Here is a 56,802-nt window from a genome sequence, read left to right on the forward strand (position 1 = left end):
GGAGGAGGCCGCCGCGGTCCTCACCCGGCACGCGCCGATCGCCGCGGCGATGTCCGCGTTCACGCGTGCGTTCCAGCAGGAGAGCCGGAGCACCCCGTATCCGGACCAGCAGATCCGCCGCCTGCTGGACGGCCAGGCCTCTGTGCTTGTTCAGCCTGTGTGAGGGACCCGCAAGTGCGGGGAGGCTTTCGCGGAACGGATTTCAGTCCCTTGCCTGTCTAAGGGGTGCTGCTGGCAGACCGAGGGCGACGGTCGGCCGCTGCAATCGCCGCTTGGCGTCGTCTCGTTCGGCGCGCAGGAAGGTGAGGGTCATGTCGATGCCCTCGATTTCCCCGGCCCATCGTTCGGCTCGGCGGGCTGACGTCGTTGCAGCAGGTCGTCCTCTAGCTCGTCGAGCCGGTTGATCATCCGGGGATCGGCATGAAGCATCGAGCAACGCACTCAGGCTTCTCTGAACCAAGATGTTGATCTTGTAGTCGGTGGCGGATTTGTTGTGGCAAGGGTTCCTTGCTGGCCACTCGACCCGCGCTGACGAGACCTGCTGCCCCACAGGGCGACTGGTGGGTGAGATGATCTCCCGGCCTCCCGGTTGGTTGGTCGGCAGGATGGGCCGCATGCCTGCCATTCCTGAGAGTTCTGCCGGACCCGCCGACGTGGCCGTGGAAAACAACTACGACAGCTTCGCCGAGGGGTATACGGCCGAAACCGAAACCAACCTCATCAACGGCTATACGCGCGGCCCGCGATCGTGGACCTGGCCGGAAATGTGGCTGGCAGGAAGGTCCTCGACGCCGGCTGCGGCTCCGGCCCCATATTGGCGGCGCTGCGCGAGCGAGGCGCCATCGTGACCGGCTTCGACTCCAGCGCCAAGATGGTGGAGCTGGCCCGGCAGCGACTCGGCGCCGACGCGGCCTTGCAGGTCGCGGACATCGGCGGTCCGCTTCCATTCCCCGACAACGCGTTCGACGACGTCGTTGCGTCGCTGGTGCTGCACTACCTCGAGGACTGGATCGCACCGCTGGCCGAGGTGCGGCGTGTGCTCCAGCCGGGCGGCCGGCTGATCATTTCCGTCAATCATCCCTTCGTCTTCAAATGGCTCTATCGCGACGCCGATTATTTTCGCGACTGTCAAGTACTCCGAGGAATACACCTTCAGCGGTCAGAAGGCGGTGCTCACCTACTGGCATCGGCCGCTGCACGCGATGACCGACGCCTTCATCGCAGCCGACTTCCGCACCGCGGTCATCAGCGAACCACCTCCGGCAGCGGGCGCGCGCGAACTCTTCCCCGACGCGCTGGCCAAGTCCTCCTCCGGGGCGTTCCTGAGATTCCTGTTCTTCGTGTTGGAGGCCGTGTAGCGCTGAGGAACGACTGTTCCAGAACGCGTTGCCACTCCGGATCGGTCTTCACTGTTGAAGCTTCAGAGTGTGTTCTCAGAACTCAATTTCCTGGGGCAGACGCCCTTCCGGAGAAGGCATCGAATCCAGGGATGCCGAGTTCGGTTGCCGCCAGCGTCCGCCGCACGGTGGCGTCGATCTGGGCGAGTTTGTCGTTGACGCCGCTGTAGCTGACTTGGAGTCCTTCGACTTCGCCGAACTAGCTTTCGCGTTTGGCGTCCATGACGCGGGCTTCGAGTTATCGCGGATCTCTTCGAGCCTGGCTCGTTGGGCCGGGTCCGGTAAGCAGCCCACGACGCGGTCACTGCATCGCAGAAGATCTGTCGTTGTCATTGACCGCCTCCTTGGTTGGTGAAAATGGAATGGGCCTCAGTTGCCGTCGGCCGCCGTGCCTGGTGTGAGCACGGCGGTAGAGGAGCGCGACAGCGTGGAGATCGCCAGGAAGAAGTTCCGGGAAGACGCCGGATGCTGGGCAGCATGTGGCCGCGCGAGGCTGGAATCCGCCGCGCTGGACCAGCTTTCGGGTCGATCTGATTAATCGGCGGCGTGATGTGCCAGGCTCTGGGTTTTCGATAGGCTGGGGTGCGGGAGAATCAGGCAGACGGGCCCAGAAACTGGAGTTCGTCCATGCCCTCCTCACGTCCGAACCGGTCTCCGCGCACACGACGTCGTCCGGAAGTCCGTCAACGCTTGGAGCGTTCACGCGATCGACTTCGCGCCCGCCGCCAACAAGCGCGCCAACGCGAACAACGCATCACCGCGGGCGTCAAGCAGTACATCACCGCCCGGGAAGCCATCGCCGTCTGCGAAACCACCCGCGACGCGGAGGTCAAGGCGTTGCGGCGACAGATCAGCCGCGTGCAAGAGCGAGCCGCCGAACAGATCGCCGCACACCGCGCGCAACAAGCCGTCGCCGCGGCAGCGATCCGGGACCAAGGACAGACCGACGAGGTCGGGGAACTACTGGAAATCAGTCCCAACCATGCGCGACAACGCATCACCGCCGCGCGCGCGAACACCGACAACGACGCCGCAGCCCAACGGGCGTCGAACTCGGCTGGCACAGCACCCCCGTCGCCGGACGTCCGAACGGGCACCCGACCGCGGTCGTCGCCGAGCGCGCTGCCGGATCACCGCTGCGTCCTGCCGCGGCGCGAGCGTCAGGGCAGTACGGCGGCACGAGGTGCGCGAGCTGCTCGGCGCCCGCTCGCGTAACGGACGGGGTTGGCAGGTCTGCGAATAAGACCCCCTTGTCCCGGTCTGCTTCAACCCGAGGTATGAGTGTTTTCAACCGGGGGAGGGGGTGATCTCCTGCGCATTACAGGAGAAGAATTGGTGGTGCGGTGCTCATTAGCGGAACCCTTCAACAGGCAAGGGCTTTTGAAAGCAGCTGATTGATTGGAGCACGTTATGAGTAAGAAGTGGCGCGCGATGGCAGCAGCCCTCGCAATTGTTCCCACCATCGCCTTCAGTTCGGGTGTGGCTGTAGCAGCTGACCCGACACCCCCGCCCGTCACGGAGCAGCAGCACGACGCCCTTTTCCTCGGGACGTTCAACTTCCTGGCGCTTCCACTATGCGTGCCCGCGTTCTTCGTGCCCCCGATTCCGTTTGTGGGCCTAGCTTGCGTCGCGTGACGTCGGTGTTTGTCGATAGCCTGACGATCACCCGCTCCGCAGCGACGGCATGATCAGGGGGTTTCCAGACTGCGCAGAATACAACGGACGTCACGTAACCACAGGTAGGAGCTGCTACCGGACGCCCTGGTCGAAGCGACGTTCAGTAAGGGGCAATGAACGGCCAGCCCGCTGCGACCAACAGCATCAGGGCGGTCGACCCAATGGGGATCCGACCGCAGGGGCAGCGGTCTGAACATCGGCGAGAAAAGTCACGCTAGGGGAGTTACCGCACATAGTTTGCCGCTTCTGCGGTAACTCCCGAGCCTTGGCGCTATAAGCATTCCAGCCGCCAGCGACTCAGGAACTATCTGCGGTAGTGGGGTTCGGGTGCGGATACTGCCGCGATCGGTGATTCCTGACGCACCCCAGACCGTCGGGATGCCGTATCGGTGAAAGCCTGCCGCCATTATTCGGCTTGACATCGGGCCATAGCCGTTCGAAACGCGCACTATGCGGCACGAGAGGGTGCTGCTAGCCGTGGCAACTGACCCGAACAAGCACTGTGTCGTCGGGCAGTGTCTCCAGGTAGCTTTCGATGCCGCTCGGTGGTATAGGGCAGTCGGATTGGTCCTCACGGGACGTGATCTCGCCCCAATCCTTATGTCGGCAGATGCCGCTCGACTCGACCCACCAACCGTCCAGGGTGAGTACATCGGGCCATGACAGGTTGTGCACCGCGACGTTCAGCAAGGACTTCGGGCCCCCGCGCACTCGCCTCGCTTGGGGGGCAGCACGATGCCGAATTGGTTGTGGCCGTCGTGAATCAGCCGAGGACCGTCCTCATGACCCGGTCGGACGTAGAACCCGGCTCCTACTCCGCCATCCCGAATCCGCCACGTGTCCCAAATATCTCGTTCCGGGTACCCCTGCCGCATCTCGAATGGAGCGAGAACTCGCGTGATCGCGGCTTCCACGTCATCGATCGCATCCGGCGGCAGACAGATCGTCACCCAGCGTTGCGCCAAACCACATCCCTGCCCGCCGTACCGGGCGCCCCAGGTTACCTCTCGGAATCGCGGCTCCGCCGGTGACCGCACCCTCGAAGGCCACGAATCCGTCGTCAGCGCGGCAAAACCATCGGCGGCGCCGCCGCCGTGGTCGATGACGCCATGCTGTCCATGGCGTTGCACCTGCGTAGCAACAACCACAGTTTGCACAGTTTGCGCGACATCGCCGCGCGCCTAGGGCTCTCACGACCCGTCCCGGGGTGGTGTTCACCGTGCTGGCCGCCTTGTCCGGGGATGGAACGTGAATACATCCGTGGTCATCACCGAAGGCAAGAAGAAGGACGAGAACCCGTCACGGCCACCGTCATGCGGCTGCTGCGCGATCACGACGAGCAGACCGCGGCCCTCGCATACGTGCTGGCCGGTGTTGATGACGCTCATGGACACGACGATCGCGAGAGTCGTCAAAGCCGTGATGAGCATCGACCGGAGATAGCGCAGCTCTTCGACCCGGTGGGCCGCAGTCGCCGCCAGTGAGGCCAGCGCTTGTCGTGTGATGAACCGGACTCGTGCTCGGACGATCCAGATGATCGCCGCCGCCGGCCACAACGCGGCCGCGGCGATGACCAGAACGACAGCGATGCGGATGCTGCTGGACCCGATCCGGCCCCAGACGATGCGAGGCACCAGTGCGGTCACCGCCAGGCGACGACGTGTCCTGAGTTGGCTCCTGACCAGCGGATTCGGGGTACCCGTGGAGCGTCGACCGGACCTTTTCGGGCGGCCGGGCGGAGGGGATGAACACCCCGCCCGGTCCGCATGTGAGTTGTACCAGGTCGGGGGCGTTGTGTCGGGGAGATCGGGGTGATCGGCGCCGCTCTCTAGAATGAGACGACCGTGTTCGTCCGCTTCCGGGAGCCGCCGTGACCATTCAGCCCGTTCGCCTGTTCGGCGATCCGATTCTGCGCGCCCGTGCGGCGGAGGTCACCGAATTCGATCGTGAGCTGCGCCAGCTGGTCGCCGACCTGACCGACACCATGCACGACGACGGCGGTGTCGGCATGGCCGCGCCGCAGATCGGCGTCGGGCTGCGGGTGTTCGTCTACGACACCGGCGACGCCGCGGGGCATCTGGTGAACCCGACCTACACGGTGGTCGGCGACGAGGAACAGGTCGGTCCCGAGGGCTGCTTGTCCATTCCCGGGCTGCGCTACGACACCCGTCGCGCGCTGCGGGTGCGGGCGTCCGGTGTGAACATGCACGGCGAGCCCGTCGAGTTCGCCGCGGAGAAGTTGCTGGCGCGCTGCGTGCAGCACGAGACCGATCACCTCGACGGTGTGCTGTTCATCGACCGGCTCGACCCGGCGTCTCGCAAGGAGGCGATGCGCACCATTCGGGAATCCGACTGGTTCAACGCGGGCGTCACCGTGCGCGAGTCGCGCGGTGCGGGTCAGGCCGGACCGTTCGGACGGGGCCGCTGATGCGCGTCGTCTTCGCGGGGACTCCCGAACCCGCCGTGCCCTCGCTGCGCAAGCTCATCGAGTCGGAACGCCACGAGGTGGTCGCGGTGGTGACCCGGCCCGACGCGGTCGCCGGTCGCGGTCGCAAGGTGACGCGGTCGCCGATCGCCACGCTGGCCGACGAGCACAACATCCCGGTGCTCACCCCGCGCCGCCCCAGCGAACCCGAATTCATCGAGCAGCTCACCGAATTCGCGCCCGACTGCTGTCCGGTGGTGGCCTACGGCGCGCTGTTGCCGCAGCAAGTGCTCGACATTCCGCGCTTCGGCTGGATCAACCTGCACTTCTCGCTGCTGCCCGCGTGGCGTGGCGCGGCGCCGGTGCAGGCCGCCATCGACGCGGGTGACGAGATCACCGGCGCGTCCACCTTCCAGATCGAGGCGGGTCTGGACACCGGGCCCGTCTTCGGCGTGGTCACCGAGAAGATCGCGGTGACCGACACCGCGGGCACGCTGCTCGCCAAGCTCGCCGAAACCGGCGCCCACCTGCTCGCCACCACCTTGGACGGTGTGGAAGACGGCACCCTGCACGCCGTGCCGCAGCCCACCGACGGCGTCTCGTACGCGCCGAAAGTGGCCGCGGAGGACGGTCACATCCGCTGGGATCTGCCCGCGCTCGCGATCAGCAGGCGGATCCGCGCCGTCACCCCCGCGCCCGGCGCTTGGACGGAGGTGAACGGCACCCGCCTCAAGCTCGGCCCGGTCGAGATGGTGGAGGAGGTGCTGCCCGAACGCGTCATCGAGGTACGCAAGACCGGCGTCTTCGTCGGCACCGCGACTACCGCCGTGCGCCTGAATCAGGTGCAGCCGCAAGGCAAGCGGATGATGGCGGCCCTCGACTGGGCGCGCGGCGCCCGTCTGCAGCCCGGCGCGGTGGTCGAATGAGCCCCGTGGATCGGCCGCGCAAATCCGACGATGTCGACGGCGGGTGGGCCAAACGCGCCGCCCGCAAGCAGGAGGCTCGGCGCGACGCCGCGTCGGGGAAGTCGTCCGATCGTGACTCGGCGTCGGCCGGAAACCGCGGTGGGCAACGGAAGTCGGAGTCAGGCAAGCCGTACCGCTCCGATCGGGACGCGTCGGGCTATCGGGGACAAGCCGACCGTCGTTTCGAGGGCAAACCGCGGCGGACGGAGAAGCCGGGTGATCGCGCGGCGCGCGAATCCGGCTATGGCGCAGGTCGTTCCGAGGCAGGACGGACCGGCTATGGTCGCGCCGACCGGGCGCAGACGCCCGGTGGCAAGGGCGGTCGTGAACGAGCCTGGGACGACAAGCGGGCCGGACGGCCCGAGGGGCGTAGGTCTGGCGCGGACGACTTCGGTCGTCGCGGAACTTCGGAGACCGGCTCGTCGTACGGCGGCCGCCGCTCGAGCGACACCGGGGACCGTTCCAGCGGTGGATACCGGTCCGCCGCCGACGCCTCCGGACGGCGAGGAGTTGAGGCCGGGTCGGCGTCTTATGGCGATCGCAGGTCGAGCGATCGCGGGTACAAGTCGGACGCCGCTGGTCGCCGTGGGGCCGAGGATGTCTCGGCGTCCTACGACGAGCGCCGGTCCGGCGGTGCCGAGCGCCGGGCAGACGCCTCCGGCCGCCAGCGGCCGGAGAAGGGCTCGGGGACGTACGGCAAGCGGCGAGCGGACGACGCGGGACGATCCGAGCGAGCCGGGCGGAGCGCGGCGAAACCCGTTGGGGCGGAGAAGGTTACTTCCGGCAAGCGCGCCCGGCGCGCCGGTTCCGTCGACCCCGCGCGCGAGGTCGCGCTTGAGGTGCTGCGCGCGGTCCGGGAGCGCGACGCGTACGCGAATCTCGTGCTGCCCGGCCTGCTTCGCGACCGGCGCGTCTCCGGACGGGACGCCGCGCTGGCGACAGAGCTGGCCTACGGCGCCTGCCGGACCCAGGGTCTGCTCGACGCGGTGATCGCGCACGGTGCGGGCCGGTCGGTCGAGGAGATCGACGGACCGCTGCTCGACGTGCTGCGGCTCGGCGTCTACCAGCTGCTGCGCACCCGCATCGGCGCGCACGCCGCGGTCGACACCTCGGTGGCGCTGGCCAGGGCCGAATTCGGCGCGGGCAAGTCCGGTTTCGTGAACGCCGTGCTGCGACGCGCGGGGGAGAAGACCGCCGAGGAATGGGTCGAGGCGTTGGCGCCGGAGGATCCGGTGGGACGGCTGGCCTTCGAGTACGCGCACCCGACGTGGATCGCCCAGGCGTTCGCCGACGCGCTCGGCGCCCGCGCGGGCGAGTTGGGCGACCTGCTCGCCGCCGACGACGATCGGCCGGTCGTGCACCTGGTCGCCCGGCCCGGCGAGATCACCGCCGAGGAACTGGCGCTGGTCACGGGCGGCGAAGAGGGCCGCTGGTCGCCCTACGCGGTCTACTTGGAGGGCGGTGATCCGGGCAAGCTGGAGCCGGTGCGCGAGGGCATGGCCGCGGTGCAGGACGAAGGCAGCCAGCTGGTCGCGCTGAGCCTGACCCGAGCCCCGCTGGAAGGCCCCGACGGTGGGCGCTGGCTCGACCTGTGCGCGGGTCCGGGCGGCAAGGCCGCGCTGCTCGGCGCGCTCGCGGCGATCGACCGCTTCCAGGTGGACGCCGTCGAACCCGCGGAACACCGCGCCGAACTGGTGCGCAAGGCCACCCGCGACCTGCCCGTGCGGGTGCACGTCGTCGACGGCCGCGACAGCGGACTCGAGCCCGGCTACGACCGCATCCTGGTCGACGCACCGTGCACCGGCCTCGGCGCACTGCGGCGCAGGCCGGAGGCCCGCTGGCGGCGCAGCCCCGCCGACGTGCGCGACCTGGTCGTGCTGCAACGCGAATTGCTCACCGCGGCATGGGATCTGCTCCGCCCCGGTGGCGTGGTGGTGTACTCGACGTGCTCGCCGCACCTGGCCGAGACCGTGTCGATCGTGGCCGACCACGTCCGCCGCACGGGTGCGGTCGAACTCGACACCCGCGACCTGCTCCCCGGCGTCACCGACGTCGGCGACGGCCCCGCCGCCCAGCTGTGGCCGCACCGCCACGGCACCGACGCCATGTTCATGGCGGCGCTGCGCAAACCGAGTTGAGTGTCGGCCGAGCCGGTTGAACGCACTGCGGCTGACGCAGCCGCGCAACCGGCTCGGCGACGGTGACCGTCCCGCGGCGGAGCGGCAGCCCCGGGCCGAGCCGGGCGGACCCGTTCCATCCGTCCAATCCACCGACCCACGCACCCGCGCACACTGGTTCCATGACCCTGACGTGGCAAGACGTGGTGACGATCGCGACCGAACTCCCGGCGGTCGAGGAGTCGACCTGGTGGCGCAGCCCCGCGCTCAAAGTCGGCGGTAAGGGGTTCGCGCGACTGCGGTCGGAGGCCGAGGGCGGGCTCGTGCTGCTGTGCGAGATGGTGGAGAAGGAGGCGTTGCTGGCCTCGGGCGATCCCGCCTTCTACACCACGCCGCACTACGACGGGTATCCGTACATCCTCATCGATCTCGACCGGATCGCAGCGGATCAACTGCGCGAACTGATCGATGCCGCCTGGTGGCTCTCCGCACCCGTGAAGGTCCGCAAACAGCGCGCGGCGGGCTGAACCGTCAGTCCCGGCTCGACAGCTCCCGCAGGCGGGCAAGAGTTTTCGCCAGAATCCGGGAGACGTGCATCTGGGAGATGCCCATCTGCTTGGCGATCTGCGTCTGGGTCATGGATTCGAAGAACCGCATGGTGAGGATACGGCGTTCGCGTTCCGGCAGTCCGGCGAGCAGCGGCCGGATGGCGACGTACTCCTCGACCCGGTCGAACTGGGACTCCTCCTCGCCGAGCGTGTCCAGCAGCGAGGCCTCGGTGTCACGGCCGAGCGCCGCCGCGTCGATGGAGCTGGGCTGGTACGCGTTGCCCGCGATGACGGCCTGGGTCACCTCGTCGGGATCCACGTCGAGTTCGGCGGCGATCTCCTTGGCGGTGGGGGAGCGGCCGAGGGTCTGCGAGAGGGTGTCGATGGCCGCGCCGATGCGCAGGTGGGTTTCCTTGACCCGGCGCGGCACTCGCATGGCCCAGGTGTTGTCGCGGAAGTAGCGGCGGACCTCGCCCATGATGGTCGGCACCGCGAACGAGAGGAAGTTCGATCCGCGCGAGATGTCGAAGCGGTCCACCGCGTGCACCAGCCCGACTCGCGCGACCTGGGTCAGATCGTCGAACGGTTCGCCGCGGCCGCTGAACTTGCGCGCGATGTGGTCGGCGAGCGGGATGCAGCGGCTGATCAGCTCGGCGCGCGTCGCGGCGTGGTCGGCGGTGCCCGGCTCGCACCCGGCCAATCGCTCGAACAGCGCGTTCAGATCGTCGTAGCCGGTGACCGACCCCGCTTCGGCGACGGCTTCCGCGTCCTCGGCGGCGTCGGTGGGCTCGGATTCGGCGTTCTCATCACGTTCCTGGTCGAACACGGTGTCCTCGTCCGCCACTACGCCTTCCCCCGGACCCGACGGAACTCCACCGTCGTCGGATATCCGGAGACCGCCGAATCGTACGAATTCTGTGTCGCCTCCACCGCGTCGGTGAGCGTGCGCAGCACATGCCAGCCGAAGCTGCGCTGGTCGGGCATCCCTTCGGACCCGGCGACGCCGGTGACCTCCACCCGCAGTTCGGTCTCCCCGATGGTGAATCGGCAGTCCAGGCTGGTGCCGGGCGCGGCTAGCGCGATCAGGGTCGAGCACACCTCGTCGACGGCCAACCGGATGTCGGCCACTTCGTCGAGGGTGAAATCGCTGAGTAGGACGAGAGTTTCGGCGAGCCCGCGAACGATGGGCAGCTGTGTGACCGATGCGGCCACCCGAATCTCCACCGGGGTGCTGTAGAGCCCCTGTTCCGCCGAAATGTTGATCACTCTGCCCAGGCTACCCACTGGAGGCCGCCGACAATCACCGATTCCCTGGGGTACGGCATGTGATCCGGGCTCGGTACACTGCCGGGCTGTGTCCTCTCCGACGTTTTCCCGCCCTGGCCAGCCGATGATCGCACCGTCCATCCTGTCCGCCGACTTCGCTCATCTCGCGGACGAGGCCCGCCGGGTGGAAGGCTCGGACTGGCTGCACGTCGACGTGATGGACGCCCATTTCGTGCCGAATCTCACGCTGGGCCTTCCGGTGGTGGAGAGCCTGCTGAAGGCGACCGACATCCCGCTGGACTGCCACCTGATGATCGAGGATCCGGGCCGCTGGGCCCCGCCGTACGCGGAGGCGGGCGCGCACAACGTCACCTTCCACGCCGAGGCGACCGACGACCCGATCGCCGTGGCTCGGGACATCCGCGCCGCGGGCGCGAAGGCCGGTCTCTCGGTGAAGCCGAACACGCCGATCGAGCCGTACCTGGAGATTCTGCGCGAGTTCGACACCTTGCTGGTGATGAGCGTCGAGCCGGGCTTCGGCGGCCAGTCGTTCATCGCGCACGTGCTGGACAAGGCGCGCACGGTGCGCAGGCTGGTCGATGCCGGTGAACTGCGGCTGATCGTCGAGATCGACGGCGGCATCAACGCCGACACCATCGAGCAGGCGGCCGAGGCGGGCATCGACTGCTTCGTCGCGGGCTCCGCGGTCTACAACACCGCCGACCCCGGCGCCACGGTGCAGAAGTTGCGGCGGCAGGCGGCCGCCGTCTGGCACTGAGACATCGGCGCGGTACCCGCATGGCGAGTGCCGCTGGGTCGGATTCGATTACCGGGCGCGGGTTTTCGGGGCTCCGAGGGCTCGCGTCGCCTCGATGACGATGTTCAGCGGCGGCAGTGTGGTCGCGCTCTCCGGCGGGCGCACCCAGACGCGGTAGCCGGTGCGCTCGTCGTCGGGCGAGGGCAGCACCACCTGGCTTCCGGTGCAGGCGACCGTCGCGTAGAGCCGGAAGAGTTCGGCCGAGACGGCGACGGTGAGCGAATCGGGCCGGGCGGGACCGGTGATGAACGTCCAGCGTCGCGCGCGCGGGTGGTGGACGACCGGTGCGGCGATCTGCGCGCGGGTGAGCTCGAGTTGCACCTGTTCGCCGAGATCGGCGGGCATCGTGATGGCGCCGAAATGGGTGCCGATGTGTAGCAGGATGCGGCGTGACGTGGGATCGATCGATGCGGGCATGTGGAACTCGCGCCGGTACTGCACGCAGCGGACTTCCAGTGTCGAATCGAGAAACGTGGTCACGCGGCACCCCCATCTTTGACGAACTCGTGTTGTCCCACTGTGTTGTTCTGACTTCCTCGAGTGGTGGATTTCCCGGTGTCGAACTCCTCGGGGCGCTACCCGGACGAAGCGGGCGTCGGCCTTGTCGAAGTATTCGACGGCGAACTGCTCGGATCAGAAGTTGAACGGTAGGAATCAGCTACATAACAATATTGCTTCCGTTCCTGCCCCCGCGCAAGAAGTTGGTGTATCCGTGTTTCGAGCTGGGCATCAGGACTGATTCGAGGTTACGCGGACGGGCCGGAAGCGACCGGGGGATACCCGGAAAGTCTGGCTGAACAATTGTCGTCGACGAGGAAACCGGGAAATTCCGGTATGACCGTACGGAATTGTTTGCGAATAATGCCGGCATGCGGTCGTCGGGTGGACCGGAAAAGTCCACCGGGATGTTTTCGCGGTGTGTCGCAGAATTGCGGTTTCGGATGCTGGGAGCAGGTGTGCCTGCTCATGGTGTGGTTCTCTGCGTGAGTACCTGCCAACGGATGAGACCAGGTTGCCCGTGCTACGCACAGGAGCACCCGCCGGGAGACCAACTGCGTCGGGCTCGCGGCGACCGGGCGTCGTTACTCTGGGAGGGCGCCGGACGCCGGGAATAGCGGCCGGGTCACGGCTGTTCCGCAACCGTACGTACACACGCGACAGGGAGTCACGCATGTTCACAGGCATCGTCGAGGAGCTGGGCGAGATCGTCGCCACCGAGCAGCTGGCCGACGCCGCGCGCCTGACCATCAGGGGCAAGCTCGTCACCTCCGATGCCGGACACGGCGATTCGATCGCCGTCAACGGCGTGTGCCTCACCGTGGTCGAGGTCGTCGACGGCGACTCCTTCACCGTCGACGTCATGCAGGAGACGCTGGACCGCTCCTCGATCGGCGGGCTCGGCGCGGGCTCGCGCGTCAATCTGGAACGGGCCGCCGCGCTGAACAGCCGTCTCGGCGGACATCTGGTGCAGGGCCACGTCGACGGCACCGGCACCGTCCTCTCGCGGACCCCCTCGGAGAACTGGGAGGTCGTGCGCGTCTCGCTGCCCGACTCGATCGCCCGCTACGTGGTGGAGAAGGGCTCGATCACCGTCGACGGCATCTCGCTGACCGTCTCGGGCCTGGGCATCGCCGACGAGCCCGCCGCCGACGGCAACCGCGATTGGTTCGAGGTGTCGCTCATCCCGACCACGCTGTCGATGACGAACCTGGGCGCGGCGACCGTGGGGACCACCGTGAACCTCGAGGTCGACGTCATCGCCAAGTACGTCGAACGACTGCAGCAGCGCGGCTGAGCCCGACGCGTGCGGGTGCGCCGCCGGGGGCGCACGGGACAGGCCTTACTGTAGTGAGGCACCTAATTCGAGATGGAGCACAGCAGACGTGACCAGGTTCGACACCATCGAGCGCGCAGTCGCCGACATCGCGGCCGGTAAGGCCGTAGTCGTCGTCGACGACGAGGACCGCGAGAACGAGGGCGACCTCATCTTCGCCGCGGAAAAGGCCACCCCCGAGTTGGTCGCCTTCATGATCCGCTACACCTCCGGTTACATCTGTGTGCCGCTGACCGGTGACGACTGCGACCGCCTCGGCCTGCCGCCGATGTACGCGACCAACCAGGACAAGCACGGCACCGCCTACACCGTGTCCGTCGATGCCCGCGAGGGCATCACCACCGGCATCTCGGCCGCCGACCGCGCCACCACCATGCGCTTGCTCGCCGACGCCGACGCCAAGGCCGACGACCTGACCCGACCCGGTCACGTGGTGCCGTTGCGCGCCAAGGAAGGCGGCGTGCTGCGTCGTCCCGGCCACACCGAGGCCGCCGTCGACCTGTCCCGCATGGCCGGTCTGCGTCCCGCGGGCGTCATCTGCGAGATCGTCAGCCAGAAGGACGAGGGCCATATGGCCCGCACCGAGGAGCTGCGCGTCTTCGCCGACGAGCACGAGCTGGCGCTGATCTCCATCGCGGACATGATCGCCTGGCGGCGCAAGCACGAGAAGCAGGTGGTGCGGGTCGCCGAGGCGCGCATCCCCACCGCGCACGGCAATTTCACCGCCGTCGGCTACCAGAGCATCTACGACGAGGTCGAGCACGTCGCGCTGGTGCGCGGCGACATCAGCGACGGCGAGGACGTGCTGGTGCGAGTGCACTCGGAGTGCCTGACCGGCGACGTGTTCGGCTCGCTGCGCTGCGACTGTGGCCCGCAGCTGGACGCAGCGCTGGAGATGGTGGACAAGGAAGGCCGCGGCGTCGTGCTGTACATGCGCGGTCACGAGGGCCGCGGCATCGGCCTGATGCACAAGCTGCAGGCCTACCAGCTGCAGGACTCCGGGCACGACACCGTCGACGCGAACCTGGAACTCGGCCTGCCCGCCGACGCCCGCGACTACGGCACCGGCGCGCAGATCCTGGTCGACCTGGGCATCCGGTCCATGCGCCTGCTCACCAACAACCCGGCCAAGCGCGTCGGCCTCGACGGCTACGGCCTGCGCATCACCGAGCGCGTCGCGATGCCGTTGCGCGCCAACGCCGAGAACCTGCGCTACCTGCGCACCAAGCGCGACCGCATGGGCCACGACCTGATCGGTCTCGACGAACTCGATCTCGGCGAGACGGCGCAGTGAACCACCACCTTCGGAAAGGCGGAACACGATGAGCGGCACCGGCGTACCCAGCTTCGAGCTGTCGGATGCCAAGGACCTGAAGCTCGGCATCGTCGCCTCGCGCTGGCACACCAAGATCTGCGACACGCTGGTGGCCAATGCCGAGCGGGTGGCGAAGCAGGCCGGTGTCCGCGACGTGACGGTGGTGCGGTGCGCGGGCGCCATGGAGCTGCCGGTGGTCGCCCAGGAACTGGCCCGCACCCACGACGCGGTGGTCGCGCTCGGCGTCGTGATCCGCGGCGGCACACCGCATTTCGAATACGTCTGCGACGCGGTGACCGCGGGCCTGACCCGGGTCTCGCTCGATGCCGCGACCCCGGTCGCCAACGGCGTGCTGACCACCAACACCGAGGAGCAGGCGCTGGATCGCGCCGGGCTGCCCGGTTCGGCCGAGGACAAGGGCGAGCAGGCCTGCGCGGCGGCGCTGGACGCCGCGCTCACCCTGCGCGCGCTGCGGCAGCCCGCGTAGTCATGCCGGTCGTCCGCATCTGGAGGAGAAACGACGCCGCGCCGTCGTCCGGCGCCGCGACCGAGGGCGACTGGGACTTCGAGGTGCGTCCGCGGCGGTCGGTGCTGACCGCGCGGATCGTCGCCGCCGTGATCGTGGCGATGTTCGCGGTGGGCGGCATCTGGTTGCAAAGCGGCTCGACCGGCGTGAACTTCCGGCTCGCCGACCAGATCGCGATGGTCACCATCGGCGTGCTCATCGCGGGCGGAGTGCTGATGCTGACCCGGCCGCGGGTGCGAGTCGGGCACCGTGGCGTCTCGGTGCGCAACATTCTCGGCGACCACCTCTTCGGCTGGGAGCACATCCGCGGCGTGACCTTCCCGGACAAGAAGTCCTGGGCGCGACTGGAATTGGTCGACGACGACTACGTGCCATTGCTCGCGATCCGCTCCAACGACAAGGCCCACGCCGCCCGCGCGATGGATCGGCTGCGCGAACTCGGCGCGAAGTACGCGGGGGCGCAAGAGCCCGAGCGCGACTGATCTTCGCCGCCCGCTGGCGGTCCGGTTTCGAACTCAGCGAGTGTCGCCGAGGACCGCGCCCTCGCGCCGCGGGTCGGCGCCGCCGATCAGGCCGGGTCCGTCGCGCTGCAGCGCGCTCAAACCGCTGGATTGGGGTGCGACGGAGACCTGGTGGCCGAGTTCTCGGAGCCGTAGGACGAGTGGGTCGTGGTCGCCGTTGTCGCTCGCGTCGATGGCGGGGTGCTCGCCGCCGACGCCGGTTGTCGGGGTGTTGCCCGCGCCGAACGAGACCGCCGAGACCGCCTGCTGTGGATCGAGACCCCAGTCCAGCATGCCGACCAGCGTCTTCACCACGAACTGGATGATCACCGAACCGCCCGGCGAACCGGTGACGTGGGTGAGCTCGCCGCGTGCGCCGTCGGGCCCGCGATCGAACACCAGGGTGGGAGCCATCGAGCTGCGCGGGCGCTTGCCGGGCTGCACCCGATTCGCCACCGGCGTGCCGTCCGGGTCCATCGGGTCCGCGGCGAAGTCGGTGAGCTGGTTGTTCAGGACGAAGCCGTCGACGAGGTGGAAGGAACCGAACGCGGACTCGACCGTGGTGGTCATCGCCGCGGCGTTGCCGTATTCGTCCACCACGGAGATGTGACTGGTGCCGTGCTCGGGCGGCTGCGGGCCGACCCCCACCGGAACCGGTCCGAAGTCGCCCGGTTTCGCGGTGCCCATGCTGCGGCCGGGATCGATCAGCGACGCGCGCTGCTTCAGATAATTCTTGTCGATCAGGGTCTGCGCCGAATTACCGGGCAACGGAACGAAATCGGTGTCGGCCACGTACTTGTTGCGGTCGGCATAGGCGAGCCGCTCGGCCTCCGAGATCAGATGCACCGCTTCGGCCCTTGGCTTGCCGCCGTTGCGATCGACGGATTCCGGCTTCAGCGCGGCCAGATCGAAGTTCTCCAGAATGCCGAGCGTGGCCGCGACCGTGCTGCCGCCCGAGGAGGGCGCGGGCATGCCGCAGATCTCGTGCCCGCGATAGCCCCCGCACAGCGCGGTGCGTTTCTTTGGTTGGTAATTCGCCAGGTCCTGGGCGGTGAGCAGGCTCGGAGTGCGACCGCCGGACCCCGCGGTGGCGGCCTCGACGATGTCCTCGGCGATGGCGCCGGTGTAGAAGGCGTCCGCGCCCTCGGACGCGATGGCGCTCAACGTCTTCGACATCGCCGGGTTGGTCAGCTTGGCGCCCGCGGGCTTCGGTGAACCGTCGGGATTCAGGAAGTACTGTTTCGCGGCCTCGTCCCTGGCCAGGTCCCGCGCCGATTCCGCGATCTGGCCCGCGAGCCGGGGGCTGATCGTGAAGCCTTCGTCGGCCATCGCCACGGCCGGATCGAACAGCTCGCGCCAGCCGGTCTTACCGTGCTCGCGGTGCGCGAGCTCCAGCAGCCGTAGCACACCGGGCACGCCGATCGAGCGGCCGCTGGCGCGCGCGTTCGGCTGCGGTTCGGTGCGGTCGGTGTCGCTGATCCAGCGCAGATAGTTCTCGGTGGCCGCGGCGGGCGCGACCTCGCGGCCGTCGTAGGCCTCGACCGACTTGGTGGCGCCGTCGTAGTACAGCAGGAACGCGCCGCCGCCGATGCCGGAGGCCTGCGGCTCGACCAGGCCGAGCACCAGCTGCGCGGTGACCAGCGCGTCGGCCGCGGTGCCGCCGTCGCGCAGCACTCGGCAGGCTGCCTCGGTGGCAAGGGGATTCGCGGTGGAGACCGCGTACGAGCCGGTGCGCACCGCGGTCATTCCGCTGCGATAACCGGAGGCGATCTCGGGGTTGGTGCTGAGATTCTGGGTGGTCGCCGTGCCCGCCGCGGTCGGCGGCGCCGCGACGACCGGCGTGCCGTTGGGGGCGCTGGTGCATTCGGCGGTGGTCGTCTCCTCGGTGGTGGTACATCCGGTGAGAAGTCCGACCGTGAGCATCGTGGCCGCGGCGGCTCCGCTCCAGATGTGTCGCGCGCGCGTCATGGCCTGGACTGTAGCCCTCGGGGCCGACAGCGGTGCGGCTTTCGGGCGAGGCCGTCAGTTGCCGTGACGATCCGAACCGCGCACGCAGACGGTGAGATTCCGTTTTTCCCAGGTGCGCGCGGTCGCGCCGCTCTCCCACCCGAACCCCGCCCGCGCTCGACCGGACCGTTCGCCTCGGCGTCGGTACGCTGGTGCGGGTGGATATCGAGGCCGTGCTTTTCGACTTCTCCGGGACGATCTTTCGATTGGAGGAGGACGAATCGTGGGGCGACGAGCTGGTCGGCGCCGACGGCGCGGATTTCGACGTCGAGGCCAAGGCCGAGATCCTGCGGCGAATGACGGCGCCGGTCGAGCAGTTCATGACCTTCGACGCCGCGGGCCAACACGCCTGGGACAACAGGGATTTGGACCCGGCGCTGCACCGGCACGCGTACCTTGAGGTGCTGCGCTCCTCGGGCGTGCCAACCGAGGAGCAGGCCGAACGGCTCTACGGCAGATTGATCGATCCGCTCGCCTGGACGCCGTACCCCGACACCGGACCCGTCCTGGAGTTCCTTGCGGCACAGGGTGTTCCGGTGGGCGTGGTGAGCAATATCGCGTTCGACGTCCGTCCGGCGTTCCGCAGCAGGGGATGGGACCGGCTCGTCGGCGCGGTGGCGCTCTCGTTCGAGGTGGGCGTGATCAAACCCGAGCCGGGGATCTTCCTCGCCGCGTTGAACGAGCTCGGCGTCGACCCGGCGCGCGCCTTGATGGTCGGCGACAGCGCGCCCGCCGACGGCGGCGCGACCGCGCTCGGCTCGCGCTTCGCGCTCGTCGACCCGCTGCCGACCGCGGAGCGGCCCGACGCGCTCGTCGACGCGCTGCGGGCGCACGGGTTGGCCGTCCCGAGGTGAGCGCCGGTCCTGGTCGCGGAGTCGCGGCCAGGACGGACACCAACCTTGTCGCCCCGCCTCGATAGGCTGTTCGAGTGGCAGATCCATCGAGGTACCGCCCCGCCCCCGGTACGATCCCCGTCGAACCCGGCGTCTACAAATTCCGGGACGCGCACAAGCGGGTCATCTACGTCGGCAAGGCCAAGAGCCTGCGCAGTCGGCTGAATTCCTATTTCGCCGACGTCGCCTCGCTGCACCCGCGCACCAAGCAGATGGTCACCACCGCCGCGAGCGTGGAGTGGACGGTCGTCTCCACCGAGGTGGAGGCGCTGCAGCTGGAATACAACTGGATCAAGGAATTCGATCCGCGGTTCAACGTGCGCTACCGGGACGACAAGTCCTACCCGGTGCTCGCGGTGACGTTGAACGAGGAGTACCCGCGCCTGTTCGTCTACCGCGGCGCCCGTAAGAAGGGCGTGCGGTACTTCGGCCCGTACGCGCACGCTTGGGCGATCCGCGAGACGCTGGACCTGCTGCTGCGGGTGTTCCCCGCGCGCACTTGCTCGAACGGAGTCTTCAAGCGGCACAACCAGATCGGCCGTCCGTGCCTGCTCGGCTACATCGACAAGTGCTCCGCGCCGTGCGTCGGCAGGGTCACCGCCGACGAGCACCGCCGCATCGTGGAGGACTTCTGCGACTTCCTCGCCGGGCGCACCGACCGGATGGTGCGCGAGCTGGAGCGGCGCATGCACGAGGCCGCCGAGGATCTGGACTTCGAGACCGCGGCCCGGCTGCGCGACGACGTGCAGGCGCTGCGCAGGGCGCTGGAGAAGCAAGCGGTGGTGCTCGGCACCGGCACCGACGCCGACGTGATCGCCTTCGCCACCGATGAATTGGAGGTGGCGGTGCAGATCTTCCATGTCCGCGACGGCCGGGTGCGCGGTCAGCGCGGTTGGGTGGTGGACAAGGCGGGCGACGCCGTCGACACCGCGGAGCCCGGCGGCGAGCTGGCCGCGCTGGTCGAACAGTTCCTCACCCAGTTCTACGGCGAGCAGGTCTCCTATGCCGATCAGAGTCCCGACGAGCAGCCCGCGACCGTGGTCCCGCGCGAGGTGCTCGTCCCCGAGCTGCCCGCGGACCACGAGCAGATCCAGGAGTGGCTGAGCAAGCTGCGCGGTTCGGCGGTGCAGCTGCGCGTCCCGCAGCGTGGCGACAAGAAGGCGCTCGCCGAGACCGTGCAGCGCAACGCCATGGAAGCCCTCGCCCAGCACAAGCTGAAGCGCGCGGGCGACCTGACCTCGCGTTCGGCGGCGCTGCAGGACATCCAGGACGCGCTCGATCTGGACACCGCGCCGCTGCGCATCGAGTGCGTCGACATCAGCCACGTGCAGGGCACCGACGTGGTGGCCTCGCTGGTCGTCTTCGAGGACGGTCTGCCGCGCAAGTCCGAATACCGGCACTACGCGATCAAGGAGGCCGCGGGCGGTGGGCGTTCCGACGACGTCGGCAGCATCGCGGAGGTGACGAGGCGGCGGTTCTACCGGCTCCGCAAGGAGCGCGACGAGGCCGAGCGCGAGGAACTCGACGGCGCGACCGCCGTTCCTCTCGTCGGAACCGAAGGACCGGCCGGGAGCGAAGCCGGGGTTTCGCCGCTCGGCGGCTCGACGGTCGTCGTCGAAACCTCCGCGGTGGACTCGATTCCGCCCGACGACGCCGACGAGATCGAACTGACCTCGCGGCCCGGCATCGACCCGCGCACCGGACGCCCGCGCAAGTTCGCCTACCCGCCGAACCTGTATGTCGTCGACGGCGGCGCGCCGCAGGTCGCCGCCGCCGCCGAAGTGCTCGACGGTTTCGGCATCACCGATGTCGCGGTGATCGGCCTCGCCAAACGTCTGGAGGAGGTGTGGGTGCCCGGCGAACCCGATCCGGTGATCATGCCGCGCAACAGCGAGGCGCTGTTCCTGCTGCAACGGGTCCGCGACGAGGCGCACCGTTTCGCCATCACCTTCCATCGCAGCAAACGCTCGCGGCGGATGACGGCCTCGGCGCTGGATTCGGTGCGCGGGCTCGGCGCGGCGCGCCGGACCGCGCTGGTCACTCATTTCGGTTCGGTGGCCAAGTTGAAGGAGGCGACGGTGGAGCAGATCACCGAGGTACCCGGCATCGGCGTGGCCACCGCGAAAGCCGTGCTCGCCGCGCTGCGGGAGGAGTGAGTGATCCCGAAATCTCCGGCTCCGGTCCGACCTGCATATATCCTCGGTAGCGTTTCCACATGTTCGTGAACCGTCCTCGTGCACCACGGAGGGTGAGCGCGCGTGCCCGATACCGAATCCGGTGCGGGATGATCGAGAGGCACCTAGACACGGATTCCGGTAGGACATGACACGCGTCGAATCGAACAACAGTGCGGGCGGCCAGCGCGCGGGCAACCAGCTGCGCCAGCAGGTCGAGGTCGTCATCGTGACCGGTCTGTCCGGCGCGGGCCGCGGTACCGCCGCGCGGGTGCTGGAGGATCTCGGCTGGTACGTCGCCGACAACCTGCCGCCCGAGCTGATCGGCAGACTCGTCGAACTCGGCGCTTCCGCCGAGCCGCCGATCCGGCGCCTCGCGCTGGTCATGGACGTGCGCAGCAGATTCTTCACCGGCGATCTCTCGGTCGTCACCGAACAGCTGCGCGCGCTCGGCGTGCGGACCAGGGTGCTCTTCCTCGAGGCCTCCGACGACGTGCTGATCCGCCGCTTCGGCTTCGCCCGCCGCCGCCACCCGCTGCAGAGCGAGAGCGCCGACGGCACGCTGTCCGCGGGCATCGCCGCCGAACGGGTGCGCCTCTCGGCCGTGAAGACGGCTGCCGACCTGGTGATCGACACCACCGAGTTGTCCATTCACCAGCTGCACCGCAAGCTGGAGGAGGCATACGGCGGCGGCGCGCCCGCCGCGCTGCAGCTGACCGTGCAGTCCTTCGGCTTCAAGTACGGGGTTCCGTTGGACGCCGACATGGTGTTGGATGTGCGTTTTCTACCCAATCCACATTGGATACCGGAACTGCGGGAACACACGGGACAGGAGACGGTGGTCAGCGAGTACGTGCTGTCGCGCCCCGGGGCGACCGACTACCTGCACACCTGCCGCCACCTCGTCGACCTGACGACCAACGGTTACCGCCAAGAGGGGAAGCGATACATGACGGTGGCAGTGGGCTGCACGGGGGGCAAGCACCGCAGCGTGGCGATCGCCGAGGCGCTGGGCGAACTCATCGGGCCGGAGTCCGACGGCTCCGCCGACGTCGTGCGGGTCGTGCACCGGGATCTGGGGCGCGAATGACCGGGTGGGAATCGAATCCCGCCATCGTCGCACTGGGTGGTGGGCACGGGCTGTACGCGACGCTGACGGCGGTGCGGCGGCTGACCAGGAAGATCTGCGCGGTGGTGACCGTCGCCGACGACGGCGGGTCCTCGGGTCGGCTGCGCGCCGAGCTGGGGGTGCTGCCGCCGGGGGATCTGCGTATGGCGCTGGCCGCTCTGGCCGCGGACCCCGAAGGCGTGTGGACGCAGACCGTTCAGCATCGTTTCGGCGGCACCGGCGCGCTGGCGGGTCATTCGGTCGGCAACCTCGTGCTCGCGGGACTGACCGAGGTGCTCGGCGATCCCGTCGCGGCGCTGGACGAGGTGGCCAAGATGTTGCGCGCCAGCGGCCGGGTGCTCCCGATGTCGCCGATCGCGCTCGACATCGAGGCCGACGTCTCCGGCTTGGAAGCGGACCCGCGGGTCAGCCGCTGCATTCGCGGCCAGGTCGCGGTCGCCACGACGCCGGGCAAGGTGCGGCGCGTCCGGCTCATTCCGTCCGATCCGCCCGCCAGTCCGGAGGCGACCTCGGCCATCGAACACGCCGACGTGGTGGTGCTCGGGCCCGGCTCGTGGTTCACCAGTGTGATTCCGCACGTCCTCGTGCCGGAACTGCGCGACGCGCTGGTCTACACCAGGGCGCGGAAGGTGCTGGTGCTCAACCTGGCCGCCGAACCGGGGGAAACGGCCGGTTTCTCCGCCGAGCGCCATCTGCATGTATTGTCCCAGCACGCACCGGAATTCGTTGTCGACGAGGTGTTGGTCGATTCCGGCTCGGTGCCGGAGGGCCGGGAACGCGAACATGTGGCCAGGGCTGCCGAACAGTTGCGGGCGCGAGTAACCTTCTCCGATGTCGCCGAAGCGGGAACGGACCGGCATCACCCCGGAAAGCTTGCCGCCGCCCTGGATCAGCTGATCCGGCAACCTCGGCCGCAAATGGCAGGGCTTCGAGTCGAGGGACGGCACATGGGCGCGGATGTGCGGTCCGGGTTGGGTGGAAAGGAGCGCGTCTCGTGGCGATGACAGCCGAAGTGAAAGACGAGCTGAGCAGGCTCACGGTGTCCCAGGTGAGTTCCCGCAAGGCGGAACTCTCCGCCCTGTTGCGTTTCGCGGGTGGCCTGCACATCGTCGGGGGCCGGGTGATCGTCGAGGCCGAGGTGGACATGGGATCCATCGCTCGACGGCTACGCCGGGAGATCTTCGAGCTGTACGGCTACGGCTCCGACGTGCACGTGCTCGGCGCGGGCGGTCTGCGCAAGACCTCCCGCTACGTCGTGCGGGTGTCCAAGGAGGGCGAGGCGCTGGCCAGGCAGACCGGCCTGCTCGACGTGCGCGGCCGCCCGGTGCGCGGACTGCCCGCCCAGGTGGTCGGCGGCAGCATCGCCGACGCCGAAGCCGCTTGGCGCGGAGCGTTTCTCGCGCACGGCTCGCTCACCGAGCCCGGTCGCTCGTCCGCGCTCGAGGTCAGCTGCCCCGGACCGGAGGCGGCGCTCGCGTTGGTCGGCGCGGCCCGCAGGCTCGGCATCACCGCCAAGGCGCGCGAGGTGCGCGGCACCGATCGCGTCGTGGTGCGCGACGGCGAGGCCATCGGCGCGCTGCTGACCAGGATGGGCGCCCAGGACACCCGGCTCACCTGGGAGGAACGCCGGATGCGCCGCGAGGTGCGCGCCACCGCCAACCGGCTGGCCAACTTCGACGACGCCAACCTGCGCCGCTCGGCGCGGGCCGCCGTCGCCGCGGCCGCCCGGGTGGAGCGCGCGCTGGAGATCCTCGGCGACGAGGTGCCCGATCACCTGGCCGCGGCGGGCAAGCTGCGCGTGGAGCACCGCCAGGCGTCGCTGGAGGAACTCGGTCAGCTCGCCGATCCGCCGATGACGAAAGACGCTGTGGCGGGCCGGATTCGGCGCCTGCTCTCGATGGCGGACCGGCGCGCCAAGGAACTCGGCGTCCCCGACACCGAATCCGCCGTAACCGCCGAGCTTCTCGACGAGGCTTGACAGTTCTGGACTCACCGCACGCCCCGCACGCCGATATCCGGCGCTCGGGGCGTGTTGTGTGTTATCGGGTAGCCGTGGGTCTTCGCGCCGGTGCGGAGTTCACGCGCCGGGATCGCGAAGCATTGCCCAGGTGGTGGGGCCGCCGTCCGGCAGGTCCACGGTCGCGGTGACGCGGAAGCCCAGCCGCTCGTAGAAGCCGACGTTGCGTTTTTCGGAGGTCTCCAAGAATGCGGGCACACCCGCGCGCTCGGCGGCCTCCAGACCGGGCCGGATCACCGCGCCGCCGAGCCCGCGGCCCTGACCGTCTGGGTCGACGCCGACGGTGCCGAGGAACCAGACCGGTTCGACCGGGCGGTGTGGCGCGAGCGCGGCCTCGGCCGCCGCGTAAGCCGCCGCGCGATCACCAGCCAGCTCGGCGAACCGCGGCGCGAGGTCGACGAAGACCAGCCCCGCGTCGGTGGCAGGGGTGGTCCAGACGGCGACAGCGGCACCCTCGTCGGCAACCCAGACCTGGCCGTGCGGCAGTCCATCCTGCCGCGCCACGCGGGATGCGCCAGCGATTTTTCGGTCGTCCCGGCCGCAGCTCGCGTCGTGCCGGACCCGCGGGCGCCATCGGCGTGCAGGCGGGCGGTGTGATGGTGAAAAACCTTGGGGCGCTTTGCTTCCGCAACACGCGGGATTCTGTCGAGGGGGATTGTCGCCGTCCGGGGCCCGCGATGGCGGCGCGAACGGCCGTTCGCGCCTGCCGCGACATGGCGTCCACCTGGGCGGGTGGGCGCCGGATCGTGACCGGTCACGGCCCTCGGACGGTCCTCACCATGCGAGGTGCGTGTCGGAGAGGTGACCGCAGGGCACTAGTGTGAATAAGGCATCGGAATGAATCCGCTTGAAAGCTGAGGAGCGATAACGTGACAGTCCGGGTAGGCATCAACGGCTTCGGTCGTATCGGACGTAATTTCTTCCGGGCGGTGGAGGCGCAGAAGGCGCTCGGCACCACCGATATCGAGATCGTCGCGGTCAACGACCTCACCGACAACGCGACCCTGGCCACGCTGCTGAAGTACGACTCGATCCTCGGCCGTCTGCCGCAGGATGTCTCGCTGGACGGCGAGGACACCATCGTGGTCGGCGACCAGCGGATCAAGGCCCTGGCCATCAAGGAAGGCCCGGCGGCCCTGCCCTGGGGCGACCTGGGCGTCGACGTGGTCGTCGAGTCCACCGGCATCTTCACCGACGCCACCAAGGCCAAGGGCCACCTGGCGGCGGGCGCCAAGAAGGTCATCATCTCCGCCCCGGCCAAGGGTGAAGACCTGACCGTGGTCATGGGTGTCAACGACAGCCATTACGACGGCAGCCAGAACATCATCTCCAACGCGTCTTGCACCACCAACTGCCTCGGCCCGCTGGCCAAGGTGCTCAACGACGAGTTCGGCATCGAGCGTGGCCTGATGACCACGATCCACGCCTACACCCAGGACCAGAACCTGCAGGACGGCCCGCACAGCGACCTGCGCCGCGCCCGCGCCGCCGCGCTGAACATCGTGCCCACCGGCACCGGCGCCGCCAAGGCCATCGGCCTGGTGCTGCCCGAACTGCAGGGCAAGCTGGACGGCTACGCGCTGCGCGTTCCGGTCCCGACCGGCTCGGTCACCGACCTGACCGCGACCCTGAGCAAGTCGGCCACCATCGACGAGATCAACGCCGCGTACAAGGCCGCCGCCGAGGGCCCGCTGAAGGGCATCCTGAAGTACAACACCGACCCGATCGTGTCCAGCGACATCGTCACCGACCCGCACTCGTCGATCTACGACGCGCCGCTGACCAAGGTCATCGACGACCAGGTGAAGGTCGTGTCCTGGTACGACAACGAGTGGGGCTACTCCAACCGCCTCGCCGACCTCATCGGCCTCGTCGGCAAGTCCCTCTGATCGGCATGGCAGTCAAGACGCTTCAAGATCTGCTCATTGAGGGTGTCGAGGGCCGGGGCGTGCTGGTGCGCTCCGACCTGAACGTTCCCCTGGACGAGAACGGCGAGATCACCGACCCCGGCCGCATCATCGCCTCGGTGCCGACCATCGAGGCGCTGGTCCAGGCCGGCGCCAAGGTCGTCGTCACCGCGCACCTGGGCCGTCCGAAGGGCGAGCCGGACCCGAAGTTCTCGCTGGCTCCGGTCGCCGCGAAGCTGGCCGAGCTGCTCGGCCGCAACGTCCAGCTGGCCGGTGACGTGGTGGGCTACGACGCGCTCTCGCGCTCGGAGGGCCTCACCGACGGCGACGTGCTGCTGCTGGAGAACGTGCGCTTCGACGCCCGCGAGACCAGCAAGGACGACGCCGAGCGTGGCAAACTCGCCGCGGCGCTCGTCGAGCTGGTCGGCGACGACGGCGCGTTCGTCTCCGACGGCTTCGGCGTCGTGCACCGCAAGCAGGCCTCGGTCTACGACGTGGCCAAGCTGCTCCCGCACTACGCGGGCACGCTGGTCGCGGCCGAGGTGGACGTGCTGGCCAAGCTGACGGAGAACCCCGAGCGGCCGTACGCGGTCGTGCTCGGCGGCTCGAAGGTCTCCGACAAGCTCGCGGTCATCGAGGCGCTGGCTCCGAAGGTCGACACCCTGGTGATCGGCGGCGGCATGTGCTTCACCTTCCTTGCCGCACAGGGCCTTTCGGTGGGCTCCTCGCTGCTGCAGGAAGAGATGATCGACACCTGCAAGGAGCTGCTCGAGCGCTTCGGCGACGTCATCCACCTGCCGCGCGACATCGTGGTGGCGGACAAGTTCGCGGCCGACGCCGCCTCCAAGATCGTGCCCGCCAACGAGATCCCCGAAAGCTGGATGGGCCTGGACGTGGGCCCGGAGTCGGTCGACCGGTTCGCGGCGCTGCTCACCGAGGCGAAGACGGTGTTCTGGAACGGCCCGATGGGCGTGTTCGAGTTCGCGAACTTCGCCGCGGGCACCCGCGGGGTCGCCGAGGCCATCGTCACGGCGACCGGCAAGGGTGCGTTCACCGTGGTCGGCGGCGGCGACTCGGCCGCGGCCGTGCGCGCGCTCGGCCTGCCCGAGGACGGTTTCTCGCACATCTCCACCGGCGGCGGCGCGTCGCTGGAGTACCTGGAGGGCAAGGAACTCCCCGGCATCAGTGTGTTGGAGGACTGATCCATGGCACGTAAACCGCTCATCGCGGGCAACTGGAAGATGAACCTCAACCACCTCGAGGCCATCGCCCTGGTGCAGAAGATCGCCTTCGCGCTGCCGGAGAAGTACTTCGCCAAGGTCGACGTGGCGGTCATCCCGCCGTTCACCGACATCCGCAGCGTGCAGACTCTCGTCGAGGGCGACAAGCTGCTGATCACCTACGGTGCGCAGGACGTGTCCGTGTACGACTCGGGCGCCTACACCGGTGAGATCAGCGGTGGCATGCTGGCCAAGCTCGGCTGCACCTTCGCGGTGGTCGGGCACTCGGAGCGGCGGCAGTACCACAACGAGGACGACGCCACCGTGCTCGCCAAGGCCAAGCAGGCGCTGAAGCACGGCATCACGCCGATCGTGTGCATCGGCGAGGGCCTGAATGTCCGTGAGGCGGGCACGCACGTCGAGTACAACCTCGAGCAGCTGCGCGGTTCGCTGAAAGGCCTGACGGCCGAGGAGATCTCGAAGGTCGTCATCGCCTACGAGCCGGTCTGGGCCATCGGCACCGGCAAGGTCGCCACCCCCGCCGACGCGCAGGAGGTGTGCGGCGCCATCCGTGCCGAGCTCGGCGAGCTGGCCTCGCCCGAGGTCGCCATGGAGGTGCGGGTGCTCTACGGCGGTTCGGTCAACGCCAAGAATGTCGGCGAGCTGGTGGCTCAGCCCGACATCGACGGTGCGCTGGTCGGCGGCGCGTCGCTGAAGGGTGACGAGTTCGCCACGCTGTCGGCGATCGCCGCGGGTGGTCCGCTGCCCTGAGTCGGTCGACGGCGTCGCGCTGACGCCGCAGAAACGGCCCGGTATCGCGCGTGCGATGCCGGGCCGCTTCGTTTCCTCGGGCGTGTGTTTCGTTCTGGACGTAACCGCGCGCCGGGCAATGGCACGGCGCCGTGTGTGATGATGGGCCGACTCCGATCACCAAGGCCGACAAGGATTTCCGTGCGCTCCACTCTTTCCCGTGCCCTGAGTTCCCTCGCGTTGGTCGCCGTCGCCGCGCTCGGCGCCGGGTGTTCCGACGATACGACCAGCACCGCGGCCGCGTCGCCGACGACGTCCGCGGCGAGCGTCGACCCGAACACCCAGGACCCAGGCCATCGCAGGCTGAACCAGCTGGTCGGCGAATGGCGCGGAGACAAGTCGACCTACGTCGCGGGCGGCACGCCGGACAAGCCGCTCCAGACCGAGATCGTCTCCCGCTGGCAGTGGATCGCCGAGACCGGCGACAACTTCCTCCGCGAGATCGCCACGGGCGATTTCGGCGACCGGCCCTACTACCGGCAGGGCACCCTCGGCTACTCGCCGACCGACAACCGGTACGAGTGGTCGACAGTGGACAGCGTCACGCCGATGATGATGACCTACAAGGGCGCCAAGGACAGCGGCGGCAGCGACACCGAGGTCACCGTTCTCGGCGAGTTCACCGACCCGGGCGTGCTCGGCGAACGCTTCGTCGGCAAGACGATTCCGATGCGCACCACGATCCGGCTGGAATCGGCGGACCGGGTCGTGATGGAGCTCTACTTCACCCCGCCGGGCGAGGCGGAGATGATCGCGGACCGGGTGGTTCTCACCAGGAAGTGACTACCGGGCCGTCAGGGTCAGGCCGTGTCCGTTCGCGTTGCGCAGGGTGAGCACGTCGGCGTCGATGGTGGCCGTGGTCTGCCCGTCGAGCACGCGCAGCACCGCGGCCTCGACCTCCATCACCTCGGGCGGACACATCATCTTGGTGGTGGCCACCTGAAAGGTGACCTTCGCGGCGTCGTGGCTCGGCTCGACTGTCGCCGTGCCGGTCAGCCGGTTGCAGCCCGCGGAACCGGAGACCGCGCCGTCCTCGGCGATGACCAGCGTCGGCTTCGCGTCGATGATGGCTTGGGACTGTATCTGCGCGTCCGGCGTGATCAGCCCGTTCACCACCCACGTGGTGCCGCGCAACGGTTTGTCCGGCTGCGCGATCTTCTTGTCCAGCAGCGTGACGGTCTGCTCGTTGTTCTTCAACGTCAGGGTGTCGCCGTCGAGCTGCCAGGTCGGCGCGGAGCTCAGCAGGGTGTCCACCCACTGATCCGCGTCCGCGAGGTCGCCGGGACAGCCGATCAGCGTGCTCGCCAGTTCGTCCACTCGCAGCACGTGCTCGTCCAGCGTCACCGCTCCCGAGATGGTGTTGCACCCCGCGTACGCGATCACGGTGCCGTCGGTGAATTGCAGGCTGAGCGGCCCGCCACCTGGAATCGGCGCGCCTTCCACCTCGGTCGACAGGAAGGTCCGCCCCATCGGCGTCGCCTCCGGCTCACTCGGCCCGCTCTCGTCCCCATTCCCGCACGCGGCGACACCGAACGCGAGCAGCAACACCGGAACCAAGCGCACGAGTGAGGACGGCATGCGCGCGATGCTACCGAGATCCCGTCCCGCACCGCGTCAACCGACCTCGGCCGGTCGACCCTTCGCCGGTCGTCCGCGACACGCGGTTTGCTCGGTTTCGCACGGCCGCTTCCGAAATCGACTTCGGCTTTTCCGGCGGGATGGGCACAATGCCGGGGACCGGGTGAAGTGATCGCCGAGAAGCCCGAAGTGGACGATGCGGGGAGGGTGTGGGTGCGGGTCTGGACGTTGCAGGCGCCGGAAGTCGTTGCGGCGCTGCGGGACCGGGGGCGGTATCGAGCGTCGTGGGAGCGGGTGGTCGTGAATTGGCGGCCCGCCTACCGCGCCATGGTCGGGCAGATGGAGCGCAGCGGGATCGCGTGCGGTGACGCGCCGCCGGTGTGGTGCTGGCCGGGGCGGGCGCTGCGCCGCGGGCGAGTGCGCATGACCGCGGACCTGCTGCTGGGCGACGATCAATGGGCGCACGGCGTGTGCCTGCTGCGGTTGACGGTTCCACCTTCGGCGGCGCTCGCGACGTCCTACGCCCGCTGGAACGACTACCTGGGGGAGACAATGGCCCTGCTCGCGGCGGCGGGACGATCGGACGGTCCTGCGTTCGGACCCGACGAGGCGGTGATGGATTGGCGTGGTGTCCCGGTCGACGCGTGGGACGTCACGCAGATAGTTCTGCCGGAGCTGCGCAGCGAATGGCTCGTCGGCGTCCGCCACTATCCGCCGGGAGCCGACACCGCCGCGCGCATCGCCGCCGACCCGGAACTCCGTGCGCTCGCGGCGGTCGACGACGGTGCGCGACCGCGGCGAGAAGCGATCCGCGGGTGGCGAGGGCGGCGGTATATTCGACAAGCTCGATGCTCGTAGTTCGACCAGAAGATCGGAAACCGATTCGGACAGCTACGAAGGGAAAGTTGCCATGGCCGACGCCACTCAGGTATTCGCCGAGATCGATCTCGATGATGACGGCTACATTTCCGTCGACGAACTCAAGAAATATCTCGATCGCACCCGTTCGGTCAGCGATGCCGCCGGCTCCAGGTACTTCGGGTTGCTCGACAAGGACAAGGACGACCAGATCAGCTTCGAGGAATTCGAGAAGTCCTACCTGGCCGGACGTTAGTTTCGCGGCGCGACGCCAGCCGTCGCGGCAAGCATCACTGCTTCTGCCGCTGTCGATCGCGCACAAGCTCGCGGCCCCGCAGCCCCGGAACCCGCATGGTCCGGGGCTGCGCTGTGCCGTGGGAGGGGCTGCGCACGCGGCGATATGCTCTTCGGAGTGACCACCGCCGACGCGACGACCCCGCTGTCTACGTGGGCGCCGCTGCGGTCCCCGATCTATCGAGCGCTGTGGATCGCGCAGTTGGTGTCCAATCTCGGCACCTGGATGCAGACCGTCGGCGCGCAGTGGATCCTGGTCGACGAGCCGAACGCGGCGACGCTGGTGTCGTTCGTCCAAACCGCGATCACGCTGCCGGTCATGCTGCTGTCCATACCCTCCGGCGTGCTCGCCGACCTGGTCGACCGCCGCCGTCTGCTGCTGGGCGCCCAGTCCACGATGGCGTTGCTGGCCACGCTGCTGGCGGTCTCCACCGCGACCGGCCACACTACGCCCGCGGTGCTGCTCACCCTGCTGTTCCTGCTCGGCTGCGGACAGGCGCTCACCGCGCCCGCGTGGCAGGCGATCCAGCCGGAACTCGTACCGCGCGAACAGATTCCCTCCGTCGCGGCACTGGGCAGCATGAACATCAACATCGGCCGCGCGGTGGGACCCGCGGTCGCGGGCGTGCTGGTCTCGCTGTCCGGGCCGACGCTGGTGTTCGCGCTCAACGCGGTGTCCTTCGCCGGGATCGTCGCGGTGCTGACCGTGTGGCGCAGGCCGGTCACCGACCGGAAGCTGCCCACCGAACGACCGCTGGCGGCTCTCCAGGCGGGCACCAGGTTCATCCGCGCCGCGCCCGCGATCCGGCGGGTGCTGCTGCGCTCGATCCTGTTCATCGCCCCTGCCAGCGCGCTGTGGGCGCTGCTTCCGGTGATCGCGCGCGACTCGCTGGGCCTGTCCTCCTCCGGCTACGGCCTGATGCTCGGCGCGCTCGGCGTCGGCGCCGTGCTCGGCGCTTTCGGTCTGTCGCGGATCCGCGCGCTGCTGACACCCACGCAGCGGCTGACCGCGGCCGCCGTGCTGTTCGGCATCGCCTCGGCGGGCGCGGCCCTGCTGCACCACGTGGCGGTGGTACTGGTGCTGCTGGTCGGCGCGGGTCTGGCCTGGCTGCTGGCCATGTCGACGATGAACTCCACCATGCAGCTGCTGCTGCCCGCCTGGGTGCGCGCCCGCGGCCTCTCGGTCTACATGCTGGTCTTCATGGGCGGGCAGGCCATCGGTTCGCTGCTCTGGGGGCTGGTCGCCGGTGCGCTCGCCCCCGTCACCGCGCTGCTCATCGCCGCGGCGCTGCTCGCCGCCAGCGCGGTGAGCAGCGTGTGGCTGCCGATCCGGCACAACGCCGAGGAACTCGATCTCACCCCGTCGGCGTTCTGGCCGGAGCCGCAGCTGGTGGTGGAACCGGAGCCGGACGACGGACCCGTGCTGGTGCTGCGCGGCTACGACGTGCCGGAGGAGAAGGTCGAGGAATTCCTCGGCGCGATGGCGTTCGTCGGCCGCTCACGCCAGCGCACGGGCGCGATGGAATGGCGGCTGTATCGCGACGTCGGCGTGGTCGATCGGTACGTCGAGGCGTTCGTGGTGCGTTCCTGGGCCGAGCACATGCAGCAGCATCAGGTGCGGCTCACCGCCCAAGATCGGATTCGCGAGCACGCGGTGGCAGAGTTCGACGCGGGCGAGGAACAGATCACCCACCTGGTCGCGATGGACCGTCCGTAACGAAGCCCGGCATCGAGGCCGAGCCGATCGCCGTCGAGCCCCATTAGGCGGGGGATCCGCGCACCCCATAGGATGGTCGCCATGCGGATGTTCCTGGATATCCTCCTGATCATCACCAGCCTGCTGCTGGTGCTGCTGGTGCTGCTGCACCGCGCCAAGGGTGGAGGCCTGTCCAGCCTGTTCGGCGGCGGCGTGCAATCGAGCCTGTCCGGCTCCACCGTCGTCGAGAAGAACCTCGACCGCGTCACGATCTTCACCGGCCTCATCTGGGTCATCGCCATCCTCGGCATCGGCCTGGAGATCAAGTTCGCCTGAGCGGGCAACGGCTCGGTCGCCGGGCCTGCCGCGAACGTCGGCGCGCGATCACCTGACCCAGCCGAGTCTCAGCGCGCAACTGCGGAAGCTGGAGAAATCCCTCGGCGTGCAACTGGTGAAGCCGACACCGGCCGGACGCACCGGCCCGCACCTGGCCGCGCTGAGCGACGGGACACTCGACGTCGGCCTGGTGTACGGCCACTCGCACACCGCTGCGTTCCGCTATCGCCCACTGCTGCAACGCATCCGCTTGTGACCGCGCCCATCGCCGTCTTGGCCGCGACCCAGTACTTCACGACGAGCAACACGCCGTTCCCGCGGAAGCGACCTCGGCACTGCGGCGCGTCGTGGCGCGCAGCTGACCGCGCGTCACGACCAGCGCCGGGGCGATGGCCAGGCCGAGCACGGCCGTGAGCGACGGGAGTAGCGCGCACCGCGCCGCAGCGGCCTGTCCTGCGGCTCGACCGGGACGGATATCCAGGCGCAGCGCGAGCAGGATCGCCGCGAGCGCGGCCGCGCCGAGCCCACTGCCCTGCCAGGGACAGCACTGGCCGCGCCGCGAGCATTGCGCCTCGACCATGTCCCGCCGCAGCGGCGGGGAGACAACGGTCAGTCGTTGCGCGGCACCCGTCCGTCGATGTCGGTGAAGCCGTACTGGTCGGCGAGATCGGCCACCCGCCAGGCAAGTCCGGTGCGTGCGCGCCGCCGCGGATCGGCGGCCAGCGCGACGACGGCACGGCCGGGGAAGCGCGGCGTCTCCGCGGCGCCGAGGTCGAAGGTGCCCTCGCCGGGCAGGGTGACCAGGCGGCGTCCCTCGGCATCGGCGGGTACCAGCTGGAGAAGTTCGGTGTTTACGATTCCCGGCCACAGCGAGACCACGGTGACCCCGGTGTCGGCGAGATCGTGGGCCATGTCGGCGGTGAGCCGGTCCAGTGCGGTCTTGGCCACGCCGTAGACCGCGTTGTGCATATAACGCCGGGACCCCGGTGACGAGACGTTGACGACGAGCCCGCTCGACCCGATCAGCAGCGGCGCGGCGTAGAAGCTTGCGGCGTAATGGGATCGGACTCCCACGTCGAAGGTCTCGTCCCAGGCGCTCGGCGGCACCTCCCAGAACGGCTTGCCGAGCCAACGGGCGGCGGCGGGGGAGTTGTAGACGTTGTTCACCAGCACGTCGAGGCGGCCGTGTTCGGCGCGCACCCGTTCGAACAGGCGCTGCACGGCGTCGTCGTCGCGGTGATCGCAGACGAAGGGGACGCCGTGCCCGCCGAGCGCGTCGATCTCGGCCGCGGTGTCGTGCACGGTGCCGGGTAGTCGGCCCGCCGTCGCCGATCGCCCGGTGATGTACACCGTCGCGCCCGCCGCGCCCAGTTCCAGCGCGATGCCCTTGCCGATGCCCCGGCTCGCACCGGTGACGACCGCGACCCGGCCGTGCAGTTCTCGTGGTATTCCGCTCACGACTCTCGGACATTACCGTTACTCGTAGAACGCGTTCTAGATTTGGAGGCGAGAGTGGAGCTGACGCATCGGTTCGTGACCACCAACGGCATCCGGATGCACGTTGCCGAACAGGGCAGCGGCGATCCCGTGGTGTTCTGTCACGGTTTCCCGCACACCTGGTTCGTCTGGCATCGGCAGCTCGCCGCGGTCGCCGCCGCCGGGTACCACGCCATCGCCCCTGACCTGCGCGGATACGGCCGGACCGAGGCTCCCGAGGATCCGGCGGAGTACACGAATCGCGCCGTCATCGGCGATCTGCTCGGCCTGCTGGACGACATCGGCGCCGAGCGCGCGGTGTTCGTCGGGCTGGATTTCGGCGCCGCGCTGGTATGGGAACTGGCGTTGCGCTCACCCGAGCGCGTGGCGGGCGTGATCGTGCTGAACAACCCCTACGCGCCGCGCCCGCCGCGAGCGCCCTCCGAGCTCTGGGCCAAGGCGGCCGCGCGCCACTTCCTGCACCTGGACTACTTCCAGCGGCCCGGTGTCGCCGACGCCGAACTGGCGGCTCGCCCGCGCGAATTCCTCGCCCGCGTCTACTACTCGCTCAGCGCCGACTACCACTACCTCGACACCTGGCGTTTCCCCGCCGAGGGCACCGGCTACCTCGACGTGCTTCCCGAAGCTCCGGCGCTGCCGTGGCGCTGGCTGTCCGAAGACGAGTTCGCCACGCTCGCGGCCGATTTCGAGCGCACGGGTTTCACCGGCGGCCTCAATTGGTACCGTAACCTGGACCGGAACTGGGCGCTCACGGCCGACTACGCGGACGCTCGGGTGAGCGTGCCCGCCTACTTCCTCTACGGTGAGCGCGATCCGGATATGGAGGGCTTCAGCGGGCGCGATCCGCTGGGGACCTTGCGCGCGTACGTGCCGGACCTGCGCGCGGTGACCAAGATTCCCGACGCCGGGCATCTCGTCCAGCTCGAGCGTGGCGACGAAGTGAACGCGCTGATCACCGCGCACCTGGCCGACCTGGCGTCGACCGCCGCCGACGTCCCGGCCTGACACCCGACGTCATCACGGCAGTCTCGGGACGCGACTCGCGACGACCCGAGTGCGGACGGCGGCGAGCACTGTGATCACCAGGACCGTCATGAGTTCCAAGAGGTTCCAGGCGAGCGGGTCGGCGGTGGGTTCGACGGGTTGCGGATCCGCCGCTTTCGGCGGTCGTGCGGGGAGGGGCGGCGGACCGGGCTCCGGTGTGAAAGCCTGCGCCGGAATGGGTTCTGGCGCGGGTTGGGGTGCAGGAACGGGCAGCGGCGGCTCGAGTTGCAGCGGAATGCCGGGCGCGGGCGGCGTCATCGGGAGCAGCAGGAGGCAGGCGAGCAGCGCGCTGCCGCCGAGTGCCGACCCCGCGGCGCTACCGAGGGCCGAACCGCTGGAACCCGGTCCGACGAGGCCGCTGCCCGTGGCGCTGCCGAGCGCCGAGCCGGAGCCGAGGAGACCCGGGCCCACCAGACCGCTGCCGAGCGCCGACCCGCTCGAGCCAGGACCCAGCGGACCACTGCCTGTCGCGCTCCCCAGCGCCGAGCCGAGCGCGAGTGCCGCGCTGCCGGTACAGGCCGTGCGGACGCTCCCGGCGTCGAGGCCGAGGGTTTCGGCGGGAGTGGCGGCTGGTTCGAGAGCCGGGTCGGTATCCGTGACGGGAACCGGCTCCGGCTCGTAGCCCAGGGAGCCTGCGACTGTCGCAGGCTCGCGCATCGGCGAGCCATTCGACGGCACGAGAGCCAAAGGAAGTGCGGCGAACGCACTTCCGGTATCGATCGCTGTCAGATCCGTGATGGCGCTACCGGAGTCGGGATGTTCGCCGACGAGAAGCGCCCCGCCCGCACTGCCGGTGGCGATGCCGGGTGGCGCCAGCGGCTCGGCGAACGCCGGGATCGGTTGCGTCAACAGGGCTGCCGCCACCGGCAGAGCGACGAATCCGGCTCTCGCGCAACGACTTTTCGAGCCGGGATCGGTTCCTCGCGCACCGGCGCGGCCCGGCTTACCGGTGCGGAACATCGCCTGCGCCGATCGCCGTGGCCGGTGCGGACTTCGCCGATCGGTCACCGATCTGCTCGAAGCGGGACTGCGCGTATTCGTAGGCGTCCCTCGGGACGACGTTGCCGCCGGAGAAGGGTCGGTCCAGATTGTGGATGGCGAGCACGGCGGCGCCGACCACCACGCCGAGCAGCGCGGTCATCGCGACGCTGCGTTTGGTCACCCGCAGGCCCGACAGCACCGGGCTGAGCAGCAGGAGAACCGTGCCGAAGAACAGTGCGAGATAAAGGAATCGGGGGACGCCACGGTCGGCGTCGACGGCTCGATCGTGCCGGGCCTGGGCGACCTGGTCGAGTCCGGCGAGCGCTTCGGCGCGCGTATCGCTCGTCGCGGTGTCACTCGAGGACACCGCGGTGACGCTGGCGCGCAGCGTGTCGAAAGTGTCCTGGGTGACCGGGCTCAGCTTGCGTTCGGCGTCCATCACCGCCCACTCGCCGCCGACGACCTGCTCGGTGTACGCGCGAACCAGACCCTGGACGCGCTGCCGGTCGGTGTCGGGCAGCCCCTCCGCGGCAAGGTAGGTGTCCACCAGCGCTTTCGATTCCGCGACGGTGTGGTTGTGCGCGTTCTGATATTGCTGCCAGCAGATCACCACGACGAACGCGACGACCGCGGTGAAGAAGGTCTTGATGAGGTCGAGCACGAGGGTTCCGGACGCCTCGTCGCTGGTCTGCCGCCAGGACTCCGGGCGAAGCCGGTCACCCACCACGAACACCGTCAGCGCCAAGACCGCCGCGGCAACCGGAAAGATGAATTCCAAAGCCATATCGAGCACCGCCTTCCGCACAACTGGGCCGCCGGGGTGACACCCCGGCGGGTGGCGTGATCGCGGACAGCAGCGATCGTCAGTGATTCGGGGCGGCGCAACGGGCGGATGAGATCCCTTGGCGTGTCGCGCATTCGGTGAGTCGCGGTGCGGCTGCCGGGATTTCGGATGTCGTCGGCCCCTGCCGTCCAGGCCGAGCGGTCGGTACTGTGGCCTCATGAGAATTGGGGGAATCGATTGGCGGCGTGGGGCGCCGAGGTGGTGGGTCGGCTGGACGCTGGGCACCGCGGTACTCGCGGCGGCATGCTCACTCGGTCTGATCGTCCAGGAGGTGATCCAGGACGACAGCGACGACCGCACGATACTTCTACTGTTGGGGCTGCTCACGGCCGGAGTGTTGTGGCTGGTCTGCGGCGTGATCGGTGTGATCGCCTACGACAACGCACGATTGAGTGCGGTCGCGCCGCTGGTCGTCGTCGTCGCGGTCGCGCTGTTCACGTGGGAGCTACCGGAACGCCTCGGGTGGTGGCTGTCGAAGGGCAGCCTCGACCGGGCGGCCGTCGACTGTATCCCCTCCGAAACGAGCACACGCTATGGCGCCTACACGATCTTCGAGGTCGAGCCGTACGAGGGCGGGTGTCTGTTCAGCACGGGGCGTGGTTTGTATACGAGGGAGGGCTTCGCCTACATGCCGAACGGAGCGCCGCAGCCGAAACACCGATACGACTATCACTTCGACCCGTACGACGGTCCTTGGTACCGCTACTGAATCGGTGCGGACCGTCCTCGGCCCTTCCGGAACGGCGGGTCGTTCAGCGGTATTCCGCCGCGAGCTCCGGGTAGTCGGCCCAGTTCGGAAGCGGCTGGAACTCCAGGTAGGCGGTGAGCCGGTCCAACAGGTACTGCCAGCGCGGACCGACGGAGCTCGCTTCGGGATGGCAGAGGTGGCGGCGGACGAGTTCCAGATTGGTGACGACGCCGACCTGGGTCAGGCGCAGCTCGACGATGCAGCCGACGACGTGCACGACCAGTTCGTGCGGCGCGACGCAGTGCTCGACACGGACCGCGATCGGACCCGCGACCGGACCGTCCACCGGCTCGATCGTGTAGTTGCCGCTGCCGCCCGTCACCGCGCCCAGCCAGCGTTCGAGTTGGCTCCGTGACGTGCACGCCGACCAGACGTCCAGCACCGGCTGACGGTAGGACCGCAGGTAGTGCAGCAGCACGCGAGCGTCGCCCTCGGTCGCGTCGTGCTCGGGTCGCACCTCGCCCAGGATGGACATCGTGGTCATCGTCCTGCCCTTTCGCCGCTGGTCACCATTGCCTGTCCAGGGTATTTCCCGCCGCCGCCCATCGAACCGCGAACACGCGGATCCGCGCCGACGCGTACCTCCGCTTCACTCCGACGGACTTCGTCCGCCAGCGCCGGTCAGGCGAGCAACTCCGCCGCGGCCTTCTCGATACCGGTCTCGTCCAACAGCACGGTGTCCGCCGCGGGCCCGAGCGGGACGAAGCTGTCCGTGCTGGTCACCCGCGCGACGCGACCGGCGAAACCGGCATCGATCAGCGCGGTGCACACCGATTCGGAAACGCCGCCGCTGTGGCGGGTTTCGTCGGCGACGAGGACACGGCCGGTGGCACGAGCGTGCGCGAGCAGATCGGCGACCGGCAGCGGATTGAGCCAACGCAGGTCGAGCACGCGGGCGCGGACACCCCGCGCCGCGAGCCGGTCCGCCACCCGCAGGCTCATCGGGACGCCGTTGCCGAAGCTCACGATCGTGAGGTCGCCGCCGTCGCCGTAGACGCGGGCGCGGCCGATCTCCACGTGCGGCCCGGCGGCGGGGGCCAACCACGCGCCGTCGCCGGGATGCAGGTCCTTGGTGTGGTACAGGGCGATGGGTTCGAGGTAGACGCATACCCGTCCGTCCACCCGCGCCGCCGAGACGCAGGTGCGCAGCAGCGCCGCCGCGTCGTCGGCGCGGGACGGCACCGCGATCACCAGCCCGGGGATGTCACGAAGCGCCGCAACGGAATTGTCGTTGTGGAAGTGCCCGCCGAAGCCCTTCTGGTAGGCGAGCCCCGCGATCCGCACCACCATCGGATTGCGGTAGCGGCCGTGCGAGAAGAACTGGAGGGTGGCCGCCTCGCCGCGCAACTGGTCGGCGGCGTTGTGCAGGTAGGCGAGGTACTGGATCTCCGGAATCGGGACGAAGCCAGCGAGCCCCGCGCCGAGTGCAGTGCCGAGCACGCTCTGTTCGTCGAGCAGCGTGTCGAAGACGCGGCGCGCGCCGAAACGCTTCTGCAAACCCTTGGTGACGCCGTAGACGCCGCCTTTGCGGCCGACGTCCTCGCCGAAGACCAGCACGTCAGGGTCGCGCGCGAGCAGGTCCGCCAGGGTGTGGTTGATCGCCTGCGCGACGGTCGTCCCGGGGTCGCTCGCGGGCGTGGTGGTGCGGGTCGTGCGACGGTCCGGACCCGTGAGGCGCGCGCCGTACCGGAATGCCGTGCCGCGTGCCTCGGACCGCGAATCCGCCTGCTCGTGCGGCGCCGTCGGCCCAGGGGGCGCGCCGACCGCATCGGAAGCATGCCCCGGCCCCTCAGAGGGCGGCGCGTCGCGCAGCACGTCGGCCCGCACCGCCTCGGGACGAGCGGGCGCCAAGGGCGCGGTGACGGCCGCCGTGGACGTCAATTTCGGTTCCCGCCAGACCAATTCGGCCATGGCGGTCACCCGGTGCCCGATCTCGTCGTAGAACGCGACCACCTCGTCGGGCTTGGACAGGCCCCGTTCGACGAGCAGCCGGGCCGTCGCGACGACCGGGTCGCGCACCAGATCGGCCGCGATGTCGGCGGGACGGCGGTACGCGGCCTCCATGTCCGAACCGGCATGACCGAGCAACCGCACCGTGCGCAGCCGCAGGAACGCGGGCTTGCGCTGCTCGCGCACCCAGCGGACGGCGTGTTCGGACACGGTGAGCGCGTCGATCGGATCGCAGCCGTCGGCGTCGAAATAGGCCAGCCCCGGCCGTGTTCCGTACGCGTTCTCGATCCAGTCCGGAGGGGTCGGCACGCTGATGCCGATGCCGTTGTCCTCGCAGACGAACAGGATCGGCACCGGAATCCCTTGGTGCGCGGTGTGAATCGCGGCATTGACGGCACCCGCCGCCGTCGAGTGGTTGGCCGAGGCATCGCCGAAAGTGCACAGCACCACCGAGTCTCGCGGCCATTCCGACGGGATGCGGAGCCGCCCCGCCCGTTCGATCGCGAAGGCCAGCCCGACCGCTCGCGGCAGGTGCGAGGCGATGGTGGAGGTCTGCGGTATCACGTGCGCCGATTTGCTCCCGAAGACCTTGTGCCTGCCGCCGGAGATGGGGTCGACCGCCGCGGCGACCACGCCGAGCAACACGTCGCGAATCGGATCCAGCCCCGGCACCCGGCGCGCGCGGTGCACGAAGAACGCGCCCGACCGATAGTGCAACAGCGCCGGGTCGGTGGCCCGCGTCGCGACCGAGAGCGCCGCGTTGCCTTCGTGGCCGGACGAGCCGATGCTGTAGTAACCGCGCTTGGCCACGCCGAGCGCGCGCGCCGCCAAATCGAGATGCCTGCTGGTGGCCTGCGCGTCGAAGACCTCCCACAGCGTGTCAGGGGAGAGGCCGGGGCCGAGGTTGTCGTCGCGAATATGTCGCGGCGCCAGCGTGCCGATCTCGGCGCGGAACCGCTCGTCCAGTGCCCGCGCCGGATCCGCGCCGGATACCGGCGCCGCCCCGCTCATCGCTGCCCCGCGCGCGGCGAGCACGGCGGATCGGCGTGGGCCGCGCGACCATGCCGCCGGTCCATCGAGCGACCGGTGGGGTTGTCGACGAGCAGGTGCGGCACCCGACCTCCGTTGTCAGCGCAGCGCGCTCGCGGCTTCTCGATCCAGCAACCAGATGGTGGATTCCCGACCCGCCGCGCCCGCGGCCGGGATGTCGACCGGCTCGGCGCCGCCGACCGCCGCGGCGACCGCTTCGGCCTTGCCCGCCCCGGCGACGACCAGCATCACGTGTCGCGAGCGCCGCACCGCGGGCAGCGTCAGCGTGACGCGGACCGGCGGCGGTTTGGGGGAATTCGTCACGGCCACAACGAGTTCGTGCTCCTCGCGCACCGCGTCGGTGTCCGGGAACAGCGAGTTGATGTGCGCGTCGGGGCCCATGCCGAGCAGGTGCAGGTCGAACGCGCCGTGCTCGGCGAGGTGGGCGTGCACCGCCGCCGAGTACTCGGCCGCGGCCTCGACCGGATCGGGGTACTCGCCGTCGGACGTCGCCACCGGATGCACCCTGGCGTGATCGACCGGCACATGGTCGAGCAGCGCCTGCCTGGCCTGCAGCTCGTTGCGCTCGGGATCGCCAGCGGGGACGAAACGCTCGTCCCCCCAGAAGATGTCGAGCCGCGACCAGTCGATGTCGCCGGGCGCCTTGCGCACCTGCTCGAGCATCGCGATGCCGGTGCCGCCACCGGTCAGCACCACCGACGCCGAGCCGCGCTCGGCCTGGGCGGCCGTGACCACCTGCACGAAGCGGGCGGCCGCCGCGGCGACGAGCGCGTCGGCGTCGGGGTGGACCTCTACGGTGTCGCGGGGAGTCTCACTCATAGGTCACCTTCTCGATTCCGGCGAGGGCTTCGTGATAGATCTCGTCGGCGTCGAGCCGACGCAGTTCCTCGGCGAGGCAGTCGCGAGTCTCCCGCCGCGCCAAAGCGATTCGCTGATCGGGATCACCGGTGCGGGTGAGCGTCGCGGTGCGCCCGGTCTGCGGGCGTTCGATGGACATGGACGCCGACGGGCGGTTCACCTCCACCCGGAGCGCGCCCGAGCGTCTGCGCACCGGGCAGCCCAGCCGGGCGGCCAGCCAGCCGGCGAGCATGTCCAGCGCGGGCTCGTCGCGCAGCCCCGACACGGTCACCGACTCGACCGGTTCGAAGGGCGGCTCGTCCAGCGAGGCGGCCAGCAGTGCCCGCCAGTAGGTGATCCGGCTCCACGCCAGGTCGGTGTCGCCCGAGGCGTAGGAGGCGCGCCGCTTCTTGATCGTCGCCTGCGGGTCGGCGGCGAAGGTGGCATCGGTGATGCGCCGGGTCGCCAGGCGTCCCACCGAGTCCTTGGACGGGAACTCCGGCGCGCCACGCGGCCACCACGCCACCACCGGGGTGTCGGGCAGCAGGAACGGGATGACGACGCTGCTCTCGTGGCTCACCAGCTCGCCCTGCAGGCGCAGCACGATCACCTCGGCCGCGCCCGCGTCGCCGCCCACCCGGATCTGCGCGTCCAGCTTGGTCTCCGCCTCGCGGTCGCCGCGCGCGAGAACCACTACGCGACAGGGATGTTCGCGGCTGGCGTCGTTGGCCGCGTCGATGGCGTCCTCGGCTTCGGAGCTGTCCAGCGTGCACACCACCAGGGTGAGCACCCGGCCCATGGTGATGACGCCGTTGCTCTCGCGCAGCTGCACCAGGCGCTTGGTGACCGCGCCGGTCGTGGTGTCGGGCATGTCGATGATCACGGGCGCCGCCATTCCCGGCCGGTGCGCTCGAGCATCTCGTCGGCCGAGGCCGGACCCCACGTGCCCGCGGGATATGGATCGGGCTTGCCGTCCGCCGCCCACCGCTCGAGCACCGGATCCAGGATGCGCCAGGACAATTCGACCTCCGCGTTCACCGGGAACAGCGACGGAACCCCGAGCAGCACGTCGAGGATCAGGCGTTCGTAGGCCTCGGGGGAGGACTCGGTGAACGCCTCGCCGTAACTGAAATCCATGTTGACGTCACGCACTTCCATGCCCGAGCCCGGCACCTTCGAACCGAAGCGCATGGTGATGCCTTCGTCCGGCTGCACCCGGATGACCAGCGCGTTCTGACCGAGCTCCTCGGTCATGGTCTGGTCGAAGGGCAGGTGCGGCGCCCGCTTGAAGACGACCGCGATCTCGGTCACCCTGCGGCCCAAGCGTTTTCCGGTACGAAGGTAGAACGGCACGCCCGCCCAGCGCCGGGTGTCGACCTCGAGGGTGATCGCCGCGTAGGTCTCGGTCTTGGACTCCGGGTCGAAACCCTCCTCGTCGAGCAGGCCGACGACGTGCTCGCCGCCCTGCCAGCCCTCCGAATACTGCCCGCGCGCCGTGGTCTCCTCCAGCGGCTCCACCAGCTTGGTCGCCGAGAGCACCTTGATCTTCTCGGTCTGCAACTGCTTGGGCTCGAAGCTGATCGGCTCCTCCATGGCGGTGAGCGCGAGCAGCTGCAGCAGATGGTTCTGGATGACGTCGCGAGCGGCGCCGATGCCGTCGTAGTAGCCCGCACGTCCGCCGAGGCCGATGTCCTCGGCCATGGTGATCTGGACGTGGTCGACGTAGTTGGCGTTCCAGATCGGGTCGAACAACTGGTTGGCGAAGCGCAGCGCCAGGATGTTCTGCACCGTCTCCTTGCCGAGATAGTGATCGATGCGGAACACCGTCTCCTCCGGGAACACCCGGTTGACCAGCTCGTTGAGTTCGACGGCGCTGTCCAGGTCGTGCCCGAACGGCTTCTCGATCACCACCCGCCGCCACGGCTTGCGCCCGGCGATGTCGGTGGTGCTCGGCTGCGCGAGCTTGTGCTCGGAGAGCTGGTCGAGCACCACCGGGAACATGTCCGGCGGAATGGACAGGTAGAAGGCGTGATTGCCGCCGGTGCCGCGCTCCTTGTCCAGCCTGCCGAGGGTGTCGGCGAGCCTGGCGAAGGCGGCGTCGTCGTCGAAGGTGCCCTGCACGAACCGGATTCCCTCCGCCAGGTGGTCCCAGACCTCCTGACGGAAGGGCGTGCGGGCGTGCGCCTTCACCGCGTCGAGCACGACCGCGGCGAAGTCCTCGTCCGCGTAATCGCGCCGCGCGAAACCGACCAGCGCGAAACCCGGGGGCAGCAGCCCCCGGTTCGCCAGGTCGTAGATGGCGGGCATCAGTTTCTTGCGGGACAGGTCACCGGTGACACCGAAGATGACCATGCTGCACGGTCCCGCGATCCGCGGTACCCGCTTGTCCCGCTCGTCGCGGAGTGGGTTCTTCCAGACTGTCGACGTTTTGGCCGAGCCTGCCATGGGATTCAGTTGCCCCCGGCCGACGACGCTGCGCCCAACTCCTCGGCGGTGGCGGAAAGCAGTTCCTCCCAGGACTTCTCGAACTTGTCGACGCCCTCGCGCTCGAGCACGTCGAACACGTCGTCCAGGTCGATGCCCACCGCGGCGAGCTTGTCGAAGACCTCCTTGGCCTCCGCAGCGGTGCCGCGGACGGTGTCGCCGCGGACCTCGCCGTGGTCGGCGACCGCCTCGAGCGTCTTCTCCGGCAACGTGTTCACGGTGTTCGGGGCGACCAGCTCGGTGACGTAGAGGGTGTCGGAGTAGTCCGGGTTCTTGACGCCGGTCGACGCCCACAGCGGCCGCTGCCGGTTCGCGCCGACCGAGGCCAGGTGCGCGTAGGTGGAGGTGTGCTTGCCGCCGTCGAACACGTCCTGGTACTCGGCGTAGGCGAGGCGGGCGTTGGCCACACCGGCCTTGCCGCGCAGCGCGAGCGCCTCGTCGGAGCCGATCGCCTCCAGCCGCTTGTCGATCTCGGTGTCCACCCGGGACACGAAGAACGAAGCGACGGAATGGATCTTGGCCAGGTCGTAGCCCGCGGCCTTGGCCCGGCGCAGACCGTCCAGGTAGGCGCCCATCACCGAGCGGTAGCGCGCCACCGAGAAGATCAGGGTGACGTTCACGCTGATGCCCTCGGCGATCACCGCGGTGATGGCGGGCAGGCCCGCCTCGGTCGCGGGGATCTTGATGAACAGGTTGGGGCGGTCCACCGTCTTCCACAGGTCGATGGCCTGCGCGACGGTCTTCTCGGCGTCGAAGGCCAGCCGCGGGTCGACCTCGATGGAGACCCGGCCGTCCACGCCGCCGGAGGACTCGTACACCCCGGCCAGCACATCGCAGGCCGCGCGCACGTCGTCGGTGGTGATGGTGCGGATCGCCGCGTCGGCGTCCGCCCCTTGCGCGGCAAGCGCTTTCACCTGCGCGTCGTAGGCGTGACCCTTGCTGAGCGCGCCCTGGAAGATCGTCGGGTTGGTGGTCACGCCGACGACGCTGCGGGTCGCGACCAGCTCGGCCAGGTTGCCGGACTGGATCCGGTCCCGCGACAGATCGTCGAGCCACACCGAGACGCCCGCCGCGGCGAGCGCGGCGAGGTTTTCGTTCTGTGCCATGAGGTCTTATCCCTTCACGTTGTCCAGCGTGCGCTGCGCGGCGGCAACGACCGCGTCTTCGGTGATGCCGAACTCGCGGAACAGGGTCTTGTAATCGGCCGAGGCGCCGAAGTGCTCGATGGACACGATCTCGCCCGCGTCACCGGCGAACCGGTGCCACGGCATCGCGATACCGGCCTCGACGACGACGCGCGCGCGGATCGCGGGCGGAAGCACCTCGTCCCGGTAAGCCTTGTCCTGCGCGTCGAACCACTCCACACACGGCATCGAGACCACCCGGGTGCCGATGCCCTGCGCCTCCAGCGTAGTGCGCGCGGCCACGGCGAGCTGCAGCTCCGAGCCCGTGGCGATCAGGATCACCTGCGGGGTTCCGGTGGACGCCTCGGCCAGCACGTAGCCGCCCTTGGCGACGCCCTCGTAGCTGGTGCCCTCCTGAATCGGCAGATCCTGGCGGGTCAGCGCCAGCGCGGAAGGGCCGTCCTGGTGCGGCATCTCCGACACCGAGAAGTGCGAGGCGTTCTCGGCCGATTCACGCTCGAGGATGGTGCGCCAGGCGTAGGTGGTCTCGTTGGCGTCACCGGGACGCACCACGTTCAGGCCCGGGATCGCGCGCAGCGCGGCCAAGTGCTCGATCGGCTGGTGGGTCGGGCCGTCCTCGCCGAGGCCGATGGAGTCGTGGGTCCAGACGTAGATCGCGGGCACCCGCATCAGCGCCGCGAGGCGGACCGCCGGGCGCATGTAGTCGCTGAACACCAGGAAGGTGCCGCCGTACGGCCGGGTCGGGCCGTGCAGCGCGATGCCGTTGAGAATCGAGCCCATCGCGTGCTCGCGCACACCGAAGTGCAGGGTGCGGCCGAACGGGTTGGCCTTCCACATGCCGGTCGAGATCGACTCGGGGCCGAAGCTGGGCTGGCCGGGCATGGTGGTGTTGTTGGACTCGGCGAGGTCGGCCGAGCCGCCCCACAGCTCGGGGAGCACCTCGGCGAGCGCGGCGAGCACCTTGCCGGACGCCTTGCGCGTGGCCATGCCCTTGGGGTCGGGCTCGTGCACCGGCAGGTTGTCGGTCCAGCCCTCCGGCAGCCTGCGCTCGACGAGCCGGTCGAACAGCGCCTTGTTCTCCGGGTTGGCCGCGGCCCACGCGTCGAACTGCCGCTGCCATTCCGCGTGCGCCGCCTTGCCACGCTCGACGGCCTTGCGGGTGTGCGCGATGACGGCGTCGTCGACCTGGAAGCTCTGCTCGGGATCGAAGCCGAGGATCTTCTTGGTGGCGGCCACCTCGTCGGCGCCGAGCGCCGCGCCGTGCGAGGCTCCGGTGTTCATCTTGTTCGGGGCCGGGTAGCCGATCACGGTGCGCAGCACGATGATCGACGGCTTGCCCGTCTCGGCCTTGGCGGCCTCGACGGCGGCCTCGATCGCGACGACGTCCTCGCCGCCCTGCACGGTCTGCACGTGCCAGCCGTAGGCCTCGTAGCGCGCGGCCACGTCCTCGGTGAAGGCGATGGTGGTGTCGTCCTCGATGGAGATCCGGTTGTCGTCGTAGAAGACGATCAGGTTGCCCAGCTGCTGGGTGCCCGCGAGCGAGGACGCCTCGGAGGTGACGCCTTCCTCGAGGTCGCCGTCGGAGGCCACCACGTAGACGAAGTGATCGAAGGGGCTGGCGCCCGGCGCGGCGACCGGGTCGAACAGGCCGCGCTCGCGGCGCGCCGCCATCGCCATGCCGACCGCGGAGGCCAGACCCTGGCCCAGCGGGCCGGTGGTGATCTCGACGCCGTCGGTGTGCCGGAACTCCGGGTGGCCGGGGGTGAGCGAGCCCCACTTGCGCAGGTTCTTCAGGTCGTCCAGTTCCAGACCGAAGCCGGTCAGGTAGAGCTGGATGTACTGGGTGAGGCTGGAGTGGCCGCACGACAGCACGAAACGGTCCCGGCCGACCCAGCTCGGGTCGCTCGGGTCGTGGCGCAGCACCCGCTGGTAGAGGGTGTAGGCGAGCGGAGCCAGGCTCATGGCGGTGCCCGGGTGGCCGTTGCCCGCGTTCTGCACCGCGTCGGCGGCTAGGACGCGGACAGTGTCGACGGCCTTGGTGTCCAGATCCGTCCAGTCGTCCGGGTAGTTCGGCTGAGTGAGGGCGCGGATGTCGTCTGTGACTGACACGACCGAGATTCTCCTGACATTGGTCTCGTCGACGGCGGTGTGCTTGGTAACGGCGGTGGGAACGCACGGCAGCTGTGGCATGCATACCGGTTGTGTATCCAACCACCCTAGATGTGCCCGCTGAGCGCCATGCCGGGAACCCGCTTTAACGGCGCATCTTCGCTTCCGATCCGGCCGTGCGCGGGCTGATGGAGGACCGCATCCGGCTGCGTCCCTCGGGCGCGTCTCGGCCTCGGCCGGGACCGTGCGCCGAGTGTGTCGGGGCGCACTGATCGGGCGTCGGGGCCTCGCGCCGGGCGGGGCTCGCGGCGGAGCGATGTCGGCGGGGGTCTACCATCCTCTGTAGTAGTAGCCGCGCCGCATTCGGCTGTAGGGCGCCGAGGCGGACGGACGTCCGGCTCTCGCGCATCCGTGACAGCGGGTCCGAGCGAGCTGCTCGTTCCATTGCCGGATGCGATGCACAGCGTGCGAGGAGAGACAGTGCGGATTGGGCAACAGCCGGGTGGCGATGGCGCACACGGCTCCTCCGCGACGGTGCTTGCCGACCGTTTCACTGGTCCCGGCCTACCGTCCCGGCTCATGCGACGGGTCCTCGCCTACATCGCGTTGACCAAGCCGCGCGTCATCGAGCTGCTGCTCGTCGCCACGATCCCGACCATGCTGCTCGCCGACCGCGGCAGCGACGTGGACATGCCGCTGATCCTGGCCACCCTGTTCGGCGGCTGGATGGGCGCCGCGAGCGCCAACACGCTCAACTGCGTGGCCGACGCGGACATCGACAAGGTGATGAAGCGCACCGCCAAGCGCCCGCTGGCCAGGGAGGCGGTGCCGACCCGCAACGCGTTCGTCTTCGGCGTCGCGCTCGGCATCGGATCCTTCGCCTGGCTGTGGTGGCAGGCGAACCTGCTCGCCGGCGCGCTCGTCGTCGCGACCATCCTGTTCTACGTCTTCGTCTACACCCTCGGCCTGAAGCGGCGCACCTCGCAGAACGTCGTCTGGGGCGGCGCGGCGGGCTGCATGCCCGCGCTGGTCGGCTGGTCGGCGGTCACCGGCGGCATCGGCTGGCCCGCGATCGCGCTGTTCGGCGTCATCTTCTTCTGGACGCCGCCGCACACCTGGGCGCTGGCCATGCGCTACAAGGAGGACTACCGCGCGGCGGGCGTGCCGATGCTGCCGGTGGTCGCCACCGAGCGCACGGTGACCAAGCAGATCGTCATCTACACCTGGCTCACCGTGCTCACCACGCTGGCGCTGGTGCCGGCCACCGGCGTGCTCTACGCCGCGGTGGCGCTGGTGGCGGGCGCGTGGTTCCTGCTCATGGCGCACCAGCTGTACGCGGGCGTGCGGCGCGGGGAGTCGGTCAAGCCGCTGCGGCTGTTCCTCCAGTCGAACAACTACCTGGCCGTGGTGTTCTGCGGTCTGGCGGTGGACTCGGTGCTCGGCTGGGAGACCATCGGAAGCTTCTTCGGGTAGTCGCCCGGATTCGAGAAAGGCCGACGCATCGCGCGTCGGCCTTTTTCGTCGGTGCGATCAGTCGCGGCGGCCGAGGTGTCCGTCGGGACGCACTAGGACTCGTTCGCCATCGACGGCGGCGTACGCCGAGAACGCGTGCCCGTCGACATCGACAACGTACGGTTCGGCGGTCGTCACGCCGGGGCGCAGCACGGCGTAACTCCGCGCGCCCGGCTCGGCGGGCAGCGGACCCGTCGCGCCGAAGCAGAGCAGCGTCGCGTGCGGTCCGCGGAACAGGTCGAACAGCCGCACCTGGCGTCCGTCGGCGTCCTTCACCGGCGCGTCGGGCGCGCGGTCGCCCACCGCCAATGCCCGGTGATCGCCGGGCGCCCGGTAGCTGAGGTCCAGCTGGCGAGTCTCCTCGCCGCGTTCGAGCGCGTCCTCTTCGCCGTGGGTCAGCTTGTCCAGCAGCGCGGTGCTGAGGCCGAGCACTCGCGCCGCCACCGCCCGTCGCTCGGATTCGTAGCTGTCGAGCGCGGATTCGTCGCCCTGGAGCGCGGCGGCGAGCTTCCAGCCGAGGTTGTAGGCGTCCTGAATGCCGGTGTTCATGCCCTGGCCGCCGGTGGGCGGGTGCGTGTGCGCGGCGTCCCCGGCGAGGAACACCCGGCCGTCCCGAAAGCGCTGGGCCAGCCGGATGTTCGGCCGCCAGACGGTGACCCAGGCCAGATCGGTGAGCACGATGTCGGAGCGGCCGCTGTGGTGGTCGACGTAGCGCTGCAGCAGCGTGAGCGTCGGCGCGGCGTTCTCGGTCAGCGGCGCGGCGACCTGGAAGTGCGCGCCGCCGGGCAGCGGCGCCAGCACGATGCCGTCCATCGGACGTTCGGCGTCGGCGGCGAACCAGTAGCCGTACTCGTGGTCGAGGGCGTCGGCGCGCACGTCGCCGAGCAGCATGCGGAGGGAGTCGTCCGTGCTGCCTTCGAACGGGATGCCCAAGCCCTTGCGCACCGTGCTGCGACCGCCGTCCGCGCCGACCAGGTACGCCGCCCGCACGGTCTCCCGCGCGCCGTCGCGGTCCAGGATCGCGGTGACGCCGTCGTCGCCCTGTTCGAACGACACCAGGGCGGTGCCGGTCTGCACGCGTACGCCGAACTCGGCGAGCCGGTCGCGCAGGATCGCCTCGGTGCGTGACTGCCCGAGCGTCCACCCATTGGGGTAGGGGACCGCGGGCGTCGGCGCGACGGGTTCGGCCATCCGGCGTTCCCCGACGAACTCGCCGCCGAGGTACGCGCGCAGCACCGGGATGGGCGCGCCCGCCGCGAGCACCGCGTCGAGCACACCGAGATCGTCGAACACCTCGAGCGTGCGCGGCTGGATGCCGTCGCCGCGTGACCCCGCGAAGAATTCGGCGGCCTGGTCGACGATGCGCACCGGCACGCCGCGGCGGGCCAGATCGATGGCGAGGGTGAGGCCGGTCGGTCCGGCTCCCGCGATGAGTGCTTGCACGATGACTCCAATACTGAATTTCAATTCACTGAATCCGAATTCAGTATTGGAGTTGGTACCTTGTCCTGTCAAGGAGGTGGCGCGGTGGCGACGAGCCGCAAGGAGAGATCGGTCGAGACGGAGCAGGCGCTCAAGGCGGCCGCACTGCGGGTCTTCGCCGAACGCGGGTATCTGAACACCAAGATCACCGACATCACCGCGGCCGCCGGACGGGCGGCGGGCTCCTTCTACAACCACTTCGCGAGCAAGGAGGCCCTGCTCACGGCGCTGTTGCGCGATATGGCCGACGCGGGTGACGTGCGCGCCGAAGGGGAGGGCCACGACCCGGATTTCAGCCGTCCCGAGGCGGTCCGGTACCACATCGAGGGCTACTGGCGTTTCGCGCGCGAGCACGTCGCGGTGCTGCGCGCGGTCGAGCAGGCGGCCCTGGTCGACGCCGAATTCAGCCGCAGCGCAGGACAATTCGCCAAGGATCAGCGCGCCGACATCGCCGATCACCTGGACGGTTTCGCCGCCGCCGGGTTACGGCTGCCGAGCACGCCGGACGCGAGCCTCGCCATGATGTTCCTGCTCACGCAGGGGCTGCTGGGTGCGGTGGCGGACGGCAACGTCGAGCTGGACGACGACGAAGCCGTGGAAGGGCTGACCCGCTTCGTCTATCGCGGGTTGACCGGCCGGGACTACTGAACCGGAAGTCGTTGCGGGCGGACGGGCCGGGAATGCTGAACCGGCCACGCCACCAACGATCGACGACTCAGGGCAGCAGCACGATCGACCCCGTGGTCTTCCGGCCTTCCAGATCACGATGCGCCCGTTCGGCTTCCGCGAGCGGATAGCTCGCACCGACCCGGACGCGCAGCGTGCCCTTCGCCAGCGCCGCGAGGATATCGCCAGCGCGCCAGAGCAATTCGGCCCGATCGCGGGTGTAGTGCGCCAGCGACGGACGGGTCAGGAACAGCGAGCCACCGGCGTTCAACCGCTGCGGGTCGAACGGCGGGACCGGGCCGCTCGCCGCGCCGAACAGGGCCACCGTGCCGCGCACGCGCACCGAGGCGAGGCTCGCGTCGAAGGTGGACTTGCCGACGCCGTCGTAGACCGCCGCCACACCGACCCCATCGGTCAGCTTGCGGACCTGGTCGGCGAGGTCGTCGCCGTAGCGAAGCACCTCCGCCGCGCCCGCCTCGCGGGAGAGCGTCTCCTTCTCGTCGGAGGACACGGTCGTGATGACCCGCGCGCCCCGCGCCGCGGCCAGCTGCGTCAGGATCAGGCCGACACCGCCCGCGCCCGCGTGCACCAGCACCGTTTCGCCGGGTTCCGGCGTGTAGATCGACTCGATCAGATAGTGCGCCGTCATGCCCTGGAGCAGCGCCGATGCGGCGACCGGGGGATCGACGCCGTCCGGCACCGGGATCGCGACGGCGGCGGGGACCACGACCCGCTCGGCGTAGCTGCCCGGCGCGGCCGCCCACGCGACCCGATCGCCCACCGCGAACTCGGTGACGCCGGAGCCGACCGCGGACACCACGCCGGTGCCCTCGGAGCCGGGCACGTAGGGGACCGGCTGCGGGTAGGTCCCCGTGCGGATGTAGGTATCGATGTAATTGACGCCGATCGCCTCGGTGGTCACCAGCAGCTGGTCCGGCCCGATGCTCGGCTCCTCGACCTCCGTGTACCGCAGGACCTCGGGACCACCGTGTTCGGAAACCTGAATGGCGCGCATGAGATTCAGTTCTACACCCGCCGGGTCTGGACCACCTCCTACCGGTCGGTAAACTCGCGAGCATGAGCGTTGAGACCGCCCCGGCCCCGGTGAAGGTGTCGAGTTCCCTCGTCGACTCGGTGAAGGGATTCCTCGCCGATCACGGTGGTTCGGCCACGGCCGTCCTGCAGCCGATCGGCCGCATCGGCGTGCGCGTCACCCTGGTCGGCGCCGACGGCATCCTCGGCGACCGCGTCGTCGCCGATCTGCCCACCGCCAAGCGGCTGGTCGAGGTCGTCGACGGTCTGACCGAGGCCGACGAGTGGGACCGTGAGCTCACCACCGTCGTTACCCCGCGCAAGAGCCACTGGGCGCAGATGGCGGGCTGGGTAGCTCGGCAGACCCGCTTCCCCAAGGCGCGCAACGAGAAGTGATGCGGCGGCCCGGCCGGTCTCAGGCCCTGCCCGTCTAGGATTCGGCGCGGGCCACCAGCACCGGGCATGGCGCGTGGTGCAGCAGGTTCTGGCTCGTCGAGCCGAGCAGCAAGCCGGTGAACCGGTTGCGTCCGTGGCTGCCCGTGACGATCATCTGAGCGTCCGCTCCGTGGTCGAGTAGCGCGCGCGTCGCCGGGCTCTGCAGTACCAGCTTCTCGACCTGCAGGTCCGGGTATTGGCTCGACCATCCGGCGAGCCGCTCGCTCAACAACTCTCGCTCCTGCTGCGCCAAGATCTCCCACGCATCGGGTACCGGCGTCCACTGCAGCAGGTCGGGATCGTTCCATGCGTGTAGCGCGATGACGCGCACGCCGAGCCGTGCGGCCATTTCCAATGCGTGGCCGACCGCGGCGTTGCTGGCGGGACTACCGTCGACGCCGACCAGGATCGGGCGCTCATCGGGCAGCGGATTGTCGACGTCGCCGCGCCACACCACCACGGGACAGTGCGCTTTGTTCGCGACCCGCAGCGCGGTCGAACCGAGCAGCAGGGTGGTGATCCGGTCGTCGGTGGTGGCGGCCACCACCAACAGCAGCGCCGTCTCGCTCGCCTCGACGAGTTCGTCGCCAGGAACGCCCTCCACCACCGTTTGAGTGATCTCCAGGTCGGGCTGGTCGGCGCGCACCGCGTCGACCGCGGCCGCGACGTGTTTCTTGGCCACGAAGCGCAGCGTCGGAAGGATGTCGGCGTCGGCGACGATGGCGGCGGTGATCCGGTAGTCGATGGTCGGCACGATGCTGAGGACGACCAGCCGCACCCCTTCGCGCGCGGCGACGGCGCCCGCCCAGCGCGCGGCAGCCAGCGCGGAGCGGCTGCCGTCGACGCCGACGACGATGGACTGCTGGTTGGCGAACCTGGTCATCTCGCTACCCTCCGGTGGTCTCGACGCTGTGTCATTCCTCGGAGCGGAGTCTTCGCTTGGCGCGGCCGTTGTCTCGGCTCGGTCTCCGTTTCTCTCTTACCCATCGTGGCAGTCGCCACCGGATCGCCGATCGAGGCACGCGGCGCGGTTTTGCCGCACGTCTCGGTCCGTGGGTAGCGTCGCGGCGTGACTGAAATGGACGAACTGGACATCCATGAGCGGTACGAGGCCCAGATGTGGGCGCTGCACGACGATGTCTGGAACGCGTGGGGGCGACTCGATCAGGAAGTGTCGGCCCCGCGCTACCAATCGAGATTCCTTCCGACCGAGCTCTGGGCCCACATGGGCATCGACGAGCCGGAGCCGCCCGGCATCGACCACCCGAGCTACCGGGTGGTGCGTCGCCAGTACGGGCTGGTGGTGACCAGCCTGGGCCTGTCGTTCCCCACCGCCTGGTCGGACGCCGAGCCGACCAACGGCATCGAGGTCGAGGTCTACGCGGCCGCCACCGACATTCCGGCGGACGCGCCGTTCGCGGACGTGATGGGTTCCTGGCTGGGGCAGGTGGTGATGTCGGTCGCGCAGACCGCCTCGCAGCACGGATTCCGTTTCACCAGGAATCTGGAACACTATGGGACGCTGTCGATCTCGCTCCCGGGGTTGGACTTTCCCCCGGAGGCGGCGGGTAGCTATGTCGACGAGGACGGGCTCGTCACCGTGCTGCTGGGCATGAACGGCGAAGGTTTCCCCGACGCGGTCACCGGTCCGCTGTCGGAGATTCGCATGGTCAACATCAAGCTGCTCACCGTCGCCGAGACCGCGTTCTGTGTCTCGGGTACCAGCGGCGTCACCGACGCGCGCGTCGAGCTCGCGAACAGGCTTGCCGCCCAGGGTGAGCCGCTCTGGTCGAGCCTGACGCGGCCGTCGGTGGTCTGACGCACGCCCATTCCGCGCGGTTCCGCCGCGAACCGCGCGGGATCAGGCCGACTGAATCGCCGGGTCGGGCGCGACGGCGGGCACCGGTTCGCGGGTGCGCAGCGCGGCCCACAGGGCGGCGGTCGCCGCGGTGCACGCGGCGGCCCCGGCCACGTGGGTGACGACCAGCGCGGCGGGGACATCGGTGAAGTACTGGACGACGCCGACCAGCGCCTGCGCGCAGACCACGCCGAGCAGCACGAACAGGCGGGTGCGCACCGTGCGGGAGATGCCGACGGCGAACAGTCCGAAGCCGAGGCCGACCAGTAGCGCCAGGTAGCCGACCAGCAGCTGTGAGTGCAGGTGCACCAGCGTGACGATCTCGATCTGCAACCGCTCGACCGGCCGTTCGATGCTCTTGTCGCCCGCGTGCGGTCCGGCGGCGGTGACCAGGGTGCCCGCGATCAGGACGCCGGCCAGCGCGACACCGCTCAACGCGGTCAGCCAGCGCAGCGGCGCGGGCGCCTGGACGGTCTGGACGCCGTCGTCCGGCTCGCAGATTCGCGCGTAGAGCACCGTGGCCAGCCACACCATCAGCATCGACGCCAGCAGGTGCACCGCGACTGTCCACCACAGCAGACCGGTGCGGACGGTGATGCCGCCGATGATCGCCTGCACCACGGTGCCGCCCGGCATCAGCCAGGCGTAGAGGAGCACTTCGTTTCTGCGCCGCGCGCGCGTCACCGCGAGCACGATCAGCCCGGCGAACAGGGAGACCACGAAGGTCAGCAGCCGGTTGCCGAATTCGACGGCCTGGTGCACGACCGCCACCTCGGACACGCCGATCGGGGTGAAGCTGCCGGGGAAGCACTGCGGCCAGGTCGGGCAGCCGAGGCCGGAGGCGGTGACCCGGACGACCGAGCCGGTCACCGCGATGCCCGCCTGGGTCAGCACGACCGCGAGCGCGATCAGCCGCTGCGTCCGCAGCGAGGGGAGCGGGAGCTTGTCGACGAGTCGCAGGAATGCGCGATACAGCACGCAACGATGGTAGCGACCGGCGATCGGGCCGCCGCACCCGGACTACTACATACCGTCGTTTGTACCGACGCTCACTCGAAACGGAACCAGCGCGCGGCCAGCGCGCCGCAGGCCACGCCCCACACCCCGAGCACCGCAAGGCCGAACCAGTCGACGCTGCTGCGCAGCGCGTGCTCCAGGGTGACCGCCAGCGCGCCGGAGGGCACCAGCCTGGCGAGCACGTCGACGGCGGTCGGCAGCTCGTCGGAGGCGAACACCACGCTGGCGATGCCGAGCATGACGAACCAGAGGATGTTCGCCAGCGCCAGCACGATCTCCGCCTTCAGCGTGCCGCCGAGCAGCAGGCCCATCGCGGCGAACGTGGCGGTGCCGAGTGCGATCACCACCGCGCCGAGCAGCAGCCCGGCCGGACCCGGCCGCCAGCCGAGCGCGAAACCGATGGCGCCCAACAGGATCGCCTGCAGGACCACGACGATCAGCACCGCGGCGCTCTTGCCCGCGATGATGCCCCACCGCGGCAGCGCGGTGGCCCCGAGGCGCTTCAGCGCGCCGTAGCGGCGATCGAAACCGACGGCGATGGCCTGTCCGGTGAAGGCGGTGGACATGACCGCCACCATCATCACGGCGGGCACGATCTTGTCCACCCGGTCCTGGCCGAGACCGCCGAACGGCAGCAGCGTCAAGCCGACCAGCAGCGTGATCGGGATGAACATGGTCAACAGCAGCTGTTCGCCGTTGCGCAGCAACAGGATCAGCTCGAGCCGGGTCTGCGCGGCGAGCATGGCGGCGCGGGTGGTGGGACGCGGATCGGGCGCGAAGGTGCCCGGCGCGAAGCGGTTGGGTTCTGGCTGAGTCATCCGCGTAGGTCCCGTCCGGTCAGCTCCAGGAAGACGTCCTCGAGGCGGCGCTGGTCGATCCGGATATCGGTGGCCAGCACGTTCAGCCGCGCGCACCACGCGGTCACGGTGGCCAGCACCTGCGGGTCGATCTCGCCCTCCACCAGGTACGAGCCCGGCGACGTCTCCCGCGGCGAGAAGCCCTCGGGGAGCGCGGTTTTCAACAGTTTCAGGTCCAGCTTGGGCGGTGCGGTGAAGCGCAGCTGCCCGGCGGCGCCGTGCGCGGTCACCTCGGCGGGCGTGCCGGAGGCGACGATGCGTCCGTGATCGATGATGACGAGCTGATCCGCGAGTTGCTCGGCCTCGTCCATCATGTGCGTGGTCAGCACCACCGTGACGCCGTCGCGGCGCAGCGCGTCGATCAGCTCCCACACGATCAGCCGGGCCTGCGCGTCGAGGCCCGCGGTGGGTTCGTCGAGGAACACGATCTCCGGTCGTCCGACCAGCGCGCAGGCCAGCGCCAAGCGCTGCTGCTGGCCGCCGGAGAGCCGCCGGTACGGTGTGCGGCGATTGTCCTGGAGCCCGAGGGTGCGCAGCAGCCACTGCGGGTCGAGCGGATCGGCGGAGTACGCGGCCACCAGGTCGAGCATCTCGCCCGCCCGCGCGCCGGGATAGGAGCCGCCGCCCTGCAACATGACGCCGATGCGGGAACGCAGGCGGTCCGAATCGGCGATCGGGTCGAGTCCGAGCACCCGCACCGAACCCGCGTCGGGACGGACGAAGCCCTCGCACATCTCGACGGTCGTCGTCTTCCCCGCGCCGTTGGGCCCGAGCAGCGCGAGCACCTGCGCCCGTTCGACATCGAAGGTCAGGCCGTCGACCGCGGTGGTCTCGCCATAACGCTTGACGACGCCGTCGACGCTAACGGCGGGTCCGGAGGCAGCGGTCACGAAGAGACACCGTAAGACGTCGGCTGCTGTGACGGAGCCGACACCCCCGCCTGAGCGC

55 protein-coding genes and 3 pseudogenes (1 of these 58 only partly in view) are annotated in these 56,802 nt (G+C 69.4%); 32 read left to right on the top strand and 26 right to left on the bottom strand.

The window, feature by feature from the left end; all coding sequences use genetic code 11:
• Positions 1-766: 766 nt before the first annotated feature.
• A pseudogene (locus ABZV58_RS23130) lies at positions 767-1,018 on the top strand (class I SAM-dependent methyltransferase); the annotation flags it as partial.
• A gap of 151 nt (positions 1,019-1,169) precedes the next feature.
• Positions 1,170-1,358: a hypothetical protein gene (locus ABZV58_RS23135; protein WP_355002677.1), complete on the top strand. Its 189-nt coding sequence runs from the start codon at positions 1,170-1,172 to the stop codon at positions 1,356-1,358.
• 738 nt (positions 1,359-2,096) lie between these two features.
• Here the strand turns inward: ABZV58_RS23135 and ABZV58_RS23140 are convergent.
• Positions 2,097-2,333, bottom strand: a complete 237-nt coding sequence (locus tag ABZV58_RS23140; protein ID WP_355002233.1) for a hypothetical protein — start codon at positions 2,331-2,333, stop codon at positions 2,097-2,099.
• A gap of 474 nt (positions 2,334-2,807) precedes the next feature.
• Here ABZV58_RS23140 and ABZV58_RS23145 point away from each other — a divergent pair, with 474 nt between their 5' ends.
• Positions 2,808-3,032, top strand: a complete 225-nt coding sequence (locus ABZV58_RS23145; protein ID WP_355002234.1) for a hypothetical protein — start codon at positions 2,808-2,810, stop codon at positions 3,030-3,032.
• 1,256 nt (positions 3,033-4,288) lie between these two features.
• Here ABZV58_RS23145 and ABZV58_RS23150 read toward each other — a convergent pair.
• Entirely contained in the window at positions 4,289-4,720 is a 432-nt protein-coding gene (locus ABZV58_RS23150) for a hypothetical protein (protein WP_355002235.1), read from the bottom strand.
• Between the two features lie 224 nt (positions 4,721-4,944).
• Here ABZV58_RS23150 and def point away from each other — a divergent pair, with 224 nt between their 5' ends.
• The 4 genes and pseudogenes from def (at position 4,945) to ABZV58_RS23170 (ending at position 9,108) form a co-directional block, all read left to right on the top strand.
• Positions 4,945-5,502, top strand: a complete 558-nt coding sequence (def, locus tag ABZV58_RS23155; RefSeq protein WP_355002236.1) for a peptide deformylase — start codon at positions 4,945-4,947, stop codon at positions 5,500-5,502.
• Positions 5,502-6,425, top strand: a complete 924-nt coding sequence (gene fmt, locus ABZV58_RS23160; protein ID WP_355002237.1) for a methionyl-tRNA formyltransferase — start codon at positions 5,502-5,504, stop codon at positions 6,423-6,425. Before def ends, fmt begins: the two co-directional genes overlap by 1 nt.
• Before the next feature lie 851 nt (positions 6,426-7,276).
• Positions 7,277-8,602 (top strand): annotated as a pseudogene (locus ABZV58_RS23165) (transcription antitermination factor NusB); the annotation flags it as partial.
• A gap of 161 nt (positions 8,603-8,763) precedes the next feature.
• Positions 8,764-9,108 carry an MmcQ/YjbR family DNA-binding protein gene (locus ABZV58_RS23170; protein WP_355002238.1) on the top strand — a complete coding sequence of 115 codons (345 nt, stop codon included), beginning with the start codon at positions 8,764-8,766 and terminating at the stop codon, positions 9,106-9,108.
• A 4-nt stretch (positions 9,109-9,112) separates the two neighbouring features.
• Here the strand turns inward: ABZV58_RS23170 and ABZV58_RS23175 are convergent, their stop codons facing one another.
• A complete protein-coding gene (locus ABZV58_RS23175) occupies positions 9,113-9,973 on the bottom strand; it encodes an RNA polymerase sigma factor SigF (protein ID WP_355002239.1) in 861 nt (286 codons plus the stop codon).
• Positions 9,973-10,395, bottom strand: a complete 423-nt coding sequence (locus ABZV58_RS23180) for an anti-sigma factor (RefSeq protein ID WP_355002240.1) — start codon at positions 10,393-10,395, stop codon at positions 9,973-9,975. The genes ABZV58_RS23175 and ABZV58_RS23180 overlap by 1 nt, the downstream gene beginning before the upstream one ends.
• 124 nt (positions 10,396-10,519) lie before the next feature.
• Here ABZV58_RS23180 and rpe point away from each other — a divergent pair, with 124 nt between their 5' ends.
• Positions 10,520-11,173, top strand: a complete 654-nt coding sequence (gene rpe, locus ABZV58_RS23185) for a ribulose-phosphate 3-epimerase (protein WP_141809930.1) — start codon at positions 10,520-10,522, stop codon at positions 11,171-11,173.
• A 48-nt stretch (positions 11,174-11,221) separates the two neighbouring features.
• Here the strand turns inward: rpe and ABZV58_RS23190 are convergent, their stop codons facing one another.
• Positions 11,222-11,692 (bottom strand): hypothetical protein, encoded by a 471-nt coding sequence (locus ABZV58_RS23190; protein ID WP_355002241.1) that lies wholly within the window; start codon positions 11,690-11,692, stop codon positions 11,222-11,224.
• Positions 11,693-12,383: 691 nt separating this feature from the next.
• Between ABZV58_RS23190 and ABZV58_RS23195 the strand changes: the two genes are divergently transcribed.
• The 4 genes from ABZV58_RS23195 to ABZV58_RS23210 all read left to right on the top strand — a co-directional run bounded on the left by ABZV58_RS23195 (position 12,384) and on the right by ABZV58_RS23210 (position 15,369).
• A complete protein-coding gene (locus ABZV58_RS23195) occupies positions 12,384-13,007 on the top strand; it encodes a riboflavin synthase (RefSeq protein WP_355002242.1) in 624 nt (207 codons plus the stop codon).
• An 88-nt stretch (positions 13,008-13,095) separates the two neighbouring features.
• Positions 13,096-14,340 (top strand): bifunctional 3,4-dihydroxy-2-butanone-4-phosphate synthase/GTP cyclohydrolase II, encoded by a 1,245-nt coding sequence (locus ABZV58_RS23200; RefSeq protein WP_355002243.1) that lies wholly within the window; start codon positions 13,096-13,098, stop codon positions 14,338-14,340.
• A gap of 28 nt (positions 14,341-14,368) precedes the next feature.
• Positions 14,369-14,848, top strand: coding sequence for a 6,7-dimethyl-8-ribityllumazine synthase (gene ribH, locus ABZV58_RS23205; protein WP_355002244.1), 480 nt, complete (start codon positions 14,369-14,371; stop codon positions 14,846-14,848).
• A gap of 2 nt (positions 14,849-14,850) precedes the next feature.
• Complete coding sequence (locus tag ABZV58_RS23210; protein ID WP_355002245.1) at positions 14,851-15,369, top strand: PH domain-containing protein; 519 nt, start codon at positions 14,851-14,853, stop codon at positions 15,367-15,369.
• A gap of 33 nt (positions 15,370-15,402) precedes the next feature.
• On the opposite strand, the gene ggt is transcribed toward ABZV58_RS23210, so the two are convergent.
• Positions 15,403-17,355, bottom strand: coding sequence for a gamma-glutamyltransferase (gene ggt, locus ABZV58_RS23215; RefSeq protein ID WP_355002246.1), 1,953 nt, complete (start codon positions 17,353-17,355; stop codon positions 15,403-15,405).
• A gap of 197 nt (positions 17,356-17,552) precedes the next feature.
• On the opposite strand from ggt, the gene ABZV58_RS23220 reads away from it, so the two are divergent.
• From ABZV58_RS23220 to whiA, 5 genes are all read left to right on the top strand, one after another.
• Entirely contained in the window at positions 17,553-18,248 is a 696-nt protein-coding gene (locus ABZV58_RS23220) for an HAD family hydrolase (protein WP_355002247.1), read from the top strand.
• A 74-nt stretch (positions 18,249-18,322) separates the two neighbouring features.
• Positions 18,323-20,443 carry an excinuclease ABC subunit UvrC gene (uvrC, locus tag ABZV58_RS23225; RefSeq protein ID WP_355002248.1) on the top strand — a complete coding sequence of 707 codons (2,121 nt, stop codon included), beginning with the start codon at positions 18,323-18,325 and terminating at the stop codon, positions 20,441-20,443.
• 166 nt (positions 20,444-20,609) lie between these two features.
• Complete coding sequence (gene rapZ, locus ABZV58_RS23230; protein WP_246124077.1) at positions 20,610-21,551, top strand: RNase adapter RapZ; 942 nt, start codon at positions 20,610-20,612, stop codon at positions 21,549-21,551.
• Positions 21,548-22,594, top strand: coding sequence for a uridine diphosphate-N-acetylglucosamine-binding protein YvcK (gene yvcK, locus ABZV58_RS23235; RefSeq protein WP_355002249.1), 1,047 nt, complete (start codon positions 21,548-21,550; stop codon positions 22,592-22,594). Before rapZ ends, yvcK begins: the two co-directional genes overlap by 4 nt.
• Positions 22,591-23,568, top strand: coding sequence for a DNA-binding protein WhiA (whiA, locus tag ABZV58_RS23240; protein WP_355002653.1), 978 nt, complete (start codon positions 22,591-22,593; stop codon positions 23,566-23,568). The genes yvcK and whiA overlap by 4 nt, the downstream gene beginning before the upstream one ends.
• 99 nt (positions 23,569-23,667) lie before the next feature.
• Here the strand turns inward: whiA and ABZV58_RS23245 are convergent, their stop codons facing one another.
• Complete coding sequence (locus ABZV58_RS23245; RefSeq protein ID WP_355002250.1) at positions 23,668-24,111, bottom strand: GNAT family N-acetyltransferase; 444 nt, start codon at positions 24,109-24,111, stop codon at positions 23,668-23,670.
• Positions 24,112-24,476: 365 nt separating this feature from the next.
• On the opposite strand from ABZV58_RS23245, the gene gap reads away from it, so the two are divergent.
• The 4 genes from gap to ABZV58_RS23265 all read left to right on the top strand — a co-directional run bounded on the left by gap (position 24,477) and on the right by ABZV58_RS23265 (position 28,327).
• Entirely contained in the window at positions 24,477-25,496 is a 1,020-nt protein-coding gene (gene gap / locus ABZV58_RS23250; RefSeq protein WP_355002251.1) for a type I glyceraldehyde-3-phosphate dehydrogenase, read from the top strand.
• A gap of 5 nt (positions 25,497-25,501) precedes the next feature.
• Positions 25,502-26,716 carry a phosphoglycerate kinase gene (locus tag ABZV58_RS23255; protein ID WP_355002252.1) on the top strand — a complete coding sequence of 405 codons (1,215 nt, stop codon included), beginning with the start codon at positions 25,502-25,504 and terminating at the stop codon, positions 26,714-26,716.
• Between the two features lie 3 nt (positions 26,717-26,719).
• Positions 26,720-27,505 carry a triose-phosphate isomerase gene (gene tpiA, locus ABZV58_RS23260; protein ID WP_355002253.1) on the top strand — a complete coding sequence of 262 codons (786 nt, stop codon included), beginning with the start codon at positions 26,720-26,722 and terminating at the stop codon, positions 27,503-27,505.
• 180 nt (positions 27,506-27,685) lie between these two features.
• Positions 27,686-28,327, top strand: coding sequence for a DUF1579 family protein (locus ABZV58_RS23265; RefSeq protein WP_355002254.1), 642 nt, complete (start codon positions 27,686-27,688; stop codon positions 28,325-28,327).
• On the opposite strand, the gene ABZV58_RS23270 is transcribed toward ABZV58_RS23265, so the two are convergent.
• Positions 28,328-29,122 (bottom strand): META domain-containing protein, encoded by a 795-nt coding sequence (locus tag ABZV58_RS23270; RefSeq protein WP_355002255.1) that lies wholly within the window; start codon positions 29,120-29,122, stop codon positions 28,328-28,330. It abuts the gene before it with no gap.
• Positions 29,123-29,311: 189 nt separating this feature from the next.
• On the opposite strand from ABZV58_RS23270, the gene ABZV58_RS23275 reads away from it, so the two are divergent.
• The 5 genes and pseudogenes from ABZV58_RS23275 to ABZV58_RS23295 form a co-directional block, all read left to right on the top strand.
• A complete protein-coding gene (locus ABZV58_RS23275) occupies positions 29,312-29,980 on the top strand; it encodes a hypothetical protein (protein ID WP_355002256.1) in 669 nt (222 codons plus the stop codon).
• A gap of 52 nt (positions 29,981-30,032) precedes the next feature.
• A complete protein-coding gene (locus ABZV58_RS23280) occupies positions 30,033-30,236 on the top strand; it encodes an EF-hand domain-containing protein (RefSeq protein WP_355002257.1) in 204 nt (67 codons plus the stop codon).
• Positions 30,237-30,380: 144 nt separating this feature from the next.
• Positions 30,381-31,991, top strand: a complete 1,611-nt coding sequence (locus ABZV58_RS23285; protein WP_355002258.1) for an MFS transporter — start codon at positions 30,381-30,383, stop codon at positions 31,989-31,991.
• Between the two features lie 81 nt (positions 31,992-32,072).
• Complete coding sequence (gene secG, locus ABZV58_RS23290) at positions 32,073-32,306, top strand: preprotein translocase subunit SecG (protein ID WP_355002259.1); 234 nt, start codon at positions 32,073-32,075, stop codon at positions 32,304-32,306.
• Positions 32,307-32,322: 16 nt separating this feature from the next.
• Positions 32,323-32,553: pseudogene (locus ABZV58_RS23295) on the top strand (LysR family transcriptional regulator); the annotation flags it as partial.
• 45 nt (positions 32,554-32,598) lie between these two features.
• Here ABZV58_RS23295 and ABZV58_RS23300 read toward each other — a convergent pair.
• Entirely contained in the window at positions 32,599-32,886 is a 288-nt protein-coding gene (locus ABZV58_RS23300) for a hypothetical protein (RefSeq protein WP_355002260.1), read from the bottom strand.
• Positions 32,887-32,915: 29 nt separating this feature from the next.
• Positions 32,916-33,764 (bottom strand): SDR family NAD(P)-dependent oxidoreductase, encoded by an 849-nt coding sequence (locus ABZV58_RS23305; protein WP_355002261.1) that lies wholly within the window; start codon positions 33,762-33,764, stop codon positions 32,916-32,918.
• Positions 33,765-33,818: 54 nt separating this feature from the next.
• Between ABZV58_RS23305 and ABZV58_RS23310 the strand changes: the two genes are divergently transcribed.
• Positions 33,819-34,808, top strand: a complete 990-nt coding sequence (locus ABZV58_RS23310) for an alpha/beta hydrolase (RefSeq protein WP_355002262.1) — start codon at positions 33,819-33,821, stop codon at positions 34,806-34,808.
• A gap of 12 nt (positions 34,809-34,820) precedes the next feature.
• Here the strand turns inward: ABZV58_RS23310 and ABZV58_RS23315 are convergent, their stop codons facing one another.
• Together ABZV58_RS23315 and ABZV58_RS23320 are read right to left on the bottom strand one after the other, a co-directional pair.
• Complete coding sequence (locus ABZV58_RS23315) at positions 34,821-35,696, bottom strand: hypothetical protein (RefSeq protein WP_355002263.1); 876 nt, start codon at positions 35,694-35,696, stop codon at positions 34,821-34,823.
• A gap of 94 nt (positions 35,697-35,790) precedes the next feature.
• Positions 35,791-36,612, bottom strand: a complete 822-nt coding sequence (locus tag ABZV58_RS23320) for a DUF4239 domain-containing protein (protein ID WP_355002264.1) — start codon at positions 36,610-36,612, stop codon at positions 35,791-35,793.
• A 217-nt stretch (positions 36,613-36,829) separates the two neighbouring features.
• On the opposite strand from ABZV58_RS23320, the gene ABZV58_RS23325 reads away from it, so the two are divergent.
• Positions 36,830-37,381: a hypothetical protein gene (locus tag ABZV58_RS23325; protein WP_355002265.1), complete on the top strand. Its 552-nt coding sequence runs from the start codon at positions 36,830-36,832 to the stop codon at positions 37,379-37,381.
• Positions 37,382-37,424: 43 nt separating this feature from the next.
• On the opposite strand, the gene ABZV58_RS23330 is transcribed toward ABZV58_RS23325, so the two are convergent.
• The 7 genes from ABZV58_RS23330 to tkt form a co-directional block, all read right to left on the bottom strand.
• Positions 37,425-37,904, bottom strand: a complete 480-nt coding sequence (locus tag ABZV58_RS23330) for a hypothetical protein (protein WP_355002266.1) — start codon at positions 37,902-37,904, stop codon at positions 37,425-37,427.
• A 137-nt stretch (positions 37,905-38,041) separates the two neighbouring features.
• The gene (locus ABZV58_RS23335; protein ID WP_355002267.1) at positions 38,042-40,381 is read right to left on the bottom strand and encodes a thiamine pyrophosphate-dependent enzyme; all 2,340 of its coding nucleotides are present in this window, start codon (positions 40,379-40,381) and stop codon (positions 38,042-38,044) included.
• Between the two features lie 117 nt (positions 40,382-40,498).
• Complete coding sequence (pgl, locus tag ABZV58_RS23340) at positions 40,499-41,239, bottom strand: 6-phosphogluconolactonase (RefSeq protein WP_355002268.1); 741 nt, start codon at positions 41,237-41,239, stop codon at positions 40,499-40,501.
• Positions 41,232-42,140, bottom strand: a complete 909-nt coding sequence (gene opcA / locus ABZV58_RS23345) for a glucose-6-phosphate dehydrogenase assembly protein OpcA (RefSeq protein ID WP_355002269.1) — start codon at positions 42,138-42,140, stop codon at positions 41,232-41,234. Before opcA ends, pgl begins: the two co-directional genes overlap by 8 nt.
• Complete coding sequence (gene zwf, locus ABZV58_RS23350; protein WP_355002270.1) at positions 42,137-43,702, bottom strand: glucose-6-phosphate dehydrogenase; 1,566 nt, start codon at positions 43,700-43,702, stop codon at positions 42,137-42,139. Before zwf ends, opcA begins: the two co-directional genes overlap by 4 nt.
• Before the next feature lie 5 nt (positions 43,703-43,707).
• Positions 43,708-44,847, bottom strand: a complete 1,140-nt coding sequence (gene tal / locus ABZV58_RS23355; RefSeq protein ID WP_355002271.1) for a transaldolase — start codon at positions 44,845-44,847, stop codon at positions 43,708-43,710.
• Between the two features lie 6 nt (positions 44,848-44,853).
• Positions 44,854-46,995, bottom strand: coding sequence for a transketolase (gene tkt, locus ABZV58_RS23360; protein WP_355002272.1), 2,142 nt, complete (start codon positions 46,993-46,995; stop codon positions 44,854-44,856).
• A gap of 579 nt (positions 46,996-47,574) precedes the next feature.
• Between tkt and ABZV58_RS23365 the strand changes: the two genes are divergently transcribed.
• Positions 47,575-48,468 carry a heme o synthase gene (locus ABZV58_RS23365; RefSeq protein WP_355002273.1) on the top strand — a complete coding sequence of 298 codons (894 nt, stop codon included), beginning with the start codon at positions 47,575-47,577 and terminating at the stop codon, positions 48,466-48,468.
• Positions 48,469-48,525: 57 nt separating this feature from the next.
• On the opposite strand, the gene ABZV58_RS23370 is transcribed toward ABZV58_RS23365, so the two are convergent.
• Positions 48,526-49,950, bottom strand: coding sequence for an FAD-dependent monooxygenase (locus ABZV58_RS23370; protein ID WP_355002274.1), 1,425 nt, complete (start codon positions 49,948-49,950; stop codon positions 48,526-48,528).
• An 84-nt stretch (positions 49,951-50,034) separates the two neighbouring features.
• Between ABZV58_RS23370 and ABZV58_RS23375 the strand changes: the two genes are divergently transcribed.
• On the top strand, positions 50,035-50,637 hold the full coding sequence (locus tag ABZV58_RS23375; RefSeq protein WP_355002275.1) for a TetR/AcrR family transcriptional regulator: 603 nt from the start codon (positions 50,035-50,037) through the stop codon (positions 50,635-50,637).
• A gap of 67 nt (positions 50,638-50,704) precedes the next feature.
• On the opposite strand, the gene ABZV58_RS23380 is transcribed toward ABZV58_RS23375, so the two are convergent.
• Positions 50,705-51,670 (bottom strand): quinone oxidoreductase, encoded by a 966-nt coding sequence (locus ABZV58_RS23380; RefSeq protein WP_355002276.1) that lies wholly within the window; start codon positions 51,668-51,670, stop codon positions 50,705-50,707.
• A 62-nt stretch (positions 51,671-51,732) separates the two neighbouring features.
• Between ABZV58_RS23380 and ABZV58_RS23385 the strand changes: the two genes are divergently transcribed.
• Positions 51,733-52,083: a hypothetical protein gene (locus ABZV58_RS23385; RefSeq protein WP_355002277.1), complete on the top strand. Its 351-nt coding sequence runs from the start codon at positions 51,733-51,735 to the stop codon at positions 52,081-52,083.
• A 34-nt stretch (positions 52,084-52,117) separates the two neighbouring features.
• On the opposite strand, the gene ABZV58_RS23390 is transcribed toward ABZV58_RS23385, so the two are convergent.
• Positions 52,118-53,005 carry a universal stress protein gene (locus tag ABZV58_RS23390; protein ID WP_355002278.1) on the bottom strand — a complete coding sequence of 296 codons (888 nt, stop codon included), beginning with the start codon at positions 53,003-53,005 and terminating at the stop codon, positions 52,118-52,120.
• Between the two features lie 186 nt (positions 53,006-53,191).
• On the opposite strand from ABZV58_RS23390, the gene ABZV58_RS23395 reads away from it, so the two are divergent.
• A complete protein-coding gene (locus tag ABZV58_RS23395) occupies positions 53,192-53,941 on the top strand; it encodes a hypothetical protein (protein WP_355002279.1) in 750 nt (249 codons plus the stop codon).
• Positions 53,942-53,983: 42 nt separating this feature from the next.
• Here ABZV58_RS23395 and ABZV58_RS23400 read toward each other — a convergent pair whose 3' ends face one another.
• The 4 genes from ABZV58_RS23400 to mptB all read right to left on the bottom strand — a co-directional run.
• Positions 53,984-54,958 (bottom strand): heme A synthase, encoded by a 975-nt coding sequence (locus tag ABZV58_RS23400; RefSeq protein ID WP_355002280.1) that lies wholly within the window; start codon positions 54,956-54,958, stop codon positions 53,984-53,986.
• A gap of 71 nt (positions 54,959-55,029) precedes the next feature.
• Complete coding sequence (locus tag ABZV58_RS23405) at positions 55,030-55,815, bottom strand: ABC transporter permease (RefSeq protein WP_355002281.1); 786 nt, start codon at positions 55,813-55,815, stop codon at positions 55,030-55,032.
• Entirely contained in the window at positions 55,812-56,744 is a 933-nt protein-coding gene (locus ABZV58_RS23410; protein WP_355002282.1) for an ABC transporter ATP-binding protein, read from the bottom strand. The genes ABZV58_RS23405 and ABZV58_RS23410 overlap by 4 nt, the downstream gene beginning before the upstream one ends.
• Positions 56,741-56,802: the 3' end of a polyprenol phosphomannose-dependent alpha 1,6 mannosyltransferase MptB gene (gene mptB / locus ABZV58_RS23415; protein WP_355002283.1), read on the bottom strand. 1,621 nt of this gene lie beyond the right edge of the window; only the last 62 of its 1,683 coding nucleotides appear in the window; the start codon falls outside the window, past its right edge — the gene reads right to left on this strand; it ends in the stop codon at positions 56,741-56,743. Before mptB ends, ABZV58_RS23410 begins: the two co-directional genes overlap by 4 nt.

This window comes from Nocardia sp. NPDC004654, assembly GCF_040609595.1.
Lineage (GTDB): Bacteria > Actinomycetota > Actinomycetes > Mycobacteriales > Mycobacteriaceae > Nocardia.

Coding starts and splice junctions, on each gene's coding strand:
- ABZV58_RS23325 (WP_355002265.1), top strand. CDS start 36,830: ATGAGAATTGGGGGAATCGATTGGCGGCGTGGGGCGCCGAGGTGGTGG.
- ggt (WP_355002246.1), bottom strand. CDS start 17,355: ATGACGCGCGCGCGACACATCTGGAGCGGAGCCGCCGCGGCCACGATG.
- tal (WP_355002271.1), bottom strand. CDS start 44,847: ATGGCACAGAACGAAAACCTCGCCGCGCTCGCCGCGGCGGGCGTCTCG.
- whiA (WP_355002653.1), top strand. CDS start 22,591: ATGACAGCCGAAGTGAAAGACGAGCTGAGCAGGCTCACGGTGTCCCAG.
- ABZV58_RS23385 (WP_355002277.1), top strand. CDS start 51,733: ATGAGCGTTGAGACCGCCCCGGCCCCGGTGAAGGTGTCGAGTTCCCTC.
- secG (WP_355002259.1), top strand. CDS start 32,073: ATGCGGATGTTCCTGGATATCCTCCTGATCATCACCAGCCTGCTGCTG.
- ABZV58_RS23365 (WP_355002273.1), top strand. CDS start 47,575: ATGCGACGGGTCCTCGCCTACATCGCGTTGACCAAGCCGCGCGTCATC.
- ABZV58_RS23405 (WP_355002281.1), bottom strand. CDS start 55,815: ATGACTCAGCCAGAACCCAACCGCTTCGCGCCGGGCACCTTCGCGCCC.
- ABZV58_RS23330 (WP_355002266.1), bottom strand. CDS start 37,904: ATGACCACGATGTCCATCCTGGGCGAGGTGCGACCCGAGCACGACGCG.
- fmt (WP_355002237.1), top strand. CDS start 5,502: ATGCGCGTCGTCTTCGCGGGGACTCCCGAACCCGCCGTGCCCTCGCTG.
- ABZV58_RS23390 (WP_355002278.1), bottom strand. CDS start 53,005: ATGACCAGGTTCGCCAACCAGCAGTCCATCGTCGTCGGCGTCGACGGC.
- rpe (WP_141809930.1), top strand. CDS start 10,520: ATGATCGCACCGTCCATCCTGTCCGCCGACTTCGCTCATCTCGCGGAC.
- pgl (WP_355002268.1), bottom strand. CDS start 41,239: ATGAGTGAGACTCCCCGCGACACCGTAGAGGTCCACCCCGACGCCGAC.
- ABZV58_RS23210 (WP_355002245.1), top strand. CDS start 14,851: ATGCCGGTCGTCCGCATCTGGAGGAGAAACGACGCCGCGCCGTCGTCC.
- ABZV58_RS23380 (WP_355002276.1), bottom strand. CDS start 51,670: ATGCGCGCCATTCAGGTTTCCGAACACGGTGGTCCCGAGGTCCTGCGG.
- ABZV58_RS23320 (WP_355002264.1), bottom strand. CDS start 36,612: ATGGCTTTGGAATTCATCTTTCCGGTTGCCGCGGCGGTCTTGGCGCTG.
- ABZV58_RS23170 (WP_355002238.1), top strand. CDS start 8,764: ATGACCCTGACGTGGCAAGACGTGGTGACGATCGCGACCGAACTCCCG.
- ribH (WP_355002244.1), top strand. CDS start 14,369: ATGAGCGGCACCGGCGTACCCAGCTTCGAGCTGTCGGATGCCAAGGAC.
- zwf (WP_355002270.1), bottom strand. CDS start 43,702: ATGGCAGGCTCGGCCAAAACGTCGACAGTCTGGAAGAACCCACTCCGC.
- ABZV58_RS23280 (WP_355002257.1), top strand. CDS start 30,033: ATGGCCGACGCCACTCAGGTATTCGCCGAGATCGATCTCGATGATGAC.
- ABZV58_RS23335 (WP_355002267.1), bottom strand. CDS start 40,381: ATGAGCGGGGCGGCGCCGGTATCCGGCGCGGATCCGGCGCGGGCACTG.
- ABZV58_RS23255 (WP_355002252.1), top strand. CDS start 25,502: ATGGCAGTCAAGACGCTTCAAGATCTGCTCATTGAGGGTGTCGAGGGC.
- ABZV58_RS23145 (WP_355002234.1), top strand. CDS start 2,808: ATGAGTAAGAAGTGGCGCGCGATGGCAGCAGCCCTCGCAATTGTTCCC.
- tpiA (WP_355002253.1), top strand. CDS start 26,720: ATGGCACGTAAACCGCTCATCGCGGGCAACTGGAAGATGAACCTCAAC.
- yvcK (WP_355002249.1), top strand. CDS start 21,548: ATGACCGGGTGGGAATCGAATCCCGCCATCGTCGCACTGGGTGGTGGG.
- rapZ (WP_246124077.1), top strand. CDS start 20,610: ATGACACGCGTCGAATCGAACAACAGTGCGGGCGGCCAGCGCGCGGGC.
- ABZV58_RS23285 (WP_355002258.1), top strand. CDS start 30,381: ATGCTCTTCGGAGTGACCACCGCCGACGCGACGACCCCGCTGTCTACG.
- ABZV58_RS23195 (WP_355002242.1), top strand. CDS start 12,384: ATGTTCACAGGCATCGTCGAGGAGCTGGGCGAGATCGTCGCCACCGAG.
- ABZV58_RS23270 (WP_355002255.1), bottom strand. CDS start 29,122: ATGCCGTCCTCACTCGTGCGCTTGGTTCCGGTGTTGCTGCTCGCGTTC.
- ABZV58_RS23300 (WP_355002260.1), bottom strand. CDS start 32,886: ATGGTCGAGGCGCAATGCTCGCGGCGCGGCCAGTGCTGTCCCTGGCAG.